The 57671-nt window shown below is 73.0% G+C and carries 48 protein-coding genes, 1 tRNA gene and 1 pseudogene (2 of these 50 cut by a window edge); 25 read left to right on the forward strand and 25 right to left on the reverse strand.

The annotated features are described in order from the left end of the window. Positions 1–85: the 3' portion of a TetR/AcrR family transcriptional regulator gene (locus NUM_RS13525; protein WP_207125177.1), read on the forward strand. 500 nt of this gene lie to the left of the window's left edge; the window shows 85 of its 585 coding nt (coding positions 501–585); its start codon lies off the left edge, out of view; it ends in the stop codon at positions 83–85. Between the two features lie 16 nt (positions 86–101). On the opposite strand, the gene nhaA is transcribed toward NUM_RS13525, so the two are convergent. Then, positions 102–2009, reverse strand: a complete 1908-nt coding sequence (gene nhaA / locus NUM_RS13530) for a Na+/H+ antiporter NhaA (RefSeq protein ID WP_207125178.1) — start codon at positions 2007–2009, stop codon at positions 102–104. 191 nt (positions 2010–2200) lie between these two features. Then, a complete protein-coding gene (locus NUM_RS13535) occupies positions 2201–2782 on the reverse strand; it encodes an HD domain-containing protein (protein ID WP_207125245.1) in 582 nt (193 codons plus the stop codon). 1338 nt (positions 2783–4120) lie between these two features. Between NUM_RS13535 and NUM_RS13545 the strand changes: the two genes are divergently transcribed. From NUM_RS13545 to NUM_RS13570, 6 genes are all read left to right on the forward strand, one after another. Then, positions 4121–4345, forward strand: a complete 225-nt coding sequence (locus tag NUM_RS13545; protein WP_207125179.1) for a hypothetical protein — start codon at positions 4121–4123, stop codon at positions 4343–4345. Further along, positions 4342–4665 carry a hypothetical protein gene (locus NUM_RS13550; RefSeq protein ID WP_207125180.1) on the forward strand — a complete coding sequence of 108 codons (324 nt, stop codon included), beginning with the start codon at positions 4342–4344 and terminating at the stop codon, positions 4663–4665. The genes NUM_RS13545 and NUM_RS13550 overlap by 4 nt, the downstream gene beginning before the upstream one ends. 152 nt (positions 4666–4817) lie before the next feature. Then, positions 4818–8363 (forward strand): alpha-N-acetylglucosaminidase TIM-barrel domain-containing protein, encoded by a 3546-nt coding sequence (locus NUM_RS13555; protein ID WP_207125181.1) that lies wholly within the window; start codon positions 4818–4820, stop codon positions 8361–8363. 173 nt (positions 8364–8536) lie between these two features. Next, entirely contained in the window at positions 8537–9406 is an 870-nt protein-coding gene (locus NUM_RS13560) for a GntR family transcriptional regulator (protein ID WP_207125182.1), read from the forward strand. Then, the gene (locus tag NUM_RS13565; protein ID WP_207125183.1) at positions 9403–11052 is read left to right on the forward strand and encodes an MFS transporter; all 1650 of its coding nucleotides are present in this window, start codon (positions 9403–9405) and stop codon (positions 11050–11052) included. The genes NUM_RS13560 and NUM_RS13565 overlap by 4 nt, the downstream gene beginning before the upstream one ends. A 148-nt stretch (positions 11053–11200) precedes the next feature. Beyond that, positions 11201–12106 (forward strand): hypothetical protein, encoded by a 906-nt coding sequence (locus NUM_RS13570; RefSeq protein WP_207125184.1) that lies wholly within the window; start codon positions 11201–11203, stop codon positions 12104–12106. A gap of 219 nt (positions 12107–12325) precedes the next feature. On the opposite strand, the gene NUM_RS13575 is transcribed toward NUM_RS13570, so the two are convergent. Together NUM_RS13575 and NUM_RS13580 are read right to left on the reverse strand one after the other, a co-directional pair. After that, positions 12326–12754 carry a hypothetical protein gene (locus NUM_RS13575; protein WP_207125185.1) on the reverse strand — a complete coding sequence of 143 codons (429 nt, stop codon included), beginning with the start codon at positions 12752–12754 and terminating at the stop codon, positions 12326–12328. Then, a complete protein-coding gene (locus tag NUM_RS13580; RefSeq protein WP_207125186.1) occupies positions 12751–13161 on the reverse strand; it encodes a roadblock/LC7 domain-containing protein in 411 nt (136 codons plus the stop codon). The genes NUM_RS13575 and NUM_RS13580 overlap by 4 nt, the downstream gene beginning before the upstream one ends. A 210-nt stretch (positions 13162–13371) precedes the next feature. On the opposite strand from NUM_RS13580, the gene NUM_RS13585 reads away from it, so the two are divergent. The 3 genes from NUM_RS13585 (at position 13372) to NUM_RS13595 (ending at position 16532) form a co-directional block, all read left to right on the forward strand. Then, a complete protein-coding gene (locus tag NUM_RS13585) occupies positions 13372–14256 on the forward strand; it encodes a sensor domain-containing diguanylate cyclase (protein ID WP_207125187.1) in 885 nt (294 codons plus the stop codon). Between the two features lie 225 nt (positions 14257–14481). Then, entirely contained in the window at positions 14482–15711 is a 1230-nt protein-coding gene (locus tag NUM_RS13590; protein WP_207125188.1) for an MSCRAMM family protein, read from the forward strand. Continuing rightward, positions 15708–16532, forward strand: a complete 825-nt coding sequence (locus NUM_RS13595) for a YceI family protein (protein ID WP_207125189.1) — start codon at positions 15708–15710, stop codon at positions 16530–16532. The genes NUM_RS13590 and NUM_RS13595 overlap by 4 nt, the downstream gene beginning before the upstream one ends. A 1-nt stretch (position 16533) precedes the next feature. On the opposite strand, the gene NUM_RS13600 is transcribed toward NUM_RS13595, so the two are convergent. Further along, entirely contained in the window at positions 16534–17355 is an 822-nt protein-coding gene (locus NUM_RS13600; protein WP_207125190.1) for a helix-turn-helix transcriptional regulator, read from the reverse strand. A gap of 106 nt (positions 17356–17461) precedes the next feature. Between NUM_RS13600 and NUM_RS13605 the strand changes: the two genes are divergently transcribed. Next, the gene (locus tag NUM_RS13605) at positions 17462–18280 is read left to right on the forward strand and encodes a phytanoyl-CoA dioxygenase family protein (protein ID WP_207125191.1); all 819 of its coding nucleotides are present in this window, start codon (positions 17462–17464) and stop codon (positions 18278–18280) included. A gap of 71 nt (positions 18281–18351) precedes the next feature. Here the strand turns inward: NUM_RS13605 and NUM_RS13610 are convergent, their stop codons facing one another. From NUM_RS13610 to NUM_RS13620, 3 genes are all read right to left on the reverse strand, one after another. Then, positions 18352–20334: a hypothetical protein gene (locus tag NUM_RS13610; protein ID WP_207125192.1), complete on the reverse strand. Its 1983-nt coding sequence runs from the start codon at positions 20332–20334 to the stop codon at positions 18352–18354. Between the two features lie 426 nt (positions 20335–20760). Further along, the gene (locus tag NUM_RS13615; RefSeq protein ID WP_207125193.1) at positions 20761–21240 is read right to left on the reverse strand and encodes a hypothetical protein; all 480 of its coding nucleotides are present in this window, start codon (positions 21238–21240) and stop codon (positions 20761–20763) included. Beyond that, positions 21240–22433, reverse strand: a complete 1194-nt coding sequence (locus tag NUM_RS13620; protein WP_207125194.1) for a helix-turn-helix domain-containing protein — start codon at positions 22431–22433, stop codon at positions 21240–21242. The genes NUM_RS13615 and NUM_RS13620 overlap by 1 nt, the downstream gene beginning before the upstream one ends. A gap of 628 nt (positions 22434–23061) precedes the next feature. Here NUM_RS13620 and NUM_RS37665 point away from each other — a divergent pair. The 4 genes from NUM_RS37665 to tgmC all read left to right on the forward strand — a co-directional run bounded on the left by NUM_RS37665 (position 23062) and on the right by tgmC (position 25735). Further along, positions 23062–23190, forward strand: coding sequence for a hypothetical protein (locus tag NUM_RS37665; RefSeq protein WP_263975124.1), 129 nt, complete (start codon positions 23062–23064; stop codon positions 23188–23190). A 76-nt stretch (positions 23191–23266) separates the two neighbouring features. Further along, positions 23267–23590, forward strand: coding sequence for a putative ATP-grasp-modified RiPP (tgmA, locus tag NUM_RS13625; RefSeq protein ID WP_207125195.1), 324 nt, complete (start codon positions 23267–23269; stop codon positions 23588–23590). Between the two features lie 2 nt (positions 23591–23592). Next, positions 23593–24579 carry an ATP-grasp ribosomal peptide maturase gene (gene tgmB, locus NUM_RS13630; protein WP_207125196.1) on the forward strand — a complete coding sequence of 329 codons (987 nt, stop codon included), beginning with the start codon at positions 23593–23595 and terminating at the stop codon, positions 24577–24579. After that, positions 24572–25735: an ATP-grasp peptide maturase system methyltransferase gene (gene tgmC, locus NUM_RS13635; RefSeq protein ID WP_207125197.1), complete on the forward strand. Its 1164-nt coding sequence runs from the start codon at positions 24572–24574 to the stop codon at positions 25733–25735. The genes tgmB and tgmC overlap by 8 nt, the downstream gene beginning before the upstream one ends. A 34-nt stretch (positions 25736–25769) precedes the next feature. Here the strand turns inward: tgmC and treY are convergent, their stop codons facing one another. The 6 genes from treY to NUM_RS13665 all read right to left on the reverse strand — a co-directional run bounded on the left by treY (position 25770) and on the right by NUM_RS13665 (position 33846). Beyond that, positions 25770–28010 carry a malto-oligosyltrehalose synthase gene (treY, locus tag NUM_RS13640; protein WP_207125198.1) on the reverse strand — a complete coding sequence of 747 codons (2241 nt, stop codon included), beginning with the start codon at positions 28008–28010 and terminating at the stop codon, positions 25770–25772. Then, on the reverse strand, positions 28010–30127 hold the full coding sequence (gene glgX / locus NUM_RS13645) for a glycogen debranching protein GlgX (protein WP_207125199.1): 2118 nt from the start codon (positions 30125–30127) through the stop codon (positions 28010–28012). Before glgX ends, treY begins: the two co-directional genes overlap by 1 nt. Positions 30128–30325: 198 nt before the next feature. Then, a complete protein-coding gene (locus NUM_RS13650) occupies positions 30326–30598 on the reverse strand; it encodes a hypothetical protein (RefSeq protein WP_207125200.1) in 273 nt (90 codons plus the stop codon). A gap of 412 nt (positions 30599–31010) precedes the next feature. Further along, positions 31011–32450, reverse strand: a complete 1440-nt coding sequence (locus NUM_RS13655; protein WP_207125201.1) for an FAD-dependent monooxygenase — start codon at positions 32448–32450, stop codon at positions 31011–31013. After that, positions 32447–33142 (reverse strand): VC0807 family protein, encoded by a 696-nt coding sequence (locus NUM_RS13660; RefSeq protein ID WP_207125202.1) that lies wholly within the window; start codon positions 33140–33142, stop codon positions 32447–32449. Before NUM_RS13660 ends, NUM_RS13655 begins: the two co-directional genes overlap by 4 nt. Positions 33143–33162: 20 nt before the next feature. Then, the gene (locus tag NUM_RS13665) at positions 33163–33846 is read right to left on the reverse strand and encodes a TetR/AcrR family transcriptional regulator (RefSeq protein ID WP_207125203.1); all 684 of its coding nucleotides are present in this window, start codon (positions 33844–33846) and stop codon (positions 33163–33165) included. A gap of 94 nt (positions 33847–33940) precedes the next feature. Between NUM_RS13665 and NUM_RS13670 the strand changes: the two genes are divergently transcribed. Beyond that, entirely contained in the window at positions 33941–34951 is a 1011-nt protein-coding gene (locus NUM_RS13670) for a 5,10-methylenetetrahydrofolate reductase (protein ID WP_225918549.1), read from the forward strand. A gap of 21 nt (positions 34952–34972) precedes the next feature. Here NUM_RS13670 and NUM_RS13675 read toward each other — a convergent pair whose 3' ends face one another. Beyond that, positions 34973–36079 carry an alpha/beta hydrolase gene (locus tag NUM_RS13675; protein WP_207125204.1) on the reverse strand — a complete coding sequence of 369 codons (1107 nt, stop codon included), beginning with the start codon at positions 36077–36079 and terminating at the stop codon, positions 34973–34975. Between the two features lie 126 nt (positions 36080–36205). On the opposite strand from NUM_RS13675, the gene NUM_RS13680 reads away from it, so the two are divergent. Beyond that, positions 36206–36943, forward strand: coding sequence for an HAD family hydrolase (locus NUM_RS13680; RefSeq protein ID WP_207125205.1), 738 nt, complete (start codon positions 36206–36208; stop codon positions 36941–36943). Positions 36944–36999: 56 nt separating this feature from the next. Then, the gene (locus NUM_RS13685; RefSeq protein ID WP_207125206.1) at positions 37000–37404 is read left to right on the forward strand and encodes an SRPBCC family protein; all 405 of its coding nucleotides are present in this window, start codon (positions 37000–37002) and stop codon (positions 37402–37404) included. Between the two features lie 84 nt (positions 37405–37488). Here the strand turns inward: NUM_RS13685 and NUM_RS13690 are convergent. From NUM_RS13690 to NUM_RS13720, 7 genes are all read right to left on the reverse strand, one after another. Next, positions 37489–37564, reverse strand: a tRNA-Gly gene (locus NUM_RS13690). Between the two features lie 107 nt (positions 37565–37671). Beyond that, a complete protein-coding gene (locus NUM_RS13695) occupies positions 37672–40041 on the reverse strand; it encodes a hypothetical protein (RefSeq protein ID WP_207125207.1) in 2370 nt (789 codons plus the stop codon). Beyond that, positions 40038–41849 carry a hypothetical protein gene (locus NUM_RS13700; protein WP_207125208.1) on the reverse strand — a complete coding sequence of 604 codons (1812 nt, stop codon included), beginning with the start codon at positions 41847–41849 and terminating at the stop codon, positions 40038–40040. The genes NUM_RS13695 and NUM_RS13700 overlap by 4 nt, the downstream gene beginning before the upstream one ends. Next, complete coding sequence (locus tag NUM_RS13705; RefSeq protein ID WP_207125209.1) at positions 41846–43147, reverse strand: ABC transporter substrate-binding protein; 1302 nt, start codon at positions 43145–43147, stop codon at positions 41846–41848. The genes NUM_RS13700 and NUM_RS13705 overlap by 4 nt, the downstream gene beginning before the upstream one ends. Continuing rightward, complete coding sequence (locus tag NUM_RS13710; RefSeq protein ID WP_308440569.1) at positions 43144–44445, reverse strand: ATP-binding cassette domain-containing protein; 1302 nt, start codon at positions 44443–44445, stop codon at positions 43144–43146. Before NUM_RS13710 ends, NUM_RS13705 begins: the two co-directional genes overlap by 4 nt. 64 nt (positions 44446–44509) lie before the next feature. Further along, positions 44510–45706, reverse strand: a complete 1197-nt coding sequence (locus NUM_RS13715) for a hypothetical protein (protein WP_207125211.1) — start codon at positions 45704–45706, stop codon at positions 44510–44512. Continuing rightward, entirely contained in the window at positions 45690–46547 is an 858-nt protein-coding gene (locus NUM_RS13720) for a C39 family peptidase (RefSeq protein WP_207125212.1), read from the reverse strand. The genes NUM_RS13715 and NUM_RS13720 overlap by 17 nt, the downstream gene beginning before the upstream one ends. A gap of 331 nt (positions 46548–46878) precedes the next feature. On the opposite strand from NUM_RS13720, the gene NUM_RS13725 reads away from it, so the two are divergent. Together NUM_RS13725 and NUM_RS13730 are read left to right on the forward strand one after the other, a co-directional pair. Continuing rightward, positions 46879–47850 carry an acetylxylan esterase gene (locus tag NUM_RS13725; protein ID WP_207125213.1) on the forward strand — a complete coding sequence of 324 codons (972 nt, stop codon included), beginning with the start codon at positions 46879–46881 and terminating at the stop codon, positions 47848–47850. Between the two features lie 430 nt (positions 47851–48280). Continuing rightward, a pseudogene (locus NUM_RS13730) lies at positions 48281–49999 on the forward strand (S9 family peptidase); the annotation flags it as partial. 100 nt (positions 50000–50099) lie between these two features. Here NUM_RS13730 and NUM_RS13735 read toward each other — a convergent pair. Further along, complete coding sequence (locus NUM_RS13735; protein ID WP_225918550.1) at positions 50100–51092, reverse strand: sigma-70 family RNA polymerase sigma factor; 993 nt, start codon at positions 51090–51092, stop codon at positions 50100–50102. Positions 51093–51607: 515 nt separating this feature from the next. On the opposite strand from NUM_RS13735, the gene NUM_RS13740 reads away from it, so the two are divergent. After that, positions 51608–52861 carry a L,D-transpeptidase gene (locus NUM_RS13740; protein ID WP_207125216.1) on the forward strand — a complete coding sequence of 418 codons (1254 nt, stop codon included), beginning with the start codon at positions 51608–51610 and terminating at the stop codon, positions 52859–52861. 238 nt (positions 52862–53099) lie between these two features. Then, positions 53100–53696 carry an acetate uptake transporter gene (locus NUM_RS13745; protein WP_207125217.1) on the forward strand — a complete coding sequence of 199 codons (597 nt, stop codon included), beginning with the start codon at positions 53100–53102 and terminating at the stop codon, positions 53694–53696. A gap of 55 nt (positions 53697–53751) precedes the next feature. Here NUM_RS13745 and NUM_RS13750 read toward each other — a convergent pair whose 3' ends face one another. After that, positions 53752–54558, reverse strand: a complete 807-nt coding sequence (locus tag NUM_RS13750) for an ABC transporter permease (RefSeq protein ID WP_207125218.1) — start codon at positions 54556–54558, stop codon at positions 53752–53754. Between the two features lie 77 nt (positions 54559–54635). Here NUM_RS13750 and NUM_RS13755 point away from each other — a divergent pair, with 77 nt between their 5' ends. Together NUM_RS13755 and NUM_RS13760 are read left to right on the forward strand one after the other, a co-directional pair. Continuing rightward, on the forward strand, positions 54636–55049 hold the full coding sequence (locus NUM_RS13755; RefSeq protein WP_207125219.1) for a PIN domain-containing protein: 414 nt from the start codon (positions 54636–54638) through the stop codon (positions 55047–55049). Positions 55050–55231: 182 nt separating this feature from the next. Further along, a complete protein-coding gene (locus tag NUM_RS13760) occupies positions 55232–56071 on the forward strand; it encodes an N-acetylmuramoyl-L-alanine amidase (protein WP_207125220.1) in 840 nt (279 codons plus the stop codon). Between the two features lie 13 nt (positions 56072–56084). Here the strand turns inward: NUM_RS13760 and NUM_RS13765 are convergent, their stop codons facing one another. Further along, positions 56085–57119, reverse strand: coding sequence for a lactonase family protein (locus tag NUM_RS13765; RefSeq protein WP_207125221.1), 1035 nt, complete (start codon positions 57117–57119; stop codon positions 56085–56087). A gap of 114 nt (positions 57120–57233) precedes the next feature. Between NUM_RS13765 and NUM_RS13770 the strand changes: the two genes are divergently transcribed. Next, positions 57234–57671: the 5' portion of a DUF1707 SHOCT-like domain-containing protein gene (locus NUM_RS13770; RefSeq protein WP_207125222.1), read on the forward strand. 129 nt of this gene lie beyond the right edge of the window; only the first 438 of its 567 coding nucleotides appear in the window; its start codon is at positions 57234–57236; its stop codon lies off the right edge, out of view.

A 57671-nucleotide genomic window follows, 5' to 3' on the forward strand; every position in this document is an offset into this window, starting at 1 on the left:
CTCGGCCCGGATGGACCACGACGCGGCGACGGTGTCCCGCACCGCCCGCACCGCCGCGATCGCCCTCCTCGACGCGGCCACCTGACGCCGCCCGGCCGCGGTCACGCGGGTTCGGGGTCGGTGCCGATGGTGCGGATCATGGCGCGGGCCTTGGCGGTCTTGACCGCCGCGGTCAACGACTCGATGTCGTAGGCGCCGTAGTGCCGGCGGCCGTTGATGAAGAACGTCGGGGTGCCGGAGACGCCGGACAGCTGCGCCGACTCGACGTCGTCGGCGACCCGGGACTGCACCCACCGGCCGCGCAGGTCGGCCTTGAACTTCTCCACGTCCAGTCCCAGCGTCTCGGCGTGCCGCAACAGGTCGGTCGGCCGCAACTCGTCCTGGTGGTCGAACAGCAGGTCGTGCATCGGCCAGAACGCGCCCTGCTTGCCGGCCGCCTCGGTCGCCTTCGCGGCGAGGTACGCGCGCGGGTGCACGTCGCGCAGCGGCAGGTGCCGCCACACGTACCGGATCTCGGCGTGCCCGGCGAGCAGGTCGCGCACCACCGGCTCGGCCTGCCCGCAGTACGGGCACTCGAAGTCGCCGTACTCGACGATGGTCACCGGCGAGGTCGCGGGCCCGCGCACGTGGTCCCGGTCGTCGGCGACCGGCACGGCGAGGTCGACCAGGGTCTCGCCGGTACCGAGCAGGGCCCGGCTGCGGGGCAGCGGGGCGAGGCGCCCGGTCACCGCGAACACCGCCCAGGACAGCAGTGCCGCGCACAGCGCCGCGGACAGCACGCCGAGCTTCGCCTCGGCCAGCTGCTCGCCGTGGAACGCCAGCGTGGCGATCAGCAGCGACACGGTGAAGCCGATCCCGGCGATGGCGCCGCCGCCGGCGATCGCGGCCCAGCCGACCGGCGGCTGCAGCCGGCCGCGGCTGATCCGGTTCGCCAGCCAGCTGACGCCGAGGATGCCGATCGGCTTGCCCAGCACGTACCCGAACAGGATGCCCAGCGTGATCGGCGAGGTGTACGCGGTGGCGAGAAACCCTCCGTTGATCGGGATGCCCGCGTTGGCCAGCGCGAACACCGGCACGATCAGGTAGCTGGTCCACGGGTGGAACAACTGCTGCAGCCGCTCGTTCGGTGACAGCGCGGCGGCGAGCCCGGCCCGGGCGGTACGAGCCAGTTCCGGCGTCGGCTGTTCCCGGAACGAGCGGAACAGGCCGGTGGCGCGTTCCAGGTCGTCGCTGGCGGGCGGGTACGCCGCGGTCAGCAGGCCGACGGCGAGCCCGGCGACGACCGGTTCCACGTCCGCCGCCCGCAGCGCACCCCACACGACCAGCGCCAGTACGACGGTCACTACGCCCATGATCCGGCCGGCGATCGGCAGCCGCCGCAGCACCAGCAGCAGCACGAACGCGCCGATCGCGACCAGCACCGGTACCAGCGTGACGTGGCCGCTGTAGAAGAACGTGATGACGGCGAGCGCGACGAGGTCGTCGACCACCAGCACGGTGAGCAGGAACGCGCGGATCCGGTCCGGCAGCCGGCGGCCGACCAGCGCGAGCAGTCCGAGCGCGAACGCGGTGTCGGTCGACATCGCCGCGCCCCAGCCGTGCACGGACGGCTGGCCGGCGTTGATCGCCAGGTAGATGACGATCGGTACGGCCATTCCGCCGAGCCCGGCGAGCAGCGGCAGCGTGATCCGCCGCCGGTCGCGCAGCTCGCCCATGTCGAACTCGCGCCGCGCCTCCAGCCCGACCACGAAGAAGAACAGCGCCATCAGGCCGCCGTTGATCCACTCCCGCAGGCCCTGGGTGATGCCCATGTCGCCGAACCGGACCGCGAGCTCGGTGCCGAAGAACCGTTCGTACCCGGCGCCGTCGACGTTGGCCCACAGCAGGGCCGCCACCGCGGCGACCACCAGTACGGTGGCGCTGCCCGACTCGGTCTGTAGGAAACTGCGCAGCGCGGTTTCCCGGTTCGTCCCGGCGCTGCGCGCAGACCAGCGCCCCGACTCGGTCATCGTCTGGATCCGTTCGCGTGCACGTCCCCAGCCTGCCAACTCCGACCCGCCCCGCGGGCCCGATCGCCGCCGAACCTTCACCCAGATCACAGCCGGCGCGGACGGTGGTCGCGCACCGCCGCCGACCGGCTGCGGACCGTCCGGGCCGCCGCCGGCTTGCTGACATTCGCGTCTCGTCCGAGTCGGACTTGTCAGTCGGTCCCCGCGAACGTTCGCTGCCACCGCAGCGTGTCGCCGCGCAGCGCCTCCTCGGCCAGCCGCCGTGCCGAGTCGGTCTTCAGCGCAGCCAGCGAGGAGTCGATCCACGGCTGTACGTTCTGGTAGCCAGCCTCGCGGTACTCGACGGCCTGGACGAGGCATTCCAGCTTGTCGGCGTCCCGGGCCACGATCGCCTCGATGGTCTGGCGAGCCTCGTACTCGTCGACCACAGACTGGATCATGGCGCGCACAGGTTCCGGCGCGGAGGCGATCTGGTCGGCCGTGATCTTCTCGTTCGGAGTCGCATCGAGATAACGCCGACCGATGTGCGGGATGTCGGTAACTCGGGTCTCCTGCGAATCGTGCAACAGTCCCATCAGACCGACCCGGGAGGCGTCCGCCCCCTCCATCGCGGCCAACACGGCACCGATGATGCCGACCCGGAACGAGTGCTCGGCGACCGTCTCGGGACTCTTCTCGCCGACGAACCACCATCCGGTGCGCGCGGCACGCTTGAGCACGCCAGCCTCGAAGATGAAGCTCATCGCACCAGCAGCCTCCGCGTCAGCCATCACCAGACTCTCCCGCCCGTGGTCAAACCCCTGTACCCGCAGACCGTAGAGTACGGCGGTCAGGTCTCTCCTGGACCTTTCCGACAGCTCCGCGGCGTCCATGAGACGTTCGGCGCGAGTAACCAGCAACGATGCGGTGTCAGCTGCCGCTTGGGCAACGCCTGGACGTGCCTGCATCAGCGCCCACAAGGTGTGCACATTCAGATCGATGAACGCGTGATCGGCGTCGAGCCGATCAGCGATGTGTCGCAGCAACGTCGTCCCACGCCACCGTAGCGACGAGTCCGCCATGAACCGGTCGTCTGGCTGTTGCTGGTCGATCTCGCCGACCCAGAATGCCCAATAGTTCAGTCCCGCCAACTCCGATTGATCGTCGCAGTGAGCATGGGTGATGAAGTCGCGGAGCGGCTGGCGGTCACCTTGCCGGGCAAGGGAGGTGGCAACAGATCGTGCATCCACCCAGCGTGGAGTCCATGGCTGTGCACGGTGGAAGTAGGGAAAGGTGCCCGCCGGTGCGAGCCAGGCAGCCGGCGCTCCGGTTCGATCGAGGCTGCCCAGGTAACACGCCTGTCGATGCAACAGGATCACATCATCGTTTGAAGCGGCGCGATCCGCGAGCATCCGAAGGTTCTCGAAGAACCGCCGGCGGTCTGCGGCATCGAGCGAGGGGCCGGCAGCGGTCGGGCCGCGCCGTTCAGCAGGGGACAGATTGGCATGCTGGATGATTCGTGGCTCAGCTCCGGACACCGCCCAGCTGATCAGATCGGTCACTGCGTGGTTCAGCACCGACCAGCCAAGCGGATGATTGTCGACGGCGTCTGCGGGGTCAGAATCGAGGATCTGTCCGATCAGCAGGTCGGCTTCAGCTGCTCGGTCCAGCGCGTGCAAGAGAGTCCGGTGGCCACCGAGACGGACCAGACGCTGACGGATGGCGAGCGAATACCCATGCGGTACGGCGGTGAACGATCGGCGAGAAGACTCCCAACCCTGGACAGTGCCACGATCGACGCCGAGGTGCTCGGCGAGTTGTTCCTGACTCGCCGGGATTGACTCACGGATCAGCTTCATCAGGTAGCCGGTGACGACCCCGCGGCGCGGTCTCGATACTGGCATGTCGCACCTCTGCGCGTACTGACGGTCGGCGTTCCGGCGGGTCGTGGGCTTGATGAATCAACGAAGGTCCGATTACTCGTACCCATGGTGAGTCGTCCGCGGATCGCCCTGATCGTAGCGTGAACCTCACTGACGGTTCGAGTTGAGTGAGCGAACGAAGTGAGCGAGAACTTGGCGTGGATTCGGCCGGAGCTACGGAACCTACGTCATTCAGAAGAGGAGGGAATCGTGTTGCGACCTGCCGCGATGTCACCGCATGAAGCGCCGACGCTCGGTGTGGGTGTTGGCCAGACCATCCGCGTGCATGCTTTCGGACGGATCCGCGCCTCGGCCATCCGTTCTGGGCGGGGCTGGATCGTCAACGCGGGGGGCGACCAGTACGAGGCGAGAACACTCGACGAGGTCATTGCCAGCCTTGGGCTGCTGCCCGACCACCACGCGGGGCGGCAATGACCACGCTGGTGAGCCTGGCTGAGGAGCTGGGCATTTCGCGACATGCCGTCTTCACGCTCGCCGGCAACCTGATCGACAGGCACGGCTACCGCCGGGTCGTCGTCGATTCGCGTACCTCGGAGATCACGGCTGACGCGGAGCGAGCCATTCGCGCGTACATGCGCGGGTTGATCAATGTCATCGTGATCCACAACAGTTCGTGCCGTGGCCCGGTCGAACTGGCCGGGGACCGCTGGGAGGAAGATCCTCGGCCTGGCAGTGACGTCGACGGGACGCACGCGAGCTGGTTGGAGGGCCCAGACCGCGCGGTGGCGCCGTAAGAGCGCGACTCCCGCTTCGGGTCATGGGACGGGGTTGACGGGTGGGGTCGGGCGGGCCATGCTGCGGCAAGAACTTTCGTAGGATCGTTTCGAAAAGTCGATAACCGTCAGTCAGGTACGCCCCGCTGCGTCTCGGCCCCCAGCAGAACGAGGTGAGCACCTTGCCGCCCGTCCCCTCCCCGCACCGACGTCCCGACCGACCGCCACTCGCCCGCCGCATCGGCCGCGCCCTGCTCGCCGCCGTCGCGGTACTGGCAGTGATCGCTACGGCCGCGCCCGCGCAGGCCGCGCCGGCGCCGACACACCACCCGCGCGGCGCATTCGACACCTCGCCGGCCGCCGCCGCGGTCCGGCGGCTGATCGGCGCCAAGGCGAGCCAGGTGACGCTGCGCGCGGTGGACCGCGGCACCGCGAAGGACACCTTCGGCATCGACGCGCAGCACGGCCGGCTGGTGATCTCCGGTACCAGCCCGGCGGTGCTGCTGACCGGGTTCGGCTGGTACCTCAAGTACGTCGCGCACGTGGACGTGTCGCTGGAGGGCGACAGCCTGGCCGCGCTGCCGCGCCGGTTGCCGCTGCCGGGTGAGCCGATCACGCACACCTCGTCGGTGACGCACCGGTTCGCACTCAACGACACCAACGAGGGGTACGCCGGGCCGTACCTGTCCTGGAACGAGTGGCAGCACCGGATCGATGTGCTGGCCCTGCGCGGGATCAACGAGGTGCTGCTGTACGAGGGCTCCGAGTCGGTCTACCAGCAGACGTTCGAGCAGTTCGGCTACTCGGCGAACGAGATGCGCAACTGGATCCCGCAGCCGGGGCACCAGTCCTGGTGGCTGCTGCAGAACCTGTCCGGGGTCGGTGACCCGATCTCGCAGCACCTGATCGACCAGCGCGCCAAGCTGGGCCGCCGGATCGCCGACCGGTTGCGGTCGCTCGGCATGACGCCGGTACTGCCGGGCTACTTCGGCACCGTGCCGGACGGGTTCGCCGACCGCAACGCCGGCGCGAAGACGGTGCCCCAGGGCACCTGGAACAGCCTGCCGCGGCCGGACTGGCTGGACCCGACGAACGAGTGGTTCGGCAAGGTGGCGAAGGCGTTCTACACCGCGCAGACCAGGCTGCTCGGGCCGTCCACGATGTACAAGATGGACCTGCTGCACGAGGGCGGCAAGGCCGGCGACGTGGACGTGCCGGCGGCGTCGAAGGCGGTACAGCAGGCGCTGAACGCCGCGCATCCGGACGCGCTGTGGGGCATCCTCGGCTGGGAGTCCAACCCGCTGCCGGCCACCCTGCAGTCGATCGACCGGTCGAAGATGGTGGTCCTGGACGGGATCTCGGACCAGCCCAGCGTCACCGACCGGGACAAGGACTTCTTCGGCACCCCGTACGCGTTCGGGACGATCTGGAACTTCGGCGGGCACACGAACCTGGGCGCCCAGCTGACCACCTGGAACGAGAAGTTCTACCAGTGGCAGGACAAGCCGGGCAGCGCGCAGGACGGCATCGCGCTGATGCCGGAGGCGATCGACAACAACCCGGCCGCGGTCGAGTTCTTCACCGAACTGCCGTGGCGCAGCGGCCCGGTCGATCTGCACGACTGGTTCGCCCAGTACGCCACCGCCCGGTACGGCGGGTCCGACCCGCACGCCGCCGCGGCGTGGCGCACCCTGGCCGACACCGTCTACAGCTGGCCGGCCACCGTGGACAGCCGGCACCCGACGGCGCTGTTCGACAACCAGCCCAGCCTGTCCACCTCGTCCTCGCCGCTGCCGTACGACACCGCGGCGTTCGACACGGTGCTGACCGACCTGCTCGCGGTGCCCGCGTCGCTGCGCACCACCAGCGCGTACCGCTACGACCTGGTCGACGTGGCGCGCCAGGTGCTCGCCAACCACAGCCGGACCGCGCTGCCGCGCATCCTGGCCGCGTACCGGTCCGGTGACAAGGCGGAGTTCGACCGGCTGTCCGGCCGGTTCGAGGACCAGATCGCGTTGATGGACCGGCTGCTCGGCAGCGACGAGCACTTCCTGTTCGGCAGCTGGCAGCAGGGCGCGGAGCGGCCCGCGGCCGGGCCGGCCGAGCGGGCGGCGCTGCGCTACGACGTGCGGTCGCTGGTCACCCTGTGGGCCACCGGAACCACGCTGCAGGACTACGCCCGGCGGGAGTTCAACGGGCTGGTCGGCGACTACTACGGGCTGCGCTGGAAGACCTACTTCGACAGCCTGGACACGGCGCTGTCGACCGGAAAGCCGCCGGTACCGGTCGACTGGACCACCGTCGCGCAGGACTGGGCGCACGCCGACACCGAGTACCCGACCCGGCCGCACGGCGACGCGTACCAGCTGGCGAGCGAGGTGGCGGCGAGCCCGGACGGCACGCTGAGCCTGGGCAGCACGCACAACGCGGCGAAGCCCGGCGGTACGGTCTCGGTCACCGCCACGTTCACCAACCTGAACATGTTGCAGGGCACCGGAAAGCTCGCACTGGAACTGTCCACACCGGACGGTTACGCGGCGACGGCGAGCACGCCGAGCGACGCCGACGACGTGGCCGCCGGCGGTACCTTCGAGGCGACCTGGTCGGTGACGCTGCCGGCCGGTGCGACCGCCGGCGACATCGGCGACCTCGCCGCCACCGCGCAGTGGGGTACCGACGGGCACGCCAGCGCCGGCACCAGCGTGCTGGTCGCAGGGGAGGTGTCCGACGACTGGAAGACCGTCGACACCACCGACGCGTCGTACGCGCAGTCCGGTGACACGATCGCGATCGCCGGCGGCGGCGAGGACATCAACTCGACCGCCACCGAGTTCGCCTCGGTGTACCGGCCGGGTGCGCTGACCGACGGCACCGCCGCCACGACGACGGTGACCCGCCTCGACGCGCAGGCGCCGTACGCCCGGGCCGGGCTGATCGCGAGCAGCGACCTGACCAAGCCCGGTACCGGGTTCGCCGCGGTCGCGGTGACCCCGCAGCAGGGCTGCCTGTTCAACTGGGACCCGGACGGCGACGGGCTGCTGAACAAGGTGTCCGAGGTCGGCGGGTTCGGTGCCAGCGTGCAGGTGCGGCTCGGCCGGCACGGCGACACGTTCGTCGGCGAGTGCTCGTCCGACGGTACACACTGGACGGTCATCGGATCGGCGGAGCTTCCCGGCGCGACCGACGCCGAGGACGTCGGGATGTTCTTCACCGCGGTCGACCGGCACACCGGTACGGCCGGGCTGGGCGTGTTCGACGCCATGTCCACCGGCACGTTCACGATGCCGCGGGACGGCAGCGGCGACCCGCAGTGCAGCGTCGGCAAGCCGGTCACCGCGTTCAACGAGGAGAAGGGCCATCCGGCCACCGCGGCGAACGACGGCAGCCGGGCGAACTCCCCGTACTGGGGTGGTCCGCTGGAGGCCGACGGCACCTGGTGGCAGGTCGACCTCGGCGCGGCGACCGACGTGTCCCGGATCAACGTGCGCAACTACGTCGGCGGTGGCCGGTACTACACCTACCGGGTGGTCGCCAGCGAGGACGGTACGCACTGGTTCACCGTCGGCGGCCGGATGACCACCGCCGCGGCGACCGACGCCGGGGACACGTTCGACACCATCGGCACCGCCCGGTACGTCCGGATCATCGGGCTGAGCAACACCGCCAACGCGACCTTCCACCTCACCGAGGTCACCGTGTACGGCATCCCCGCCTCCTGACGCCATCACCGCCGGTTGTCGTAGGGGCGACCGGCAGGCTCCGCCACCCGCCGCTGCCACGGCGGGTGGCGGAGCGCCGGCGTACCCGGCCGAACCCGCTGGTCAGACGTTTGTGCAGGTCAGCAGCGGTGGCGTAACTCGGCCGAAACAGCCCGCGCGCTAGCGTCGATGGCATGCCGCAGCCAGCCGACCCACCGGACGCCGGCCCGCCCGAGCACTCCGGCCCGCCCGACCCGGCCGTGCCCGGTCTCGCCCGGCCGGCCAGCGCCGGGCTCCCCGGGAGTGGCGACCGGTCGGGCCAGGACGGCGCCGACGGCGGGCCGTCTCGCACCGAACGGCCGGCGGGGGAGCGGCGGGCGGACCGGGCCCGCCGGGTCGCCGACGTGCTGCGCCAGCAGATCCTGGCCGGCGGGTACGACGGCGCCCGGCTGCCGGACGAGGCCGCGCTGGCGCGGGACTTCACCGCGTCGCGCAACACGGTGCGGGACGCGCTCGCGCTGCTCGCCGCCGAGGGGCTCGTGCAGCGCCGCCGCGGCATCGGTACGGTCGTCGTCGGTCACCGGCACCCGCACCCGCTGGACCGGCTCACCGGGCTGGCCGAGACGCTCGGCGCCGCGGGCGAGGTACGCAACGAGGTCCGGGTCGCCGAGGTGGTCACCGCGCCGGCCGCGGTCGCCGCCCGGCTCGGCCGTACCGTGGTGCACCTGGAGCGGGTCCGGCACCTGGCCGGCAGCCCGCTGTCGCTCGACAACAGCTACCTCGCCGTCGACGTCGGCAGGCGGTTGCTCGGCGCCGATCTCGCCGGTCGCGACGTGTTCGGGCTGATCGAGGAGGCCACCGGGCAGCCGCTCGGCGCCGCCGATGTCACCGTCGCGCCGGCGGTGGCGGACGCGAACACCGCCGCGCTGCTGGCGGTACCGACCGGGGCGCCACTGTTCGCGATCGAACGGCTCAGCCGGCTCGCCGACGGCCGCCCGGTCGACCTGGAGTACCTGCGGGTCCGCGGCGACCGGATGACCCTGTCCGCCACCCTGCACCGATGACCCGCGACACCCCGTCCGGCGACACCCCGTCCGGCGATGCCCCGATCGGTGGCACCCGGTCCAGTGACGCCGCGGCCGGTGCGGCCCGGCCGGCCGCGAACCGATCCGCCGACCGTGCCTGCGGCGCCTCGTCGGGCGGCGACCCGGTCCGCGGTGGCGCTGCCCTGACGGTGGCGATGGGCTTGTGCGTGGCGCTGGTGGTCGGCATGGTCTCGGCGCTGAACCTGGGCATCCCGTTGCTGTCGGCGAGCGACCTGCGCCCCTCCGCGGAGGCGGTGGTGTGGGTCGTCGACGGGTACGTGGCGGTCTTCGCGTGCCTGCTGATCCCGGCCGGCGCGCTGGCGGACCGGTTGGGCCGCAAGGGAACCCTGCTCGCCGGGATGAGCGTGTTCGGGCTCGGCGCCGCGCTCTGCGCGCTGGCACCGACCACCGGCGTACTGATCGCCGGCCGGATGCTGTCCGGTCTCGGCGCCGCCGCGGTACTGCCGAGCACCCTCGCGCTGCTGCTCGCGCCGGTCCCGGCCGCGGGAGGTTCGAGGCGGGCCCTGGACGGGCACCGCCGCAGCCGGCGGATCGCGGCCTGGTCGTCGATGACCGGCCTGGCCGCGGTGCTCGGCAACGTCGGCGGCGGCGCCGCGCTGCAGACCGGGTCCTGGCGGGTGTTGTTCGCCGCCGCGGTACCGCTGACCGGCGCCGCGGTGGTCGTCGCCGCGCTGGCCGCCCCGCGGGTACCGCGGCACGCTGGCCGGCCCGATCCGGTGGGCGCCGGGCTGCTGACCGCCGGTGTGCTGGCGCTGCTGTTCGCGGTGATCGCCGCACCCCGGTACGGCTGGCTCGCCGCGCCGGTCGTCGCGGCCGCGGCGCTGGCGGTACTGCTGCTCGCGGGCTGGGTGTGGCACGGCAGCCGGGCCCGGTCACCGCTGCTGGACCCGCGCATCCTCGCCGCGCCGGCGGTCCGCGCCGGGGCGCTCGGCATGGCCCTGACCTTCGTCGGCATGTTCGCGGTGATGTACCTCAACGGCCAGTTCCTGCAGTACGTCCGGGGCTTCTCGGTACTGGGGTCCGGGCTGCGGCTGCTGCCGATGGCGGCGGCGCTGTACCTGGCGCCGCGGGCCGGCGTCGCGCTCACCCGCCGGTACGGGCGGCGGGCCGGGGTCGGCGCCGGCCTGCTGGTGCTCGTCGCCGGCCTCGCCGTGGTCGGCAACCTGGACGCGCACACCGGCTACCCCGGCTACGTGCTCGGCGTGGTCCTGGTCGCGGCCGGGTGCGGGCTGGCCGGGCCGGTGCTGTCCGAGGTGATGGTGACCGCGTTGCCGGCGTCCGCCGCCGGTACCGGATCGGGGCTGCAGAGCCTGACCCGGGAGCTCGGCAGTGCGATCGGCGTCGCGGTCGCCGGCAGCCTGATCACCGCCGGGTTCGACGCCCGGTTGCCGCCGGCGGCCGGCGATCCGAGCACGGTACCGGCCGCGCTCGCGGTCACCGGCGTCGACCGGGGCGCCGTGCTCGACGCGTTCACCGGTGCGGCCGGTACCGCGCTGCGCATCGTCGCCGTCGCGATCGCGGTGCTGGGCGTGCTCGTGGTGTGGTGGCTGCCGGGTGGCCGTGCCGGTCAGAATGCCCACACCGCCCCGGACGGCAGTGGGTAGTTGTGCCGTACGACGCTGGCCGCCGTTCGCCGAAACTGGGGCTCCCGACGTCCGACGAAGGAGGACGGCCCGTGAGCGAGCGTCAGCGAGTGAACCATGGGTATCGCGTGTCGTGCCTCATCGGGCTGCCGACGGAGGAGGAAGGCCGATGAGTTCCGGCGGTTTCAGCATCAACCCGACCGCGGTGCGGGCGCTCACCTCCGACGTGTCCGGCCTGACCGGCCGGATGGGCGAGGTGATCAGCGGCCTGGAGACGGCGGTCCTGGACGGGCTGTCGTTCGCCGCGCTGGGCAGCCCGGTCGCCGCCGCGAACGCCACCCTGCAGAGCCAGCTGGTGGCGTCGCTGCGCAGCGCGATGCAGCTGTTCGAGAAGATCAACGGGCACGTGCAGCAGTCCAGCGACGACTACGCGAGCACCGACACCGCGGTCGCCGACGGGTACGGCGGCCAGCAGGGCGGTGGCGGTACGACCGCGGGCGGGCCCACCGATGCGCTCGACCCGGCCGTGGTGCGCAGCATCATGGACTCCGAGGGTGCGTCCGGCGAGCAGGGCGGTGTCCGCGAGCTGTACGGGTTCCGGCAGAGCGAGCACAACGGCTACGACCAGATCCTGGCCGCCCGCAACCGGTACGGCCAGGGCAGCCCGCAGGAGGTCGCGGTGGTCAGCGGCCTGCTGTCCGACCACGCCCGCGCGGCCGGCGCGCTCAACTTCTCCGACCCCGGGGTACAGGCGGCGATCGTGTCCGGCGCGCACATGCGCGGCGAGGGTGGTGTGCAGGCGATCCTCAACTCGATGGCGGGCGACCCGATCCACCGCAGCGGGACGCTGTCGCAGCACACCATCCAGACCATCCAGCAGATGACGCCGGAGCAGTTCCAGCAGTCGTACCACGACGCCCGGATCGACTACGACCGGGCGATCTACGGCAACACCACCACGCATCAGGGCGGGGTCACCGACAACTGGTGGCACCGGTACGGCCACGGGCTGACCGAGCGGTACGACCGGGAGCAGCAGGAGTTCCTCGGCCTCTCCCACGGCAACGGCCAGTAGCCGGCGCCCCTCGAACTGAGGCGTCGCCCGCCTGCCCGCGCAGTGCGGGCGGCGCCTCGCTCCACCGGAGGCCCCGGCCGGGCCTCCCACCAGCCGGCGCCGGGGTGCGCCGCCGAGACCGCACCCCGGCGCCGTTCTGCGCCGCTGAGACGGCGCCCAGCGCCGTTCTGTGCCGCTGAGACGGCGCCCGGCGCCGTTCTGTGCCCCGTTCGCCGTGGCTCAGTCCAGCGGTCGGTCGAGTCGCAGCCGCAGCAGGTCGGCGAGCGGCAGCGTCTCCCCGTCCCGGGCGCCCTCGCCGACGGTCAGCGGCGGCGGGGTCGGCGCGACCCGCGCCCCGCGCACCCGGGCGAGTGCCGAGTCCGGTACGGACAGGATGTAGAACTCGCCGTCGGTGCCGACGGCGATCGACCGGTCGGGCTTCAGGTACCAGCCGCGCAGCCCGGTGCGGTACCGGTGCCGGCCGCCGTACCCGCGCGCCGTGAGCGGCACCGGTGCGACGCCGCGCTCCGTCACGTCCCGGACGAACCGGGCGACCAGCTCGCCGGCCCGCCGCTGTTCCGCCTCCCGTACCTTGCGCTGGGCGTCCACGTGCACCTCGGCCGCGTGCGCACTCGCCTGCCGCCGCGCCGCCCGCTCCCGCTCGCTCACGACCCCTCCCGCAGGGTGTCGTCGCGGTGGCCGGGGTTGAGGACAGGCCCAACGCGGTCGACCAGGCGGGTCATCTCGTAGCCGATCCGGCCGACGTCGCAGTCCGGGGGTGCGAGGACGGCGAGGCAGGCGCCGTCGCCGATACTCATCAGGAACAGCAGCCCGACCGACATCTCGACGACGGTCTGCACCACTCGGCCGCCGCCGAGCAGTTCCGCGCCGCCGGCCGCGAGCGAGGTGGTACCGGCGGCGATGGCGGCGAGCTGCTCGCCGGCCTCGGTGGGCAGCCGGCCGGACGAGGCGAGCAGCAGGCCGTCGGCGGAGACCGCGATGGCGTGTGCGGCGCCGGCGTCGCGCGCGAACTGCGCGAGCAGCCAGCCCATCGTGCCGTCCGGTCGCGCCGTCATCGTCCCAGTCTCGCCCATCGGGGGCCCTGACGGCGGCCCGGAACAGGTGGCGATTCGGCGCCGATTCGAGTTGAACTTCTGCGCTGCAAATTGCAGGCGAGGTTGCTGGTTAATCCACTGAAGAAGAAAGGTTGATGATCTTCACCTTCGCCTGAACATCTCCTACACTTTGTCCCGGTAGTCATCGAACCACCCGTTGGGCGGTTGAGCATGTCCCTGCTGGTTCCCGGCGAGAGTTCCGAGAGCGGGCCGACACCCGAGGCGTCGGCTCGGTTGTTCGACGCCCTGGTGGAGTCGTCCCCGCATCCGATCGCGGTCTACGCGCTGGACACCGGTGTGATCGACTACGTCAACCTCGGCATGGTCGGACTGACCGGTCTGTCTCGTGCCAGCCTGGTCGGCGCGCGGCTGCGCGACCTGCTCACCGAGGTCCAGCCGAGCCCCGGCTACGCCGACGGCCGCCTCAACGGGCAGTACGGCCTCGCCCTGCCGACCGGTCGCACCCGCATCATCGAGGCCCGCACCGAGCTGATCGCCGCCGCCGGCGGCAGCTGCGGCCACCTGATCGCCTGGGACGTCACCGAGCAGGCCGGTGAGCAGCGCAAGCTCGCCTACCAGGCCACCCACGACGCGCTGACCGGGCTGTTCAACGAGGCGCACGCGGTGGCCTACCTGTCCAGCGCGCTGCGCCACCTGCGGGCCGACCACGACCACAGCATCGCGGTGATCTACCTCGACCTGAACGGCTTCAAGCGGATCAACGACTCGTACGGGCACCAGGTCGGCGACGAGATCCTCGCCGCCGCGGCCCGCCGGCTCGCCTCGGTGACCCGCGCCGGCGACCTGGCCGCCCGGCTGCACGGCGACGAGTTCCTGGTGGTCTGCAAGGTGAACAACACCATCCACGCCGCGCACATCGTGGACCGGATCCGCGCCGTGCTGCGCGAGCCGTACCCGGTGGCCGGTGGCGCGCTGCACGCTCCGGCCAGCATCGGCGTGGCGGTGGCGATCGACCCGGCGGTGCGCGCCGACGCGCTGGTGCGCTGCGCGGACCAGCGGATGTACAGCGACAAGCGGCTGGTCCGGATCGCCTGACGCCCCCTGTTGGGCGGATCGTGTTCGCGTCCTTCCGCTCGGTACATCGTTGTCCTCCAAGTGCGGGCGGGGTGCGCATCGCGCCGGACGATGAGGCAGGATGTTCCTACGTTCGCCAGAGTCCCGGCATTTTCCGAAGTGTCGGGCATCGGGGGATGAGGTCCGGCTGCCGGCCTCGCGGCGAGCACCGGTCCGCAACGACGTGGATGGTGAGCCGTGCACACGATGGCCGTGCACTTGACGACCGGCTGGCCGCTGTTGGCTGCCGCCGCCGCGCTGGCGGTGATCGTCGTCCTGGTCGTGTTGGTTCTGCTCGCGGTTCGGCGTGCCCGCCGAACCGCGGCGGCGCCCCCCGATCCGGCGACCGCGGCGCGCCCGCCGGCCGAGGCGGACCCGGCGGCCCGCACCGCCGAGGGTCGGTCGCCGGGTGACCCACTGCGACCCGCCCAGTCGCCAGGCGAGGCGTCGAGCCGGCCGCTGGGCTCCGTCGGGGCGCAGCCGGCACCGGACCGCGTCGCGATCGGGGGCACCGTCACCGCGGACGGCCCGTCGATCGGCGGCGCCGCGCCGGCCGGGAACGAACCGGTACCGGCGGCCGAGCGGCGCTGGTCGGAGATCGACATGCGGGAGCTCGCCGCCGCGTCCCGGCAGCTGGCCCGGCCGGTACTGCGGGGCGTGGTGACCGGTGGCTCCGGGGAACCGCTCGCCGACGCCGTCCTGACCGTCATCAACGTGGCGGGCGGGCAGGCGGGCAACGCCCGGACCGGTGCCGACGGCGGCTACCAGCTCACCATGCCGGCCGAGGGCGGGTACGTGGTGATCGCGCGCGGCCTCAACCACGAGCCGCACGCCGCCACCGTCGAGGTGCACGGCGTGCTGACCACCTGCGACATCCGGTTGGCCTCGTCGGCCGGGCTGACCGGTACGGTCGCCGACCCGGACGGCTCGCCGGTGGCCGGTGCCACGGTGATCCTCACCAACACGGCCGGCGCGGTGGTGTCCGCGCTGCGCAGCAACGCGCACGGCGGCTACGGCGTGACCGACCTGACCCCCGGGCTGTACACGGTGACCGCGACGGCGCCGGAGCGCGAACCGATGGCGCTCCTGGTCGACGTGCCGCCGACGGGAATCGCCCGGCAGGACGTCACCTTCGCGCCGCGCACGCTGACGCTCGCCGGGACCACCCGGCACTCCGACGGCCGGCCGCTGGCCGACATCCGGGTGTCGGTCGTGGACAGTTCCGGTACCGAGGTGGCGACGACCTACTCCGACGCGTCCGGCCGGTACCGGTTCACCGGGCTGCGGCCGGGTCACTACACCGTCGCCGCGTCCGGCTATCCGCTGGTCAGCACGCCGCTGGACGCCATCGGGCGGGTCGAGGACCACGACATCAGACTGGGGTACGCCGCTTCGCCGGCGACCGCCGCCACCGTCGACGAGGAGTACGCGCAATGACCGGCCAGGCCCTGACGGTACGGATCGAGTCCGGCGACGGGTGGCCGGTGGCCGGCGCGATCTTCACGCTCACCGACCTGTCCGGCCAGCAGGCCGGGATCGCGGTGGCCGACGAGGACGGTGGCGCCCGGCTCGACCCGCCGCCGCCCGGGCCGTACACGGCGATCTTCACCGCGCCGGGGTTCAGCCCGTCCGCGACGGCCGTGGTGGTACCGGACGGGCGGCCGGCCGAACTCGGTACGGTGCGGCTGGACCGGATCGCCACCGAGACGACGCTGCCCGAGCCCGGCGTCTGGACCATCGACCCGATGCACACCACCGTCGGCGTCACCGTGCAGCACGCCGGTATCTCGTCGGTGCGCGGCCGGTTCACCGAGTTCGCCGGGTCGCTGATGATCGGCTCGCCGACCGAGTCGTCCACCGTCACCGCCACCATCCAGGCCGAGTCGGTGGACACCGCGAACAAGATGCGGGACGACCACCTGCGCTCGCCGGACTTCCTGAACGTCGCCGAGCATCCGACCATCACCTACCGCGGGGTCGGGATGACGCCGGCCGGCCCGGACCGGTGGACGGTGCGGGGCGACCTGACGCTGTGCGGTCAGACCCGGCCGGTGCCGCTGGACCTGCGGTACCTCGGGGTGGACACCGACCCGTTCGGGGTGGTGCGGGCGGGGTTCAGCGCCAGCGCGCAGCTGCGCCGGCAGGACTTCCGGATCCGGTTCGCGCAGACGCTCGCCACCGGCATCGCGATGGTCGGCAGCACCGTCCGGGTCACCCTCGACGTGGAGGCCGTCCAGGGCGACACCCTGCCGTACTGAGTCAGCGACCGTTGCGCGAGTGGCTCGGCGGTTCGCCGGTGACCTGCTTGTACTGCCGGGCGAAGTACGCCGGGTCGGGGTAGCCGAGCGCGTGCGCGATGCGGGCGGCGGACATCGTGGTCCGGGTCAGCAGCTCGTGTGCCCGGTCGATCCGGGCCCGGATCAGGTACCGGGTGGGCGACAGCCCGGTGCGCGCGGCGAACCGGCGGGTGAACTGCGCCCGGGACAGCCTGGTGCGGGCGGCGAGTTCGGGCACCGTCCAGCGGCGACCGGGATCGTGCCGCAGGTCGCCGGCGATCTCGTCGAGCACCGCGTCGACCGGGTCCGGCGCCGGCCGGCCGGCATCCGTCCACAGTAGACAGAGCAGCTGTTCCAGGCAGAGCAGCACGGTGCGGGCGGCGTACCGGCCGGGCTGCCGGTGTGCCGCCTCGGCCCGGCGGGCCAGCGCCACCACCAGCGCGCGGTCGTGGGTGACGGATCCGTTGTGCGGCGGGACGATCCGGGGCGGGGGCAGCCGCGCGCCGGCCGCGTCGTACGCGTCGAAGTGGATGCCGAACACCAGCAGCCGGCGGCGCGGGTCGTGCCGGGCCCGGGGCGCGTCGCCGGGCCCGAACACCGCGCAGCTGCCGGCCGTCAGCGCGATCGCGCGGTCACCCCACCGCAACGTACCGACGCCGTCCAGCACGCACCACAGCAGGTACTCCGGGAGTGGCCGCGCGTCCCACGACCAGTCGGCCTCGCAGCGCCAGTACGTCGGGGGCGACACGGCGCGCAGCACCGGCGGCGGCCAGTCGAGCAGTGCGGACTCGGGTGGCGTCGGCATCGTCGCGTGCGTCAAAAGTGCAACCCTCCGCGCGGATCATCCATGGCACCTGCCCCGCTACGGCGGTCATTCTAGGCGGTACGGACCGAGCGCCGGGAGGATCACGATGAGCGAATCGTTCAGCAGGGACGGGTACCTGGTCGCGCGCGGGCTGTTCGCCCCGGACGAGGCGGCCCAGCTGCGCGAGCACGTCATGTCGGTACGGCGCCGGCACCGCGACGAGCACGACCTGGTCGGCGTGGACGCGGGCGCACGGGACCCGCTCCGGCGGTACCCGCGGATGGCGCAGCTGCACCGGTGGGACGACACCACCCTGCGTTGGCTGCTCGACCGGCGGCTGCGCGACGCGCTGGTCGGCCTGCTCGGCACCGAGCCGTACGCGGTGCAGTCCATGGTGTACTTCAAGCCCGCCGGGTCCCGCGGCCAGGCGCTGCACCAGGACAACTTCTACCTGCGGGCCGAGCCCGGTACCTGCATGGCCGCCTGGCTGGCGCTCGACGCCGCCGACGAGGACAACGGCTGCATGATGGTCGTGCCGGGCAGCCACCGGTGGCCGGTGCTGTGCACCGAGAAGGCCGACACCACGGTGAGCTTCACCGACGTGACGGTGCCGCTGGCCGGGCAACGCCCGGTGCCGGTGCCGATGCGACCCGGTGACGTGTTGTTCTTCAACGGGTCCCTGGTGCACGGCAGCCTCCCGAACACCAGCGCGGACCGCTTCCGCCGCGCCCTGATCGGCCACTACGTCTCGGGCGAGGCGGAGCGGGTGGCCCGCTACTACCACCCGGCGCTGCGGATGGACGGCACCCCGCTGGAGCTGGCGGTCGCCGCGGGCGGTGGTCCCTGCGGCGAGTGGGTCGCCGGCACGGACGGCCCCGAGATCGCCCTGACCGGCACCGAATCGGTCACCCGCAAGCACGAGTGACCACCGGCCGGCCCTGCGCCGAACGGCGTTCCCGGCAGGTTCCGACCGTGTGGGCCCGGCGGCCCGGTTGGTCAGGGGCCGGTGAACAGGGCGGCGGCGCGCCAGTCCTGGCCGTCCAGCAGCGGACCCGAGACCTGCACCCCGGCCGGTGCCGGCAACCCGCCGACGATCGGGTACCGGGTGAGCGTGCCGCCGGCGTCCACCGAGTACCAGTAGTCGCCGGCGGTGAACATGCCGCGCACCCCGGCGAAGGTGCCGGACAGCTGGTGCCGGTCCGCGCCGACGGCGCCGCTGTCCGGCGCGAACCACCGCCAGTACAGGGCGCTGGAGCCGGCGAGCGTGTAGTACAGCCGGCCGGCCCGGTAGGTGATCGAGGTGACCGAACCGAGCTCGGCGAAGAACGGCGACGGCGAGCCGCGGTAGGTCTGCCCGCTGCCGGTGGACACGGTGTCCCAGTACGGATCGTGGTACGGGTCGAGCACCTGCGGCGTGCCCGGCACCCCGCCGGTGAACGGGCGCCGGGCCAGCGTGCCGTCGTCGGCCAGCGTGTACAGGAAACCGCCGACCACGAACCCGCCGCGCAGGTGCTGCCACCCGCCGCCGGTGGCCGTGGTGCTCGTGGCGCCGACCCCGGTGTCCCCGTCGTACCCGCGCGCCGCCAGCGTGTCCGCGCCGCCCCGGCCGGCCAGGTACACGGTGCCGGGCAGGGTGGGTACCGCGGTGCCGACCGGGTCGGTGCCGCCGCGCACCGGCAGGCAGCCGATCCGCTCCCGGCGGTACTGGAAGTTGCCGAGGAAGTCGGTGTCGTAGCCGAGCCACAGGCAGTCGTCGGTGACGGCCATCGCGGAGATGCCCACCCCGCGCGGGTTGCGGCCCGGGTTCCAGGCGTACGGCAGGCCGCTGACCGGATCGAGCGCGGCGACGCTCGCCCGGCCGACCGCACCGGCGCCGGCCGAGTCGCGCCCCGCGGTGTTGTTCAGCCAGCGGAAGTGACCACCGACGTACACCGCGGTGCCGGTCACCGTGGTCGACAGGAACGTGTCGCCGCCGGAGTGGTCCACCCAGGTCGGTGTGACGTCGCCGCCGACCGTGTCGGTCTCCCACCGGCTCGCCGAGTCGCACAGCGCGGTACCGCCCGGGCCGCCGGTGGCCACGACCACGAAGTACGAGCCGTCCGGGGCCATCGCCACGTCCCGCACCCAGGAGTCGAACGCGCCGGCGTTGCAGGTCGCGCCGAACGCCGTGGTGGCGAACGTCGGATCGACGCCCGCCGCGTCGGACCCGAGGGTGAGCCGGACGATCTGGTCGTGCGCCACCCCGTCCGCGGTGCGGAAGTTGCCGATCACGATCATCGTGGCGCCGTCCGGCGTGATCGCCCACGCCTTCGTGCCGACCGCGCCGGTACCGAAGTTGTGGTGCCCGGACAGTTGCACGTCGAGGTAGTCGTCCAGCGCGCCGGTGCCGGCGTCCAGGCTCGCCAGCCCGGAGCGGGCCAGACCGCCGACGGTGTGGAAGGTACCGCCGAGCAGCAGCCGGCCGCGCTGCACCGCGAGCTCGGTGACGATCCCGTTGACGTACGGCGGGTCGAACGACCGCACCAGCGAACCGTCGGCGAGGTCGAGCAGCGCGACGCCCTTCTGCGCCACCCCGTCGACGCTGCCGAACCGGCCACCCACGTACACGGTGCCGGCAGGGCCGGGCGCGATCGCGTCCACCTCACCGGACAGTGCCGGTACGAACGTCGTGGACACCGCGCCGGTCGCCGCGTCGAACGCGAACAGGTACGGCCGGGACAGCTCGGTGTCGCTGCCCGCGTCGGCGACCTGGGTGAACGTACCGCCGGCGACGATCGTGTCGCCAATCCGCGCGATCGCCTGCACCGCACCGTCCGCGACGTTCGGGGTGCCGGCCCGCGGCCAGTCCCGCACCAGCTGCGGCGTGGTGGCCCCGGCCTGCGCCGGTCGCGTGGTCAGCGCGGCGCCGCCGGTGGTGAACACGATGGCGAGCGCGGCGGTCAGCAGTACCAGGGCACGGTGGGTTCGGCGGTGGGTCACGGCGGCTCCTGTGAGGGACAGGTCGTCTGCGTCGTATCGCAGTCGGTGCGCGGCTAACGACGTACCGTCGTCTCTAACGCCCGATGTCCCGATTGGTCGCGCCCCGTCCCTCGTCCGTGCATCTCCGGGCTGGCCTCCTGCGCCTCTGCGCTGCCAGGCAAATCGGCTCGTCCCAGTTCGAGGGGGTAGCGGTACGTTGCTCTACCGTGCCGCGCTGCCGTTGTCACCTTCGTGTTCGGGCTCATCCGTGATTACCACCGCGGGTCAGCTTCGCTCGCGGCTCGGAGCCAGTCGCCAGACCCGCCAGCAGCCGGTGCTTCGGTAGCGGCGGATGGTCCCGATCAGCGTGGTGGGCCGCCAGCCTTGCGGCTCATGCGCGATCAGTGGGTTCAGGGCGATGGCGGGCAGAGCGGGTTCGCGGGAAGCTCATCGGTCGCGGCTTGCGCCTTCAGGCCAGAACACGGTGACCGGTACAGCGTGCTCGCGGGCCAGTGCGACGACGTCGGCGGTGCCGCCGTAGCCGCGGGCGGGTTGGCCGTCCCAGACTGCCCACAGCTCGTCGATGCGGCCGAGCATGGTGGTGCTGGCGTCCATGTGGGACTGCTCGGTGGATTCGATGTGGTGCAGGCGATGTACCGAACCTGCGCGGGCGAGGAGTTCGTCGTAGCTGAGGCGGGCGTGCTCGGCGAGCCCGTCGCGGTAGCGGGCGGCGGGGACGATGACGGTGATGTGGCCGCCGGTGTCGAGGACTGCGCGGGCGAAGATCTGGTCGGCGCCGTCGGCGAGGCAGGTGACGCCGTGCACCGGTTCGTCGCGCGCGGCGAGCTGGCGCCGGATCCGGGCGTCGACTTCGGTGCCGACTGCGTCGGGCAGTGCCTGGTGACCGGTGATTCCGATCGTCCTCATCACAACCCTGTCGTGTAGGCGGCGGTGAGCCGCTGGTCAAGTTCACGTACCGGTGCCGCGGTGTTGCTGGCGAGCGTGCCGCGGAACCGCCGTACGGCCTGCAGGGTGCGCTCGGAGCCGAGCCGCGCGGCGGTGTCGAACGCGGTACAGCCCAGCGCGCACGCCTCGTCCAGTTGGCCGATCGAGGCGAGGACGCTGGCTTGCTCGACGGCGGCCAGCGCTTCCTGCTTCGGGCTGCGGGAGATCGCGGACGCGACCCGGTACGCCGACATCGCGGTGCGGGCCAGTCCGAGGCGCGCCGCCGCGGTCGCCCGGTACGTAGCGATCTTGGGTGCGTCGAAGCGCATCAGCCAGGGCCACACCGGCGCCGCGTCGGGCGTGGCCTCGATGCGTTGTTCGGCGCGCGCCAGCAGCCGCATGCCGTCGCGGTCGCCCAGGTACGCCATCGCGACACCTTCCAGCACGTCCAGCCAGGCGCGCGCGATGGGCGGCGCCAATCGGGGCAGCCGTGCCGCGGCGTCGCGGATCAGCGTCAGGCCCGGCTTCGGGTCACCGGCACTGACGGCGTACTGGCCCAGCGATGCCTGCATGTAGATCGGCAACAGCGGGTGCCCCGACTGCCGCGCGGCGGTCACGGCGAGTCGGTAGTAGCGTCGTGCCGGTTCGGCCTCGTCCAGGTCTGCGTGCAGCCATGCGGCGAGCCCGGCGGTTTCTGCCACCACCGCGTGCAGGGACCGTTCGTTGCCACCGGCCCGGTCGGCGAGCTGCCGTGTCAGTGTCAGGTGTGCGCTGACCGGACGGGTGAGCATGCGCGCCGGGGTGCGCTGCTCTACGCGCCGGTACACCGCCGCGGACAGCATCAGGGCGCGTTCGGCGTCGGCCGGTCCCGTGGTCGCTGGTACCGCGGTGGCTGCGGCGGCCACCCCGAGGCTGGTGGTCAGGAAGTGTCGGCGGTCCGTGGTGTCCTCCTGTGGGTTGGCCAGCCCGGCAAGCTGGCGCGGGATCTGCAGCCCGTCGCACAACGCCCGGATGGTGCGCAGACTCGGGTCTCGGGTCTGCCCGGAGGCGAGCCGGGAGATCTGCGGTTGGGACATCCCGACGCGGGCAGCGATCGCGGTCTGGCTCAGCCCGACCGTGGCGATCACCGTGGTCAGCACCGTCGCCCAGTCACCGGCCGCGAGTGCGGCCCGCATGTCGGGCCTGTGGTACAGATCGGCCGGCACGGCCGCCTGCGTCGAGGGCGTCGGTGTGCAGCCGGTGCACCGGCTGGCCTTGGAGCAACGACTCAACGGCCGGCCGCACACCGAGCAGCTCACCGACTCGACCATGCTGCTCTCCTTCTCCGCCCACGGCCTATACGCCCGTGCATACCGGTGTCGATCCATGCATCCGCGTGTGGATCGCGGCGAACACGGGATGGCACTCTCCGCATTGTGACCGATATGCACCGGTCACTCCAGGACGTGGACGTTGCGGGCAACCGACGCGGCGACCAAGCAGACCGGCCGGACCGTGGTCCGCGTACTCCCCGGTACCCGCGAGCGGACCGTGGCCCGGCCACCACGTGGGGCCGGCCGCCGCCGTACCCGGCGGCTGGCCCCACGGCCCAGCGGCTCGATGCACCCGATCAAGACCCCGCAACGGATCGGAGCCTGACGGTGGGACGGTTCAGCCACGCTGTGACCGCGGTCATCGCCGCAGCGCGATCGGCCTCGCCATCTGCGGCGTGCCTCTGGTGCCGTCGTGCCGACCGGTGTCGCGGCTGTGGCTGTTACCCGGTCGGCTCTGGGGACTGGACACGACCGAGGCCGAGGAGGCGCCGTGGCCGCGATGACCGGAATGATCCCGCGGCGCGGGGACGTGGTGCACATCCTGCAGGGGAGCCGGCTGTGCGCCGATCGGGAGATCCGCCGGTTCCGTGTCAGGCGGGCGGATCCGTTGCCGGGCTGATCTTCCGGCCCGGTAACCAGTGGTGAGAGAAGGCTCTACCTCTCCTGTGCTCGCACCGACCTGTTTGGAGGACGACATGTACCCGACCGACGCGATCGATCCTCTGTCGACCGCACCCGACCAGTTCTCGCTCGGCCGACCTACCGCGCTGCCGCACGGGGACACCGCTGTCTCGTCGGCGCCTCGGCCGTTCGGTGCGACGCTCGCCGTCGAGCCGAACGAGGTCGAGGCGATCGATCTGGAGGCGTTGAGCTACGACACCGAGCGGCAGATCGCCCTGATACGCGACGGGAGCCAGGTGGTACCGCTCGCACGGCACACCGACGGCCGGACCAGCACCTCGACGGCGAGCCGCGACGGGACGCCGCAGGACGGCGACTCGGACGTGCGGGAAGACTGAGCATGCGGCCTCCCGGGACGGTTCTGGTGCTCACCCAGTGGTTCGACCCGACCGCCGATCTGGTGGTCGACGAGCTGAACCGGCGCGGCGTGCCGGTGTTTCGCTGCGACCCGGGGGACCTGCCGCAGCTGTTGACGTTCGTCGCGGCGTTGGGTGATGGCTGGGCCGGCAGCCTTCGCCTCGACACCGGCCGCACCCTGGATCTGGCCGAGGTGGGCTGCGCCTACTATCGGCGGCCGGCTGGGTTTCGGTATCCGGCTGGGCTCACCGACGCCGATCAGCGGTGGGCGAGCCGGGAGAGCCTGCGCGGGCTCGGCGGGGTGCTGCAACTGATCCCACGATGGCTCAACCATCCGGCTGCGATCGGCCGCGCAGAGTACAAGCCGATCCAGCTCGACGTTGCGCGCCGGGTCGGTCTGGACGTGCCGCGCACGATGATCACCAACGATGCCGGCCGGGCAGCGACGTTCGCCGCCGGGCTGGGCGGGGAGATGGTGTGCAAGTCGCTGTCGAGCAGCATCGTCCGCGACGCCGATGGGCAGGCGCCTCGCATCCTGTACAGCACACTGGTCTCTGTCGACCAGCTCGATCCGGTCGGGATCCGGCTGGCGGCCCACCTGTTCCAGGAACAGGTGCCGAAGTCGTACGAGCTTCGCATCACCTACGTCGACGGGCGCCTTTTCACCGCTCGGATCGACGTGGATAGCGACGCGGGCCGTACCGACTGGCGTGCCGACTACGGCTGCCTCTCCTACAGCGTGGCCGACCTGCCTGAACCGGTCGCTGCCGCGATCGGTCGGCTCATGCACGAACTGGGTTTACGGTTCGGGGCGCTGGACCTGGTCGTCACCCCCGACGACCGGTACGTGTTCTTGGAGGTGAACCCCAACGGACAGTGGGGGTGGATCGAGGACGCCACCGGCCTACCCATCGCCGCGGCTATCGCGGATGCTCTGACCATCGCGCAGGAACGAGGACACGATGACTGACCCGGCCACCGCACACGCTCGCATGGTCGACCGGCTCGTCGCCGCTGGCGAGTTGCGTACCGAGCCGTGGATCCGCGCCTTCCGCGCAGTGCCCAGACACCTGTTCCTGCCGCGGTTCTTCTGGCCCACCCCGACCGGTGACTGGGCTGCGGTCGAGGCCCACGACCCGGAATGGCTCGACCGCGTGTACGAGGTGGCCAGCATCGTCACCCAGCTCGACAACGATCGGGACGCCTGGTCGGAGGCGCGCGGAGCTCCGCGACCGGGGACGCCGACCTCGTCGAGTTCCGATCCCGGCCTGATGGCCACCATGCTCGAAGCGCTCGACATCCGCGACGGGCACCGCGTGCTGGAGATCGGTACCGGTACCGGCTACAACGCCGCGCTGCTGGCCGAACGGCTGGCCGATGACCTGGTGACCAGCGTCGAGGTCGACCCGGCGCTCGCCGAGCAGGCTCGTCGCACCGTCCACGCGGTCGGGCGCGCACCGACGATCGTCACCGGTGACGGCCGGGCCGGTGTGCCCGACCGGGCGCCGTACGACCGGGTCATCGCCACCGCCGGCGTCCCCACCGTCCCGACCGCCTGGATCCGGCAGACCCGGCCCGGCGGTCGGATCCTGCTCAACCTGTACGCCGAGCTCGGCGGTGGCGCGCTCGCGCTGCTCACCGTCGACGGAGACGCTGCGCAGGGGAAGTTCCTGCCGCAGTACGGCGCGTTCATGCCCACCCGCGATGTTCAGCCCAGCCGCACCACGCAGGAACGGTTCACCTGCGCCTTGCGCGATCCCGCCGGCGAACGGAGACACGCCGAGCTGTCCGCCGACGCACTCGACGATCTCGACTTCGCCATGCTCGCCGCGCTGCTGGTACCTGGAACCGGGTGGATCACCTTCACCCCCAACGGCGAGCCCCCGCAGCTCTGGCTGCTCGCCGACGGCTCCTGGGCGATGATCGACACCGATGGGATCACCGAGCAACGCGGGCCTCGACACCTCGCGGACGAACTGTCTGCCGCATACGCGCTCTGGCGTGAACTCGGCAGCCCCAGCAGAGACCGCTTCGGCATCACCATCACCGGCGAACATCAGCAGCTCTGGCTCGACAGCCCGGTACGACGCCTGGATCGACATCCTGGGCAGCGCCACACGGCGTGAGTAACCGGTCGATCCCACGTCGGAAAAGCGAGGCTCAGCGTGTCAGGAGTGCGACGGGGTAGGTGTCGAGGAGTTCGGCGAGTTTGACGGTGCCGGCGAACGTACGGCCGGTGAGCACGTCGGTGTGGTCGCCGGACGGCAGGTCGAAGACGGTGTCCTGCCAGCCGCCGCGGTCGGCGAGCCCGACCGGCAGCCGGGTGACGGCGACGGTGACCCCGCCCCGCTCGTACGCCACCGCGTGCTCGGCCGCCGACCCCCGCACCGCGACCGGCTCGTACCGGGAGAACGCGTCGGGGCGGTCCCGGCGCAGCCGCAGCGCGCGGGAGGTGACCAGCAGCTTGGCGGCGCCGGTGGCGTCGACGGGCGGACGCCAGCCGTCGTCGAGCCGGGCGAGCAGCTGCCGGCGTACCGCGAAGTCGACGGGACGCCGGTTGTCCGGATCGACCAGCGAGTTGTCCCACAGCTCGCAGCCCTGGTACACGTCGGGTACGCCGGGCATGGTCAGCTGCACGAGCTTCTGGCCGAGCGAGTTGCTCCAGCCGTACGGGGTGATCCGGTCGGCGAACCGGGCCAGCGTGTCGTGCAGCCACGGATCGTCGTGGATCCGGTCGATCACGGCGGCCAGCGCCGCCTCGAAGTCGGCGTCCGGGTCGCGCCAGCTGGTCGCGGTGTTGGCCTCGCGGGCGGACTTGAGCAGTGCCGCCTGCAGCCGCTCCCGCTCGATCGGCCAGGCGCCCACCGCGGTCTGCCACAGCAGCCGGGCGACCGCGTCGTCGGCCAGCGGTACCGCCTCCATCAGCCGGCGGGAGAGATCCAGCCACTCGTCCGGGATCTCGGCCAGCACCGCGAGGCGGGCCCGCACGTCCTCGCTGCGCTTGGTGTCGTGGGTGGACAGGGTGGTCATCGAGGCCGGCTGGTCGGCCTGCCGGGACCGGCAGCCGGTGTGGAACTCGGCGACGGTGCGGGGCACCTCGTCGGGCGTGCCGCCGACCTCGTCGCCGACCAGGAACCCGGTGTACCGGTAGTCGGCGGTGTCCTCGACGCCCTTGGCGACCACGGCGCCGGTCAGCTGCTGGAACCGGGCGGCGAGCTCGTCGGTCGGGTCGGACAGCCGGGGCAGCAGCGCGGCGAGCGCGCCGGACAGTTCGGGCCGGCGCAGCCCGGCGGCGGTGGCCGCGGCGGTCAGCTGCTCGACCCCGGCCGGCAGGTACGAGCGGTAGACGCCGAAGTTCGCCGCGATCTCGGCGAGCGCGTCCCGGGCCGTCGGCGCGTCCAGCTCGGGTGTCAGCCGGACCAGCCGGGCCAGCTCGGCGCGCAGCAGTTCGGTGACCGCCTGCCGGCGGCCGGCGTACGCGAGGTCGTCGAACGGTTCGTCCACCGCGGTGAGCGCCGCGGCGCCGCGCGGGTCGACGAACAGCCCTGTCACCTCGCCGAGCGCGTCGTACCCGGTGGTGCCGGCGACCGGCCAGTGCGGCAGCCGTTCACCGGCGGTGAGGATCTTCTCGACGATCAGCCAGGCGTCCGGCGCCGAGCGGGCGAGCCAGTGCAGGTACCCGCCGGGGTCGCGCAGCCCGTCCGGATGGTCGACCCGGATCCCGTCGAGCTCGCCCGCGCGGTACCAGCGGAGGATCTCGGCGTGTGTCGCGTCGCGCACGGCGGGGTCCTCGACCCGCAGCGCGGCGAGTTCGGTGACCGCGAAGAACCGGCGGTAGGTGAGCAGCTCGTCGTCGCGCCAGGACACCAGCCGGTAGTGCTGCCGGGCGTGCACGGCGGCCGCGTCGCCGCCCCCGGTGCCGGGGGCGATCGGGAACCGGTGCTCGTGGTAGCGCAGCTCGTCGTCCACGATGGACAGTGCCGGGTCGGGCTCGGCACCGAGGACCGGCAGCACGATCTTCCCGGCGGACCAGTCGACGTCGAACCAGTCGGCGTGCTCGGCGTCCCGGCCGAGCCGCAGCAGGTCCCACCAGGCCGCGTTGACCTCCGGCCGGGCCACCCCCATGTGGTTCGGCACGATGTCGAGTACCAGGCCGAGCCCGTTGCGCCGCAACGAATCCAGCAGCCGCAGCCGGCCGTCCTCGCCGCCCAGTTCCGGGTTGGCCCGGGAGTGGTCGACCACGTCGTACCCGTGCGCCGAGCCGGGCGTGGCCGTCAGCTGCGGCGCCGAGTACAGGTGGGTGACGCCGAGCGCGGCGAGGTAGTCGGCGATGCCGGCGGTGGCGTCGAAGTCGAAGTCGGGCCGCACCTGCACCCGGTAGGTGGCGCGCGGGGTGGCCATCAGACGGCCCGGATCAGCACGATCAGCGACCGGGCCTCGACCCGTACCTTGCCGCCGGACTCCGCGACCTGGTCCTCGTCCCAGCCGTCCCCGGTCGGCTCGGCGGTGTCCAGCAGCACCCGCCACTTCTCGCCGTACTCGCCGGCCGGGGTGGTGAACGTGACCGGCTCCCAGTACGAGTTGAAGCACAGGATGAACGAGTCGTCGGTGATCTGCTCGCCGCGCGGGCCGCGTTCCCGGATGCCGTCGCCGTTGAGGAACAGCGCGACCGCGCGCCCCAGCCCGGTCTCCCAGTCGTCCTCGGTCATCTCCCGCGCCTCGGTGGTGAACCACTCGACGTCGGGTACCGGCGACTCGGCGGTGCGGCGCAGCGGCCGGCCGTCGAAGAACCGGCGGCGGCGGAAGATCGGATGCTCGGCCCGCAGCGCGGCGAGCCGGGCGGTGAACTCGATCAGCGGCCGGTCGGCCGACTCCCAGTCCATCCAGGACAGTGGCGAGTCCTGGCAGTACGCGTTGTTGTTGCCGCGCTGGGTGCGGCCCAGCTCGTCGCCGTGGCACAGCATCGGGGTGCCCTGCGACAGCATCAGGGTGGCGAGGAAGTTGCGGCGCTGCCGGGCCCGCAGCGCGAGCACCGTCTCGTCGTCGGTGTCGCCCTCCACACCGCAGTTCCAGGACCGGTTGTGGCTCTCGCCGTCCCGGTTGTCCTCGCCGTTGGCCTCGTTGTGCTTGTTGTTGTACGACACCAGGTCGTGCAGGGTGAACCCGTCGTGGCAGGTGACGAAGTTGATGGAGGCGACCGGCCGGCGCCCGTCGTCCTGGTAGAGGTCCGACGAGCCGGAGATGCGCGAGGCGAACTCGCCGAGGGTGCCCGGCTCGCCGCGCCAGAAGTCGCGCACGGTGTCCCGGTAGCGTCCGTTCCACTCCGTCCACAGTGGAGGGAAGTTGCCCACCTGGTAGCCGCCCGGCCCGACGTCCCACGGTTCGGCGATCAGCTTGACCTGGCTGACCACCGGGTCCTGCTGCACGACCTCGAAGAAGGTGGACAGCCGGTCCACGTCGTAGAACTCCCGGGCCAGCGTCGCGGCCAGGTCGAACCGGAACCCGTCCACGTGCATCTCGGTCACCCAGTACCGCAACGAGTCCATGATCAGTTGCAGCGGCTGCGGGTTGCGCACGTTGAGGCTGTTGCCGGTACCGGTGTAGTCCATGTAGTACTCCGGCCTGTCGTCCAGCAGCCGGTAGTACGCCGGGTTGTCGATGCCGCGGAAGCACAGCGTCGGGCCCATGTGGTTGCCCTCCGCGGTGTGGTTGTACACCACGTCGAGGATCACCTCGATGCCGGCGATGTGCAGCTCGCGCACCATCGCCTTGAACTCGCTGACCTGCTGCCCCCGCGAGCCGCGCGAGGCGTACCCGTTGTGCGGGGCGAGGAAGCTGATCGTGTTGTAGCCCCAGTAGTTGCGCAGCCCGCGCCGCACCAGCGCGTCGTCGTGCACGAACTGGTGTACCGGCATCAGCTCGATCGCGGTGACGCCGAGCTTGCTCAGGTGCGAGACCACCGCCGGATGCCCCAGCCCCGCGTACGTGCCCCGCAGCTCCTCCGGTACCTCCGGGTGGCGCATGGTCATGCCGCGCACGTGCGCCTCGTAGATGACCGTCTCGTGGTAGGGCCGGCGCGGCGCCCGGTCGTCCGCCCAGTCGAAGTACGGGTTGACCACCACCGACTTGGGCATGTGCGCCGCGGAGTCGGCGTCCGAGCGCTTGCCCGGGTCGTCCAGCCGGTAGGCGAACAGCGACGCGTCCCAGTCGATCTCGCCCTCGACCGCCTTCGCGTACGGGTCGAGCAGCAGCTTGTTGGGATTGCAGCGCAGCCCGCGGCGCGGCTCGTACGGCCCGTGCACCCGGAACCCGTACCGCTGGCCGGGGGAGATGCCGGGCAGGTAGCCGTGCCAGACGAACCCGTCGCTCTCCGGCAGCTTCACCCGCTGCTCGGTGCCGGCGGAGTCGAACAGGCACACCTCGACCGCCTCGGCGACCTCGGAGAACAGCGCGAAGTTGGTGCCGACCCCGTCGTAGCTCGCGCCCAGCGGATAGGCGGTACCGGGCCAAACCTGCATCGCGTCCTCCGCAAGGCACTCTCGGTGTCCACAGCGTGTGATCGGCTACCGACCGAATGGTACTGGCGTGCCAGGTGCGTGCCCGGTGTCGGGGGATGTTCTCCCCGCCGCGTCCACCGAACGCGCGCCGGCGCACCCGGGCGCCGGCGCACGACGACGCCCGGCGGGCGTACCCACCGGGCGTCGTCGGAGCCTGCGTCAGCCGAGCAGCTGGTGCGCGAGCGGGCCGATCGGGCACAGCATGAACGGTCGGCCGCAGGAGCACTGGTCGGCGCCGATACCGGGCACCGTGACGCGATGGTGCGCTTCGATCACCTGCAGGACGAATCGCCGCCACCGTCGCGGGTCGTTCACCACCGGCCACTGGCCCGGCTCGGTACCGGCACCATCACGGGCGGCGCCGCCGGCCGGGCGGGTACCGGTGCCGCCGGCGAGCCCGCCGGCGGGCATGGTCTGGCGTGGCGCGGTCACCGGCGTAGCCGGACGGGCGGTTGTGGCCGCCGCGGCGGTTGCACCATGCGTGATCATCCTCCGACCCCCTGTTCGATAGCGCCGACACGAGCGTGGGCGCGTCGGGTGGTCCGCGTCGCCGCCCGGTTTCCGGGCGCCCCCCGACAACGGAGCAATTCCGAAGGGTATCTGTACAGCTACATGGTGTTATTTACGACCCGCCCGCACCACCGGTATCGCCGGAAATCACCCCGGCCCGGCGCGGCCTGCCGCCCTGGTCACCGTCCGTGCCGGTCAGGCGGCCCACCGGGCGATGTCGAACCGGTCTCCCGCCCGGCGGACCTTGAGCGCGCCCGGTTCGGCGAAATGCGCCGGAACAACCGGTTCGGTGTCGTCCGCCGCCCCGCAGCGGCGTCCGACCCGGTGCCGCCCGTCAGGTCCAGCGGGCGAGGGCGTCGGCGAGCGGTTCGTACCCGTCGTCGACCCAGCCGACCCGGCCGTCCGGCCGCACCAGCAGCGCCTCGTCGCCCCCGCCGGAGCCCGGCACCGGCGTCCCCGGACACCGGGCGCGCTCGCCGGCCGCCAGCACGATGGCGCGGCCGGCGTGCAGCAACGTCGGATCGAGGTCCGGCGCTACCCGGCCCAGCAGCGGATGCCGCCCCGGCAGCTCGTAGCGCAACTCCAACCCGGACACGAACCCGGCCAGGTACCGGTTCGCCGCCGGCAGCGCGAGCAGCTCCGTCACCACCTCGCGCAGCGCCACGATGTCCGGGTCGGGCACCAGCAGGACCCCCTGCGCCCGGGTACTGGCCAGCACCCGCGCGGCGACCGGATGCCGCTCGGCCTGGTACGTGTCGAGCACCGTGGCGTTGCCCCGCAGCGCCGCGGCGAGCTTCCAACCCAGGTTGAACGCGTCCTGCAGGCCCAGGTTGAGCCCCTGCCCGCCGGTCGGGGAGTGGATGTGCGCGGCGTCGCCGGCGAACAGCACCCGGCCGTGCCGGTACCGCTCGAGCTGGCGGGAGGCGTCGGTGAACCGGGACGCCCAGCGGATCGTGGCGACCGCCGGCAGCGCGCGGCGCAGCTCGTCGAGGGTCACCGGCGCCTCGCGCGGCAGCGTCTGCTGCTCGGGCCCGGCCACGACCGCCCGGTACACCCCGTCGGTCAGCGGCAGCACCTCGGCGACGGTGCCGTCCGGCCGGTCGAACCGGGGCAGCCGCCACGAGCCGGACGGCGCGTTCTCCGACTCGGTCAGCGTCACGTCGGCGACGACCGCGGACATTCGCGCGTCGCGCCCCGGAAACGGCACCCCGAGCAGCGACCGCACCGTGCTGCGCCCGCCGTCGCAGGCGACCAGGTACCGGCAGCGGAACTCCGCATCGTCGTCGCGCCCCGACCGCCGACCGCCCGTCCCGGCGTCCCGACCGCCGTAGGTGCCGACCCGGTCGGGGTCGGTCGATGCCTCGGTGCGGACCACGACCTCGTCGGGACCGGCGTCGACCGCGACGACCGCGTTGCCGCAGCGCACCGGCACGCCGCGCTCGGCGAGCCGGCCCGCCAGGTACTCCTCGACCCGGGCCTGCGGGATGCCGAGCTGGCGCTCGCCCCACGGCGTGTAGTCCAGTTCGATGCCGGCGAAGTGACCGGCCGGGATCTCGTCGATGGCCCGCTTGCGCACCGGCTCCAGCATCCCGCGCAGGTCGAGGACCTGGGCGGACCGCGGCTGCAGGTTCAGCGCCTTGGACTGCCCGGAGCGCTCCGCGAGCTTCTCCAGCACGACGGTGGACACGCCGGCCAGCGCGAGCTCGTTCGCCAGCAGCAGCCCGGTCGGCCCGCCGCCGACCACGACCACCTGGTACGACTCCGCGCCGGTCATGCGCGCAGGTCCCGACGCTTGGTGTAGAGCACGTGGAAGACCATCAGCGGCGCGATGATCGCCGGCCAGATCAGCTGCAGGACCAGCGGCGCGATCCCCAGCGGCAGCACGAACGCGGCGGCGACGTGCAGTACCGCGTTGAGCACGGTGGCGAGACCCCAGACCACGGTCAGGACCCGCAGGCCGTGCCGGAACCCCGCGTCGGTGTCCCATCGGCCCTCCCAGGCGCGCAGCCCGTCCGGGCCGACCTTGGTGAGCACGAACGAGCGGTACGCGACCATCAGCCCGGGCCGGCCGTACAGCACCGAGGCGAGCAGCCACAGCCCGACGATGCCGACCAGCAGCCACAGCCACGAGTCGCGGATCAGCAGCGTCCGCGGGTCGCCGGTGAGCAGCGAGATGCCGACCCCGGCGGCGATCAGCACCAGGACGAACAGGGACGGGTAGTCGACCACCCGGCGGCGGACGAACCGCACCACCATGACCAGTACCGGCACCGCCGAGGAGACCACCAGCGCGGTCCACAGGCTCGCGCCGAACGCGCGCAGCCCGTACAGCACGGCGAGCGGTGCCACGATGTCGAGCACGATCGACACGATCGGTGCCCACCGGGCCGGAGACCGGCGGCGCGGTACGTCCGGCGCGCCGGATGCCGACGTGGAACCCGGGGTGAGGACGGTCGGTTGGCTCATCGGATCCTCCTTCGCCGACCTCATCGGTCGGTCCGTTCGGTGCCGCGGTCGGCTGCCCGCCGCGGGTGCCGGGGCTCGTCGCCGGATCCGGCAGGGGTGAGTCGGGGTGCGTCGCCGGGTGCCGGGTCGGCGCGGGTGACGCGGTCGAACAGCTCGACCAGCTCGCCGGTGTACGCGGCGTGGTCGACGTCGGGCTGCATCGCGACCGCGTCGATCGCGGCCCGCAGCACGGTCGCCATCACCTCCGGGTCGAACCGGCGGAACACGCCCTCCCGCTGCCCGGCGCGGAAGAAGTCGATCGCCACCGCCCGCGGGGTGTCGGAGGTGGTCAGCCGGTCGTCGTTGCGGGCGCCGGCGAAGATCTCGACCAGCGCCCGGATCCGCGTCGGGTGGTCGTGCAGGAACTCCAGGTTCGCCGTGATGTACGCGGCGAGCGCGGCGCGGCGGTCGGCCGTGGCGGCGATCCGCGGCTGCACGTACCGGGTGGCCTCGCCGAGCACCGTGTCGACGACGGCCTGGATCAGCTCGTTCTTGTCCTCGAAGTGGTACGAGATCAGCCGGGTGCTGCTCAGCCCGGCGTGCTTGGCGATCCGGCCGAAGGAGCACTGCGCGAAACCGGCGGCCGCGATGACCTCGATCGCCGCGTCGACGATCTGCGCGCGGCGGGCCTGTGCGGCGAGTGACCGACCATCTGTTACCTGCATGAGTAAGAAGTTACTCAATCAGGTAACAGGCGTCAAGTGCTGCCCCGGATCGGGGCCGATGATCTTGGTGGGACGGCTCGGTAGGGTGTCCGCCATGACGACGCCCTCGCGCCCGGTTCCGCCGGCGAACACCCGGTCGACCGGATCGGCGGCGGCGGCCCCGGCCGGCGCGCCGGCGGCCTCGCTGGCCGAGCGGCTCGCCGCCGGCACCGGCGGGATCCTGCTGCTCGGGCTGACGCCGCCGCGGCGCAGCGCCACCGCCGAGCAAGCCGCCGAGATCGCCGACGTCACGCTGCGCCGGCTCGCCGGGCTCGACCTGGACGGGCTGATCCTGTACGACATCGACGACGAGAGCGACCGCAACCCGGACGAGCGCCCGTTCCCGTACCTGCCGACGATGGATCCGGCGGTCTTCCACGCCGAGCACCTCGGCGCCTGGCCGCACCCGGTGATCATCTACCGGTGCGTCGGCAAGTACCGCGCGCCGGACCTGACCGACTGGCTGCGCTCGGTCGACCCCGGCCGGGTGCTCAGCGTGTTCGTCGGCTCGTCGTCCGCCGACAAGCCGGTACACACCGGGCTCGCCGAGGCGCACGCCCTGCACGACGAGGTACGCCCGGAGCTGGAGCTCGGTGGCGTGGCCATCACCGAGCGGTACGCCCAGCGCGGCGACGAGCACCTGCGGATGCTGGCCAAGCAGTCCCGCGGCTGCCTGTTCTTCGTCTCCCAGGTCGTCTACGACGTCGACACGACCAAGAGCCTGGTCTCGGACTACTACTACGCCTGCGCGGAGCGCGGGATCGCGCCGCGCCCGGTGATCTTCACGCTGTCGGTGTGCGGCTCGGCCAAGACGCTGGCGTTCCTGCAGTGGCTCGGGGTCAACGTGCCCAAGTGGCTGGAGAACTCGCTGCGGCACTCCGCCGACCCGCTCGCCGAGTCGTACCGGCGCTGCCTCGCCACCGCCACCGACCTGGTCGAGTTCTGCGGCGAGCTGGGGCTGCCGTTCGGCTTCAACGTGGAGAGCGTGTCCATCCGCAGGGCCGAGATCGACGCCTCGGTCGCCCTCGCCGCCGACATCCGCGGTCTGCTCGCCTCGTCCCGCTGACGGGCCCGCCCGCCGGGGGGCTCAGCGCACGGTGCGGTCGCGTCCCAGCAGGATCGCGGTCAGGTTGGTCAGCGACTCGGTGCCGGGGGCGAAGTACTGGTCGTGCGCGTGCACGCCGGCGGTGCCGAACACGTGCGCGCCGAACTCCGGGTCGGTCGGCGCGGTGCCGTGGCCGACGCCGAGCAGCTGCACGTCGGGTACGTCGCGGATCCAGTCGTCACCGGCACAGCCGGCCCAGACCCGGGCCCGGGTGTGCAGGTCCGCGGCCCGGTCGACGCCCATCCCGGGACTGCCGACCACCGCGACGTCGCCCACCTGCGGCGGGAACCGGTGCGCGGCGAGACCCGCCACCACGCTGCCGTAGCTGTGCCCGACCACGGTGATCGCGGCGCGTGGCCGCACCGTGGCCAGCCCGGCGGTGAACCGGACCAGCGCCGCCGCGCCGGCCCGGGCCAGCTCCTCCCGGGCCGCGCCGCGGCCGAGGTCGGGCGGCGGCCGGTACCCCAGCCAGGCGACGACGGCCACCCTGGCGGCCGGCGCCGTCGCGGTGGCCTGCCGGTACAGCTGGGCCGCCTGCGCGTGCGGCGACCGGTAGGGGTGCGCCGCGGTGGCGCGGTCGAAGGTGGCCGGCCGGTTGCCGACGCCGGGCACGATCACCGCGATCCGGTCCGCCCGGCTCAGGTCGCCGAACACCTCGGCGACCCGCCCGCCGGCCCGCTGGTCGAACTCGATGATCTGCCGACCCTGCGCCGCCCAGCCGGCGAACTCGCCGCCGGCCGCGCCCATCGCCGCCCGGTTCGCCCGGTACCGCAGCCGCACCGGCGCGCCGTCCAGGTTGCCGACCACCGACGGGTACCGGTCGGTCAACGCCACCGCGTCGTGCCGGGACAGATGGCGGAAGAACGCGGCCACCTCGGCGGGCGTCGCGGTACGGGGATCGGGTAGTGCCCTGCCGTCGACCCGGTCGCCGAGCCAGGCCCGGTCCGCGGTGGTCACCGGCATCGACGCGATCGCCGGGCCGGGCGTGAACAGTGCCGTCGTCGCCGGTAACGCCAGCGCCAGCCCGGTCGCCGAGAGCAGTGCGGCTCGTCGTACCCATCGCCAGACCGGTCCCTGCCGCTGCCGCACACACCCTCCACGCGCCCGATTCGTCGTCTTCGGTCCGACCATGGTGCCGCACCGGCGGCGGCAGCCCCGAACGGCCCCCGCCGGCTGAGAGATTCCGCGGGCGGCGGGCCGGTAGCGTGGTCGATCGTGCTCACCACGGTGTTCTTCGACCTGGATGCGACCCTCGTCGACTTCGGCCCGAATGCCTGGCGCGGCACGGTGCGGGCGGTGTGCGGCGGCCTGGCCGCGGCCGCGCCGGGGCTGGACGCCGCGGCGCTCGCGGACGCGTACGTGACGCGCTACGTCGCGCGGGCCCGTGCCGCCGGACCGGGCGCACAGCATCCGCCCGGGCCGATCCCGTCCGCGCGAACCGCGTGGCTCGGGCTGTGGCGCCAGGCGCTCACCGAGTGCCGGCACCCCGAGCTGGCCGAGACGGCGGTCGACGCGTACATCGAACGGCGCCGCACCGACTACGCGCTGTACGAGGACGTGCTCGGGGCGTTGGATGAGCTGCGCGCCGCCGGCCGCACGATCGGCGTGATCACCAACGGGCCGGGCGACGCGCAGCGCGCCAAGATCGCGGCGACCGGGCTGGCCCGGTACCTGGATCTGGTGGTGATCTCCGGTGAGGTCGAGACGGCCAAGCCGGGCCGGGAGATCTTCGATCTCGCGGTGGGCCGGGCCGGATCGACGGCCGACCACGCCTGTCACGTCGGCGACAGCCTCGCCACCGACGTGGCCGGTGCCCGGGCCGCCGGGCTCGGCGCCGCGATCTGGCTGGACCGTACCGGCCTCGTCCCCGCGCCGGGCGCCGACGCCCGCGCGTACCGGATCGACACCCTGCGGGCGCTGCCCGCCCTGCTGCGCGACCTCGACGGCCACTGAGCCGGCCCCGGGCCGGCCCGCCACGAATGTCGGTACCGGGTGGCAGGGTGGCGGGTATGACCGACCAGACCAGACACCTCGGGGTGGCGATCGACCGCCCCGCGCCCGAGGTCTACGAGTACGCCGTCGATCCGCGCCACCTGACCGAGTGGGCGTCCGGGCTGGGCAGCTCGGTCGAGCAGGTCGACGGGCGCTGGTTCGTGCGGATGGGCACCGACCGGGTGGAGTTCGCGTTCGCCCCGCGCAACGAGTTCGGGGTGCTCGACCACCGGGTGACGACGCCGTCCGGGCAGGTCTTCGACAACCCGATGCGGGTGATCGCGAACGGCGCGGCCCGCTGCGACGTGGTGTTCACCCTGCGCCGGTCGCCCGGGATGACCGACGCCGAGTTCGACCGCGACGCCGGCCTCGTGTCGGCCGACCTCGCCAGCCTCAAGAAGATCGTCGAGCACCGCGACTGATCGGCGAGCCGAGAGGGGCCGGCCGGCACCGAGAGCGGGCGGCAGGCAGCGAAAAGGCCCGACCTGCCTGGTCGGGCCCCGAACTGGAGCGGACGACGGGATTCGAACCCGCGACCCTCACCTTGGCAAGGTGATGCGCTACCAGCTGCGCTACGTCCGCGTTGCCCGGCAATCGTAGCGCACCACCCCGGGGCCCCGCCCGACCGGCCCGAGCCGACGCGTGCCCGCCGGTGACCCCGCTCAGCCGCCGAGCCGGCCGGCGGGGTGTCATCGGGTCAGGGCGGCGCGGTAGCTGTCGAGCTGGCCGACCAGGTCGATGTCGGGGGAGCGCTCGGCCAGATCCCGGGCCTCGGCCAGCCGGGCGAGGGTCGCCGCCCGGTCCGCCGCCGGGTTCGCGCAGAGCAGGTCCGCCTCGGCCAGCGCCCGCTGGATCGCGAGCGCCGGGTCGGCACCGTGCAGCAGCCGGACGTGCGCGTCCTGGAACAGCTGGTTGGCCCGGTGCGGCGCGGTGTCGAAGCACAGCAGCCCGAGGTCGTGCAGCACGCAGGCCTCGCCGCGGACGTCACCGGCCCGGCCGAACTCGCGCAGCGCCGCCTCCAGCCGCGCCTGCGCCTGCCGCCGGTGGCTGAACCTGCCGTCCCCGCCGCTGTGCAGGTACGCCACGGCCAGCGCGAGGTCGGCGCGGCCCCGGCCGGCATGGTCGGACCGGCGGCGCAGCTGGCGACCCTTGGTCGCCCGGTACAGCGCCGTGGTCGGGTCCCGGCCCAGCTCGGCGATGCCCAGGTTGGTACTGACCTGCGCGCCGCCGCGCGGTCGACCGGGCCCGCGCTGCGCCTCGTACAGCCGCTGCTGCGCGCCGAGCTGGTCGCCGGTGGCGCGCCGGATCGCGGCGACCTGGACGAGCGCCCAGGCGCGCCCGGCCGGTTCGCCGTACCGGTCGGCGAGCAGCTTCATCGAGTGCGCCACCCGGTACGCCCGGGCGGTGCGGTTGCTGTCGCCGAGGCCGCGGTAGTCGCCGGTCGACTCGTACCAGCGGCACAGCGCCGCGGCGATCGCGGCCACCGCGCGCAGCCCGGCGCGGGTCGGCCCGGGCGGGCCCGCCTTGCGCGCCGGGGTCTCGGCCGCCGGCTCCGGCGGCACGATCGACACCCAGCGGGTGACCAGCGGCACCAGCGTCGTCTCGTACTCCGCGAACCACTCGCGCGCCGCCGACTCCGGCAACCGGTCGGCGTACTGGGTGGCGAGCTCGCCGTAGTGCCGCAGCAGCCGGGTGAGCGCCCGCTGCGCCTCCCGGCGCACCGACCGGCGGGACCACTGCACGTACCCGGTCAGTGGCGGCACCCAGTCGTCGGCGATCAGGTACCGCGGTTCGGGGCTGCGGTCGTCTGCCGCGGTGGCGGCGCCGAGCGCGTACCCCTGGCGGATCTGCTGGCGGTGCCGGAGCTTGCGTAGCAGCTCGTAGACCTCCGCCTGGGCCTGCGGGCGGTGTGCCAGCGCGGCCAGGCCGGCGAGGTCGAGCTCGACCTCGGCGACCACCGCCATCCGGCGCAGCAGCCGCAGCTGCACCGGGTGCACCAGCTCGAACGTGCGCCAGCAGGCCCGCCAGACCGCGTCGTTGACGGTGGTGTCCGGCAGCCAGTCGCTGAGCCGGTCGTCCGGCTCGATGTTGCGCGCCAGCAACCGGATCGCGGTCGGCTGCTTGCCCAGCTCGCGCACGATGGTCGTCGCGTTCTCGTTGCCGGACAGGTCGCCGCGGTCGGTCTCCCGGCCGAACAGGTCGACCGCGTCCTCGTCGCTGAGGCCGGTGACCTCCCAGGTGAACAGGTGCGGGTACGCCGAGCGGATGCTCATGCCGGTACCGGCGATCACGGTCAGGCCGCGCGGCGCGGTGGCGGAGACGAACGGCTCGACCTGCTCGTCGTGCTGCACGTTGTCCAGTACCAGCAGGATCTGCTCGGTGTGCAGCGCCTCGGTGATCGAGGAGTCCGGCCGGCCCAGGTGTGCGAGGACCGCGTCGACGGCCTGCTGCGCGGTGAACGGATGCTGCGGCCCGGACCGCAGGTCGACGTACACGGTGCGGGCCGCCGGGTACTTGCGGGCGCAGGCCACCGCGACCGCGGAGGTGCCGTAGTTGGGTGCGCCGTACAGCACCAGGATCCGGCCGTCGGCGATCTCCTGCTCGACCTCGTCGCACAGCGCCTCCCGCCCGACCAGCTCGGGCACCTCGGGCAGCTGGCCGTAGACGGGTACCGCGCGCCGGTTGAGCCCGCGGAGCCGCCGCCGTTCCGGTACCGGGGGAGCCTCGCCGGGGACCGCGTCGGGTTCGGCGGCGACGGCCGCCTGCGCGTCGGCGGCGAGCGTGGCCACGGTGGTGGCGGTCAGGGCCGCGGCGTCGGCGTCCGGATCCGGTTCGGGCTCGGGTTCCAGCCGGGTCCGGTAGCGCATCTCCAGCAGCAGCGACAGCGCCACCCCGAACAGCACCGCGAGCAGCGAGTTGATCAGCGACGACTCGGTGATCAGGTTGGCGCCCAGCGCGGAGGCCAGCTGCGACACCAGTTCGGCCGCGGCCAGCGGCAGCACGAACCGGGCGAGACGGCGGATCCGCTGTCGCCGCAGCCTGCTGCGCTCGTCGGTCATCTCTTCGTCGGCTTCGCTTGCCAGTTGCCGGACACGCCGGCCATCAGCAGCCGGACGATCTGCTTGCGCGCCACCATCACCGCCACCAGGGGTACCACCGAGAACAGTACGGTCGCGGCGGCGACGTGCCCGGTGCCGGTGGTGTAGTACCGCAGCTGGCCGAGCAGGCTCAGCCCGATCGGCGACAGCTGCGGCGGCGCGAACAGCAGCCCCACCGCGACGTCGTTCCACACCTGCACGAACTGGAGTACGCCGGCGGCGAACAGGTTCGGTCCGACCTGCGTCAGGGTGGCCCGGCCCGGGCCGGCCGCCTCGGCGCCGTGGTGGATCGCGGCCTGCCGCATCTGTTCCGGTGACAGGGAACCGAAGGCGCCGTACAGCAGGGCGGTGGTCAGCGGGATGCCGAGCGCCAGGTGCGCCAGCACGAACGCCTGGCCGGTACCGGACAGCCGGGCCGCGCCGAGCGTCTGCACCAGCGGGATCGTGATCGCCTGCACCGGTACCGTCGCGCACACCACCACGACCGTCAGCAGCGCGCCGCGGCCGGGCGGGCGCAGCCAGCCCAGCGCGTACGCGGCGGGGCCGGCGAACGCCACCACCAGCACCGCGACCAGCAGCGCGAACAGCCCGGTACCGAGGTAGTTGCCGAGCATCCCGCCGGCGCCGAGCACCTCGCCGAACGACGCGAGCGACAGCGCACCGGACAGCCCGTGGGCGGCCAGCGTCGCGTCCGCGTGCAGCGAGGCGAACACCAGCAGCAGCGCCGGGATCAGCCACAGCACGATCGCCGCCACACACAGCGCCTGGGCGAGCCGGTGCCGCAGCCCGGAGTACCGGGCGGGCAGGTGCCGGTCCCACACCGTGACGTCGACCGGCGGCATCCGCCACTGCGCCCGGAACGAGATCAGCGGCAGCACCACGGTCAGCGCCAGCACCGCGAACCACAGGACCGACAGCGCCGCGGCCGGGCCGGCGGTCGGCCCGGCACCGTACCGCCAGACGTGCAGCGCGAGCACCTCGCCGGCCGGCTGGCTGGAGCCCGGTACCAGCGCGAGCAGCAGGTCGAAGCTGCGCGCCGAGAACAGCCCGGCCAGACCGACCAGCAGCGCGGCCACCCGGCGCAGGATCGGCCAGTACAGCCAGCGGTAGACCTCGCGGCGGCGGCCGGTCTCGGCCATGATCATGGACACCTGCTGGCTGGGGATCGCGTCCAGCACCCGCCGGAACACCACCACCGACAGCCCGAGGTAGGCCCAGACGAACGCGGACATCATCGCGAACGTGACCAGGCCGGGGCCGAGCGCCTGCGGTGCGTCCACCCCGATCAGGCGGCTGGTCAGCGCGGTCACCAACCCCCGGCTCGGATCCGGGTCGTACAGCAGCCGGAACGCCACCGCGGTCGCGAGCATCGGCAACGCCATCGGCGCCACCAGCAGGACGGTCAGCACGCCGGCCCGGCGGACCCGGCGGGACACCACCGCGAGCAGGTAGCCGACCGCGGTCAGTACCACCGGCACGGCGACCGCCCAGGCCAGCGTGCGCAGCAGCGCCCGGCGGGCGAGCGGGTCGGACCAGGCGTCGGTGAAGTTACCCAGGCAGACGCCGCGGCAGCCGATGGTGAGGCTGTCGACCACGGTGCGGATCGCCGGCCACACCAGCAGCCCGCCGACCACCAGCGTCGCCGGCGCGAGGTAGAGGTACGCCCGGCGGGTCTCCGGCCGGATCCGGTCGCGCCGGGTCGGGCCGACGTCGTCGAGCACCAGCAGTCGGTCGACCGGCCGCATCCGGGGCGTCGGGGCGGCCGTCACCGGGCCACCCCGGTCGCCAGGTTGAACTGGTGCACCGCCTCGCGCACGGCCGACTCGACCGGCCGGCCGCCGGTGACCGCGCGGAAGAAGTCGGACAGGATCAGCCAGCTGCCCTTCCCGTCGTCCCCGATCAGCTTGCCGGTCAGCTGGTCGGACAGGTCGAACTGGACCTCCGCGGTCGGGTCGTTGATCTCGTCCGCGAGCTGGTTGAGCCGCGCCTCGGGATAGACGATGGTCTGGTTGCCCGGGTACGGGGCGACCAGGAAGCCGGCGTCGGCCCACGGCACCGCCGCCTGCTTGGTGGTCAGGTAGCTCATCAGCGACCGGCCGGCGTCGCTGTCGCGCAGCAGCACCGCGACGTCACCGCCGACGATCTGCGGCCGCGGCCGGTTGCCCACCCGCGGGAACGAGAAGTACGACGGGGTCTCGCCGGTGTGCAGGCCGGCCACCACCGGTGCGACGAAGTCGCCCTCGAACAGCATCCCGGCCCGGTGCTCGCCGAACACCTGCGCCACCGACGCGTCGAACGGGGTGAGCAGCGCGCGTGCACCGCCATACGGCAGGGCGCCGGGCAGCGACCACAGCTGACCGAGGCGGCGCAGCGAGTCGTGCACCAGGGGGACGTCCCAGTCCGCGTGCGGCGCGGCGAGCAGGCCGTACTCGCTGCCGCGCTCGTCGGACTCGGTGAGCGAGGCCAGCACGTTCTCGAACCAGTCGGTGAGCACCCAGCCGTCGGCCGCGCCGATCGCGAGCGGCGCCTGGCCGCGGACCGGCCAGTGCGCGACCAGCTCGACGAGCTCGTCCCAGGTCTTCGGGGGCTGTTCGAGCCGCGGCGCCTCGCCCCGGCCGGGGAACAGCGCGGCCTGCCGGTACCAGAGCAGCGACTTGTGCGCCACCTTCAGCCAGCAGCCGTACAGGTTGTCGCCGGCCAGGCCGGCGAGCGACAGCCAGAAGTCGTTGAGGCCACCGCGGAACGTGCCGACCGGCAGCGCGACCAGGTGGCCGTCCGAGGCGTACCGGGTGATCAGCGACGGCTCGGAGAACACCGCAACGTCCGGCCGGTTGCCCGCCGCCAGCCGGGCGGACAGCATCGCGTCCACCCCGTTGCCGTTGGCCACCACGATCCGGACCGGGTGCCCGGTGCTCGCGGTGAAGCCGGCCAGCACCGCGCGGAACGCGGCGAGTTCCGGCCCGCCCCAGGCACACACCACCTCCAGCCCGTGCCCGCCGCTGGCACAGCCGGTCAGCGGCAGTGCGGTGGCGGCCGCGCCGGCGGCGAGCAGGGTGCGGCGCTTCACGACGCCACCTCCGCCCCGTCCGGCGGTACCGGCGTCGACGGCGCGGCCGCATTCAGCGGTACCCGGATCGCGCGGCCGGGCGTGGCCGACACCCGCACCCGGTGCCCGACCGGTACCGGCGTGCGCAGCCGCAACAGCCAGTCCCGGCGGCCGCCGGCGACGGCGCGGACCCGGTGGAAACGGGGCCGTTCGTGGCGCCCGAGCACCTCGACGACCAGTTGACTGCCGCGGGCCCGGCTGGCGGTGCCGGTGCCGGTCGTGGCGGGCGCACCGACGACCATCCAGTCCGCACCCGGCGCGGCGGGGCCGGGCGCGCCCCACTCGGTCGGCCAGTCGTCGACCGGCACGACCAGCATCGGGTCGCCGTAGAGCACCGCGGCCGCGTCGACCGAGCCCGGCCGCGCCACCATGGCCGGCGGACCCTGCGTGACCACCGTGCCCCGGTAGCCGACCACCACGACCCAGTCGATCGCATACGGGTCGGTGCGGGCGCGCAGCAGCCCGGGGCGGTCGGTGCACAGCAGTACGGCGAGGTCCGGCCGCTGCGCGCGGGCCTGGTCGAGCAGCTGGACGTACGCGCCGTCCGGCTCCTGGCCGCCGGTGGCGTCGACCACCAGTACCGGCCGGCCGTGCAGCAGCGCCCGGCCGAGTGCGGTGAGCATCCGTTGCGCGGCGCTGACCCGGTCCGGCACGTACCGCTCCACCGCGGAAAGTTGGAAGGCGCTCAGCATCCGGTCGACCTGCTCGCTGTCCTGGCCGTACCGCCGCCAGCGGATCCGCCGGCGTTCCAGCCAGCCGGCGGTGGACTCCTCCCGGGCCCGGATCTCCTCCCGCATTCGGGCGCCGAACAGCATGTTGCGGCGCAGCGACAGCTGCGGGATCAGTCCGCCGCCGGACGGGACGAACGCGCACGGCGCCTCGTCCGCGGACCACTGGTGCGCGCCGAAGCTGATCCGGCCACCGGCCGGTTCGTCCAGGCCGACCACCGCGCGGGCCAGCCGGGTACCGCCGAAGCCCGTCTCGCCGATCACGGCGACCACCTGTCCGGGGGCGACCGTGCAGCTCAGGCCGTTGACGGCCCGGCCCGGTACCCCGCCCGTCGCGGTCGGGGCCAACTCGAGATCGGTGAGCTGAAGGTCTGGGCACATGCCTCGCATCCGGCTGGGTGTGACAGCTGTCCGAGGTCCCGAGGAGGGGACCGTCGGTCCGTCCCGGCCGGCTCCGCGCGTCGCACCGGCGGAGCCGGGAAGGCACACCCTAGTCGAATATCGGACATCGTGATGTCGACCGCACGACATCGACGATGCTGGATCCGCCCGGCGAAACCGGGCGGACCTGCGTAGACGGCTAAAGGTGCGGCGGTCAGTGACAGCCGGGTAACGGAGGGAGTTCGCTGACCCGGACCAGGCTCGGTGCCGCGGTCGCGCCGCCCTTCGCCGCCGGGGCGTACCCGACCGCGAGCGCGTCGCCGGTCGCCTCGGTGTAGCCGTACCGCGGGGTCAGCTTCGTGAACGCGCCGGTGCGCAGGTCCGCCGCGAACTGGGCGGTACCGTCGTCCCACGTCACCAGCGGTCCCGCGGCGCGGACCCACTGCACGTTGCGGCCGGTCGACACGTGCCGCACCCGCACCGGGTTCCGCCAGCCGGGCCGCCATGCGTACAGGGTGCGCACGTCGGCGCTGACCCACGCGGCCACGCCGCCGGCGGTACCGACGATGAACGCCGGTCCGCGCACCGCGGCGAGCGTGGCCGGCAGCCTCGCCGGCGCACCGTCGGCCAGCCGTACCGCGTGCAGTTCGGTCAGCGCGTCCGGGCGCGGCGACTCCGGCCACACCAGATCGCCGTCGAACAGGAACGGCGCACCCGGATGCCCGGCCCGCACCACCTCGTCGGTACCGGTGGCGAACGAGTACCGGTGCAGCGCGGTGGTGCCGTCGGCGCGCCCGGCGGTCCAGGCCGCCACCCCGGCCGCCACCACCGGGTACAGCAGCGGGCTCGGCACCGGGTTGCCGGCCGTGTCGACCGCGTTGCCGGCCAGCCGCCGCGGCGTGCCCCCGGTGACGGAGTCCCAGCCGTACAGGGTCCAGGCGGACAGGTCGTTCGGATTGTGGCTGACCGAGAAGACCAGGTACCGGCCGTCGAACGCGGCGCCGTAGAGCTGGTCGGTGTCCGGATGCGCGAGCGTGAGCACCCGGGTGCGCCGGCCGTCGCGCCAGAACACCACGGTGCGCCCGTCGCCGTTCCGGTCGTCGAGCACGGCGGTGTCGCCGTCCGCGCCGACCGCGTGGACCACCAGCGTCTCGCCGGCGCGCTGGGGCAGCCGGTCGCCGTGCAAGGCCCGCTGCCAGCTCGCCGGCTGGCCGACGGAGCAGAAGTCGGCCGCCGGCGCCGCGTCGGGTACCGCGGTGGCGGCCGGGGGAGTGGGGCTCGCGCTCGGGGTGCGCGATGCGGCCGACCCGGCACCGTCGTGCGGTGCCGGGTCGGCCGCGGTGTCGCAACCGGCGAGCAGCAGTGCCGCCACCCCGCCGGCCGCCAGCCAGCGCCTACCAGACGTAGCCACGGCCACCGTTGATCGTGGTGATGGTGGCCGACGACATGGTCGAGTAGGCCGGTACGCCGGACGACCAGGAGATGCTCCCGGCACCGTGCACCGAGTCCTGGTAGCGGGTGTACTTACCCGAGCTGGAGTAGCCGCGCATCGTGTAGTAGTGGAAGATCTCCTGGTTGCCCGGGTGGCCGACCAGGTGCGGCCCGCCGGGTACCTCCCAGGCGTCGCCGATCAGGTCCCAGCCGTTGTTGATGTCGGCGACCAGCCGGGTCTGGTAGGTCGACTTCTCCTTGCTGGTCGGGTCGTACGACAGCCCCACCGGGTAGTAGGTGGCGCCCTGCCCGTGCAGCTTGTAGGTGAGCACGTCGGCGACCGGATAGCCGGTCTGGTACGCCTTCGGTACCGCGGCGTTGGCGCCCGACCAGCCGGTGCCGTCGACGGTGGTGCGCAGCAGCTTGGCGGTGCTGCTCTGGCTCAGCGACACCCCGCGCACCTTCAGCGCGCCGGCCACCGCGGCCGGGCCGCACCAGTAGTAGGTCTGCTGCGCCTGCTGGGTGCCCGTCAGCGACTTGGCCGTACTGGCCGCCGTCGCGCCGGGCCGCGCCGCCTCGGCCCGGACCCGGGCCATGGTGCGCTGCGCCGCCTCGGTGCGGCGCTGCAGGCCGGACCGCGCCGCCGCGCTGAGCGGTACGTGCGGGTCGTTGTCGTGTGCCGCCTTGTACGCGGCGGCCGAGTGGGTCGGCTGCTCCGGCGCCACGCCGATCGGCGCGGCCGCGGCGGGTACCGCGGTCAGCGTCGCGACCAGGCCGGCGCCGGACACCACCGACCACAGAAGTCGGGTACGAACTGCCACAAGGTCCTCCCCCGGGGGCCGCCGGCACCCGGTGCCGGCACGCGGTCGTACGGTCCCGCCGACAGACCGGCGGGCCGGTGCGGGGTGGGCGGTACGCGATGCGATTCCGTCGTCACCCCGCGTCCTCGACGCTAGACGTCAACTGGAGGTCGAGCCGGACGTTCCCACTATTTCCTACCTTCGGGGCAGGCGTTCGCCTCGGCCACACCACTGGCAGCACCGTGGCGGTCTCTGAGAGGCTGTCTCCCGGTCGCGGCCGGCCCCAGCGTCGTCGTCCGGTCGCCGGGCCACGGTGCCCGATCGCGGGCAGTACGACGAGAGGCAGAACGACATGCTGGTGGACTGGCCACTGGAACGGCTCCGGGACTACCGCCCGGAGCGCACCGAACCCGCCGACTTCGACGAGTTCTGGGCGGGCACCCTCAAGCAGGCCAGGGCGAAGGCGAGCCCGGCCACGTACGCCCGCCACGACGCGGCGCTCGCCACCGTCGAGGTGTTCGACCTGACGTTCTCCGGTTTCGACGGGCAGCCGGTCCGCGGCTGGTTCCTGCTGCCGGCCGGGGTCGAGGGCTCGCTGCCGTGCGTGGTGGAGTACATCGGCTACAACGGCGGTCGCGGCCTCGCGCACGAGCGGCTGGACTGGTCGGCCGCCGGGTACGCGCACCTGATCATGGACACCCGTGGCCAGGGCTCGAACGGCTCGACCGTCGGCGCCACCCCGGATCCGGACCCGGTCGGCCTGGCCAACACGCCGGGCTTCATGACCCGCGGCATCACCGACCCGGACAGCTACTACTACCGCCGGGTGTTCACCGACGCGGTCCGCGCGGTCGAGGTCGCGCGCGAGCACCCGCGGGTCGACCCGGACCGGGTGATGGTCGCCGGCGCCAGCCAGGGCGGCGGCATCACCATCGCGGTCGCCGGCCTCGTCGACGGGCTGTACGCGGCCATGCCGGACGTGCCGTTCCTGTGCCACTACCGGCGCGCCACCGAGATCACCGACAAGAACCCGTACCACGAGATCACCCAGTACTGCCGGACCCACCGGGACCAGACGGAGCAGGTCTTCGCCTCGCTGGCGTACTTCGACGGGGTCAACTTCGCCGCCCGGGCGAGCGCCCCGGCGCTGTTCTCGGTGGCGCTGATGGACGCGATCTGCCCGCCGTCGACCGTGTTCGCCGCCTACAACCACTACGCGGGAGCGAACCGGGACATCCGGGTCTGGCCGTACAACGAGCACGAGGGCGGCGCGGCGTTCCAGCGCGCGGAACAGTTGCGTTACGTTCGCGACCTGCTGCACTGACCGTCCGCCGATCGTGGCATGGTGCTGGTCATGATCCAATCCAGCACGCTGCCGACCGGTTCCCGCGGGGGCCGGGATGAGTGACGACATCCTCCGCGAGCTGGCCCGTACCGGTCGATTCCGGTACGGGCTGCCGCGCGACGTGACCGTCTCGCCGGACGGCGACCGGGTGCTGTTCCTGCGGGCCGCGTCCGGCCACGACGCGACCACCTCGCTCTGGCAGCTGGACGTGGCGACCGGGGCGGAGACGCTGCTCGCCGACGGGGCCGCGCTGACCGGCGGCGAGCTGTCCGCGGCCGAACGGGCCCGGCGGGAACGCAGCCGGGAGAGCGCCGCCGGCATCGTCGGCTACGCCACCGACCGGGCCGTCGACCGCGCCGTGTTCACCGTGGACGGCCAGCTGTGGTTGCTGACCAACGGCACCCCGGTACGGCTGCCCGCCACCGGTTCGGTGATCGACCCGCGGATCAACCCGGCCGGCGCGCACATCTCGTACGTCTCCGCCGGCGCGCTGCGGGTCATCGGCGCCGACGGTACCGACGACCGGGTGCTCGCCGAGCCCGAGACGCCGGACGTGACGTACGGGCTGGCCGAGCACGTCGCCGCCGAGTCGATGCACCGCCACCGCGGCCACTGGTGGTCGCCCGACTCGTCCCGGCTGCTGGTGGCGCGGGTGGACGACGCGCCGGTGGCGACCTGGTACCTGACCGACCCGGCCGACCCGGCCCGGCCGCCGGCCGCGGTGCGCTACCCGGCCGCCGGTACCGACAACGCGATCGTCACGCTGTGGCTGATCGACCCGGACGACGGCAGCCGCACCGAGGTGGTCTGGGACCGGGAGGGCTTCGAGTACCTCGCCGAGGTCGACTGGTCCGGCCCACTGACGATCCTGGTACAGAGCCGGGACCAGCGCGACGTGCACGTGCTCGCGGTGGACGAGAAGACCGGTGCCACCTCGCTGCTGCACGCCGACCACCACGACGACTGGTGGGAACTGGTACCGGGGTTGCCGGCGCGCACCGCGTCCGGCGCGCTGGTCTGGTCGGCCGACGACGGGGACACCCGCCGGCTGCTGGTGGACGGCGCCGCGGTGACCCCGCCCGGCCTGCAACTGCGCGCGGTGTCCGGAGTGGACGGTGACGCGGTGCTGTTCACCGCCGGTACCGAGCCGACCGAGGTGCACGTCTGGCGCTGGTCGCCGGACACCGGCCCGGTCCGGTTGTCCGCCGGCGCCGGCGTGCACCAGGGCGTCGCCGCCGGCGGTACGACCGTGCTGACCTCGCGTTCACTGGAGTACTCCGGTGCCCGGACCACCGTGCACCGCGACGGCGCGGTCACCTCGATCGTGTCGCACGCCGCCACCCCGACGCTGACCCCGCGGGTCCGGCTGTACGAGCTGGGTGAGCGCGGGCTGCGTTCCGCCCTGCTGCTGCCGTCCTGGTACCGGCCGGGGCCGACCGACACGCTGCCGGTGCTGCTCGACCCGTACGGTGGGCCGCACGGGCAGATGGTGCTGCACGCCCGCGACATGTACCTGATGTCCCAGTGGTTCGCCGACCAGGGCTATGCGGTGCTGGTCACCGACGGCCGCGGCACCCCGGGTCGTGGCCCGGTGTGGGAGCACTCGATCCGCGGCGACAAGCTGACGTACGCGCTGACCGACCAGATCGACGCGCTGCGCGCCGCGGCCGAGCTGCACCCGGAGCTGGACCTGTCCCGGGTCGGCATCCGCGGCTGGTCGTACGGCGGTTACCTCGCCGCGGCGGCCGTGCTGCGCCGGCCGGACGTGTTCCACGCCGCGGTCGCCGGCGCCCCGGTCACCGACCCGACGCTGTACGACACCCACTGGCAGGAGCGGTACCTGGGCCATCCGGCCGAGGCGCCCGAGGTGTACCGGCGCAACTCGCTGATCCCGGACGCGAGCGCGCTGACCCGGCCGTTGCTGTTGATGCACGGGATGGTCGACGACAACGTGGTGGTGGCGCACACGCTGCGGCTGTCCGGTGCGCTGCTCGCGGCCGGCCGGCCGCACGAGGTGCTGCCGCTCACCGGCGTCACCCACATGGCCGGCCAGGAGGACGTCGCCGCCAACCTGCCCCGGCTGGAGCTGGCGTTCCTGAACCGCACCCTGCACCCGACCCGCCCCTGACCCGGCGCCGTCCGAGGCCGACCCGCCCCCCCGACCGGTCGGCACCGACCCGGTTCGTCCCGGCTCCGGCTCCCCCGCGGCCGGTCCGGGACGAACCGGATCAGTTCACGTAGTCGCGCAGCGCGCTGACGTTGTCCGGGCGGCGCAGCTTGAGCAGCGTCATCTTCTCGATCTGCCGGATCCGCTCCCGGGACAGGCCGAACTCGCGGCCGACCTCGTCCAGGGTCCGCTGCCGGTCGTCGTCCAGCCCGTACCGCAGCCGGATGACCGCCCGCTCCCGCTCGGTCAGGGTGGACAGCACGCCCTCCAGCGCGTGCTTGAGGAACCCGTACGAGACGGTGTCGTCGTTGTCGTGGTGCGGCTGGACGAAATCGCCGAGCGAGCTCTCGCCGTCCTCGCCGACGCCCTGGTCCAGGCTGACCGGGTCGCGGTCGTAGCTGATCAGCTCCAGCACGTCGGTCGGCGGTACGCCCATCGCCTCGGCGATCTCCAGGTGGCTGGGCTCCCGGCCGAGGGCGAGCGCCAGTTCGCGCCGGGCCCGCACCATCTTGTTCACCTGCTCGACCATGTGCACGGGCAGCCGGATGGTGCGGGACTGCTCGGCCATCGCGCGGGTGACCGCCTGCCGGATCCACCAGGTCGCGTAGGTGGAGAACTTGTAGCCCTTGGCGAAGTCGAACTTCTCCACCGCCCGGACCAGCCCCAGGTTGCCCTCCTGGATCAGGTCGAGGAACCCGATGCCGCGGTTGGTGTAGCGCTTGGCGATCGACACCACCAGCCGCAGGTTGGCCTCCAGCAACCGGTTGCGCGCCGCGACGCCCTCGGTGACGATCCGGGACAGCTCGTCGCGCAGCGAGTCCGGGTCCGCCTGGTACGCGGCGGCCAGCGGACCCTCGGTGGCCCGACCGTGCAGGATCTCGGTCGCGTACAGGCCGGCCTCGACCCGCTTGGCGAGGGTGACCTCGTCGGCGGCGGTCAGCAGCCGGACGCGGCCGATCGCGTTCAGGTAGGTACGCACCAGGTCCGCCGAGTTCGCTCGATCGTCGGTGTCGGTCCGCGTCGTCAGGTATTCCTCGCTCAGTGGAAGGGCCACTGTCTTCCGCCTCCCGTGCCGGGCGCTGGGCGCCTGAGTGCTTGTCGATGCCGGCTCGGCGCGTCGGTCGCCCGCGCCGTCCCGTGACGCTGATTCCACCGGGGGAGAGGCCCTGACGGGGCGCTGCGGGAGGCAGGTGGCACGAATCCGGGAACTGGCCGGCGGCGCGCGGGATCCGTTGGCACGAATGGGGGAGTCGGGGCCGCGCCCCCCGGCCGAACGACGGTGCGTGTCCGCGTCGTCACAGCCGATGGGCAACTGCCGATCGTGGCACACGATCGTTACGATGTGGACCGCGGTGCAACCGGACCGCAACGCCGATGCGTTCTGCAGGTGTGGCGGCCGACGGCCGCCGGCGCACCATCCGATGTCGGACTTCGCCGGCATACACCGGGATCCGATGACCGGTCCCGAATCGCGGATGGCGCGGGGAGTCGACGGGGGAGTGGACGTCCCGCACCGGGACACGCAGGGCAGAGCACTGGTCGACGACGGCCAGAGACAGGGGAGGCGGCATGCCACGTCACTCGTGGCGCGGCCGAGCCAGGATCGTCACGGCGCTGATGGCCACCGGCCTCGCGGCGACGATGCTGGCCGGTTGCAACGGCGGCGACGACAAGGCGTCGGCGGGCAAGAAGGACGACGGGCTCGGCGGTGGCAAGCCGGTGCCGGCGGCGACCGTGGCGATCACACCGACCACCGGCAGCGGCAAGGTGTCGCCCGGCGATCCGGTGGTGGTGAAGGCGACCGGCGGCACGCTCTCCGCGGTGTCGCTGACCAACGCCGCCGGCAAGCAGGTGTCCGGCACGCTGTCCGGGGACAAGAAGACGTGGACCTCCAGCGAGAAGCTGGGGTACGACAAGAAGTACGCGGTGACCGCGACCGCGACCAACCCGGACGGCAAGAAGGCCGCCGCCAAGAGCTCGTTCACCACCGTCAAGCCGGGCAACTTCACCCTGCCGTACCTGCAGAACGGCAACGGGAAGACCTACGGCGTCGGTGAGCCGATCATGGTGCACTTCGACGAGAAGATCCCGGACAAGGCGGCCGCGGAGAAGGCGCTGAAGGTCACCACCAGCCCGGCGATCGAGGGTTCCTGGAGCTGGATCAACGACCAGGACGTGCACTGGCGGCCGAAGACCGAGGCCGGGAAGTACTGGCCGGCCGGGACCAAGGTGACCCTGCACGCCGACGTGTACGGCGTGAACATGGGCAAGGGCCTGTGGGGCCAGGAGGACCGCAAGACCTCGTTCACCATCGGCGACCAGATCATCGCCAAGGCGTCGAACAAGTCGCTGCACATGAAGGTCTACAAGAACGGCAGCATGATCCGCGACATGCCGTTCAGCGGCGGCAAGGGCGGCTACATCCAGGACAAGTACGGCAACAACGTCTCGCTGTGGACCCCCAGCGGGACGATGGTGGTGATGGACACCGAGCGCAAGGTGCACATGACCTCGTCGAGCTGGGGCATCGCCAAGAACAACCCGCAGGCGTACGACCTGTGGGTCGACTACGGCACCCGGCTCACCGGTGACGGCATCTACCTGCACGCGGCGCCGTGGAACGTGGGGCTGCACGGCGTGCGGAACGATTCGCACGGCTGCTTCAACCTCAGTGACGCCGACGCCGAGTGGGCGTACTCGCACCTGCGGCCGGGCGACATCGTGATCATGAGCGGTACGCCGGACAAGGTGACGCTGACCCGGGGCTACGGCGACTGGAACGTCAGCTGGGACCAGTGGGTGAAGGGCTCCGCGCTGAACTGACGCGCCCGCGCCCGGCAGTGGCCGCCGCCCGAGTTCCGGGTGGCGGCCACTCGCGCGTCCGGGCGATCCTCGGTCGCCGTTCTGGGCGATTGCCGTGGTTCGTCGGTACCGGCCCGAATTCGAACCGTCCGGACAGAGGGGAGAAAACTTCTCCCAAGGTAGTGATGGTGATCACAGGCGGCGATATGATCTTCGTGGGATGGGCGTCTGTCCACCCCCTTCAACGAGGGGAGCCGTCATGCCCACTGAGAATGAGTCCGGAGGGTCCAGGATCGCCGATCCCGGCCCGCTCGGACTTGCCGCCTTTGCGCTGACCACGTTCCTGCTGTCGGCGAAGAACGCCGGCTGGACCCACGGCACCGACGCGTGGCTCGGCTACGCACTCGCCTACGGCGGGTTCGTCCAACTGCTCGCCGGGATGTGGGAGTTCCGCAACCGCAACGTGTTCGGTGCCACCGCCTTCGGTACGTACGGCGGGTTCTGGATCGGCCTCGGTCTCTACGTCAAGCTCGTCGCTCCCGAGGCCAATGCGTCGCAGCTGGCGAACGACCAGGGGTGGATCCTGCTCGCGTTCGCGATCTTCAACGCGTACATGCTGATCGCCAGCCTGGCCACCAACAAGGCGCTGTTCGCGGTCTTCCTGACCCTGCAGGCCACCGAGATCCTGCTGTTCGTCGGGCTGTTCGCCGGCAACGACTCGATCGTCAAGATCGGCGGCTACGTCGGCGTGCTGACCGCACTGGTCGCCTGGTACACCTCGTTTGCCGGGGTGCTCAACACGGTGTCGGGCCGTGACGTGCTGAAGATCGGCTCGCCGATGCTGCGCAAGTCGTAGCGGAGCACGTCGGGCGGGCGGCCGGTGCCACCGGCCGCCCGCTTGCCGCGCCGGCTCAGTACGTGCGCGGGGTCTCCGGTCGGCGCAGCTTTCCCGCCGCCACCAGTTCCACCGCGACCAGCACCGCGATGCACTCCACCGCGAGCAACGCCACCAGTACCAGCAGCTGGGCGGCGCCGGCCGCGACCGGGCTGGCGCCGCCGAGCAGCACCCCGACGAACGCGCCGGGCAGCGTCACCAGCCCGACCGTCCGGGTCTGGTCCAGCGCCGGGACCAGCGCCTGCGCCGCGGACGGCCGACACACCTCCAGCGCGGCGTCGCGCCGGGTGAGCCCGAGCGCCAGCGCCGCCTCGTACTCGCCGCGGCGGGTGGCCAGCTCGTCCAGCGCGCGGCGACCGGACAGCGAGGTCGCCGTCATCGCACCGCCGATCAGGATGCCCGCCACCGGGACCACCGAGATGCCCTTCAGCGGTACCAGGCCGGAGCCGAGCACGATCGCGAGCGCCGGCAGCAGCCCGGACGCGATGGGCAGCGCCGCCCACAGCCCGCTGCGTACCGCCCGGCTCGGCCCGCGACCGCCGGCCGGCCCGCGCACCGAGTCCCGGCTGATGCGGCGGGCCGAGGTGACCGTGGCGATGCCGTACATCAGCGCCACGAACGCGGCGGTCAGCCACAGCGAGCGCAGGACCGCGGCGATCACCAGCGACACCACGCCGAGCTGGATCGCGGCCCGCACCGACGCGGTGAGTACCCGGCGGGCGACGCCGAGCCGACCCAGCGCGGCGACCGCGGCGGCGAGCAGGGCCAGCCCGGCGAGTACCGCACCGAGCAGCGGGGTGACCGGGATCGTGTTGCCGTTCATGGGTCGATCTCACTCCGCCCGGCCGACGGTGTCGACACCGCACCCCGGTGACCGGCCCGACGTGCCAGGCTGGCGGGATGACGCAGCCGGTGGTGGTGGTCGACGCGGCGAACGTGGTGGGCTCGGTGCCGGACGGCTGGTGGCGGGACCGGGCGGGCGCGGCGGCGCGGCTGCGGGACGCGCTGGTACCGCTGGCGGCGGCCGGCCTGGCCGCGGACGCCGAGGTGCCGGCCTGGGCGCGCGGCGGGCCGGTGCGGATGGTCCTGGTGGTGGAGGGCGCGGCGCGCCGGGTCGCGGCGGTACCGGGGGTCGAGGTGGTGTCCGCGCCGCGGTCCGGTGACGACGCGATCGTGGCCTTCGTCCGGGCCGAGCCGGCCGAGCACCGGCTGGTGGTGACCGCGGACCGGGAGCTGCGCGAACGGGTCCGGGCGCTCGGCGCCGCGGTGGCCGGACCGCGCGCGGTCTACCGCCCGCCGGGCCCGCGGTCCTGACCGGCGGCACGGCCGGGCCGCGCGGTCTACCGGCGGCCGGGCTCGCGGTGCTGACGAGGGGCGGGGGCGGTGGTTCTCGTCGCCGGGGCTCCGACCCGGCCGGTCGGCGCCGGACCGTGGCGGTCGGCTGGCTGCGCGTGGCCGGCACCCCGGCCGTACACCCGGTCCGGTACGGTTCGCCCGTGACCGTCAGAGCTGTGCACCGAATGGCGTCCGATCTGAAGCGGCTCGGCGGGGTGGTGGCCGTGGGCGCGGTGCTGGCGGCGGCGGGCTGCGGCGGCGGCAGCGGCGGCGGGCATGCGGCGGCCGCACCGGACCCGTCCGCGACCGCCGCCTCGACCCGGGCGCCGTCACCGTCGGCGCGGGAGGCGCTGGCCGGCCGGGTGATCGTGGTGGACGCCGGCCACAACGACGGCAACTTCGACCACACCCAGCAGATCGACCGGCTGGTGAACGCCGGCGGGTTCCGCAAGGCCTGCGACACCACCGGCACCGAGACCGACGCCGGGTACCACGAGGCGGCGTTCACGTTCGACGTGACGAAGCGGCTCACCACGCTGCTGCGGGCGGGCGGCGCGAAGGTGGTGCTGACCCGTACCGACGACCACAGCGTCGGCCCGTGCGTCGACGAGCGGGCCGACATCGGCAACAGGGCACACGCCGATGCGGCGCTGTCCATCCACGCCGATGGCGGCCCGACCGACGGGCACGGCTTCCACGTGATGTACCCGCCGTCGATGGCCGGCGGGAAGAAGGTGGCGGCGGCGTCCCACCGGCTCGCCGCCGCGATCCGGGACGGCTACCGGTCCGGCACCGGGCTGCCGACCGCGAACTACATCGGTACCGACGGGCTCAACCGGCGCACCGACATGGCCGGGCTCAACCTGTCCACGGTGCCGAAGGTGCTGCTGGAGTGCGGGAACATGCGCAACAGCGGGGACGCCGGCAAGCTGTCCTCGGCGAAGTTCCGGCAGCGCGTCGCGGTCGCCCTGGACGCCGCGATCCGCCACTACCTGTCCTGAACCGCGGCGTTCCTCAGCCCAGGGTCGGCAGCACGCAGGCCGGGCTGGGTACCGGTACCGAGCCGGTCTGCCGCAGCGCGCCGGTGTCGGCGTCCCGGTGGAAGATCGCGACGGTGTCGGAGTTCTGGTTCGCCACGTACAGGTGGTCGCCGGACAGCACCAGGTGCCGCGGCCAGTCGCCGTCGGCGGGTACCTCGGCGAGCAGCCGCACCGCCTCGCCGTCCAGGCCGAACACCGCGACGGTGTTCGCGCCGCGGTTCGCCAGGTAGCCGAACCGGCCGTCCGGGCTGGTCGCGATCTCGCTGGGGTAGTTGACCCCGTCGTGGCCGCTCGCCGCCACCGGCGAACCGAAGCTCAGCGCGCCGGTCTGCGGCTGGTAGTCGGCCGGGGTGACGGTCGAACCGAGCTCGGCGGCCAGGTACAGCCGGTCGTCGCCGGCGAACGCGAGGTGCCGCGGCCCGGTACCCGGGGGCAGCTGGGCGGCGCGCTGCTGCACCAGCCGCCCGTCCCGCAGCAGGTAGGTGGTCACGGTGTCGGTGCCCAGGTCGTTCACCAGCAGGTAGCGCCCGGCCGGATCGAACCGGGCCTGGTGCGCGTGCGGGCCTTCCTGCCGGTCCGGGTTCGGGCCGGACCCGGCGTGCCGCACCAGGTCGGTACGGTCGCCCAGGCTGCCGTCCGGCCCGATCGGGTGCACCGACACCGAACCGGAGGTGTAGTTGGCGGTGACCAGGAACCGGCCGGTCGGGTCGACGCTCAGGTGGCAGGGGTCGCTGCCGCCGGTCGGCTGCTCGGCGCCGAGCGGGGTCAGCCCGGCCCCGTCGACCGCGTAACCGCGCACCGCGCCGTCCGGCCGCTCCACCACCGCGTAGAGGTACCGGCCGGTCGGGTGCCAGGCGAGGAACGACGGTCCCGGCGCGGTGACCGGCTCGCCCGCCGCGGTCAGCGCTCCGGTGGCCGGGTCCTGCCGGTACACCGCGATGCCGGTGCCGTGCCCGCCGCCGCTGGAGTCCGGGGTGTAGCAGCCGATGAAGAACAGCCGGTCGGTCATGTTGGTACGCCTCCTCGTGTCGCCATCCGCCATTCTGCCGGCCGGCGGCGCCGCCGTACCGCGATGCCGCCGCGCGGGTCCGCCGGGCGCGCCGCGGGCTCGTACGATGGGGGCGTGACGAACGAAGACGGGACGTCAGGGGAGGACCCCCGTCCGACCGCGGTCCGCATCGGCGATGCCGAGCGCGAGTCTGCGGTGCAGGCGCTCGGCGAGCACATGAAGGCGGGCCGGCTGCAGGTCGACGAGTACAGCGAGCGGTCCAGCAAGGCGGCCGAGGCGCGCACCGCGGACGAGCTGACCAGGCTTTTCACCGATCTTCCGGCGCCGCATCCGACGCTGCCGCCGGCCGGTGCCGGGCAGCAGGTGCAGCCGGTCCAGAGCGGTACCGAGGTGGTGCAGCGCCGGCCGGGCGGCACTCCGGCGCAGCGGGCGGCCGGCGCGTTGATCGGCGTGTCCTGGATCGGTGCGGTCGTGCTCATGGTGACCACCGGGTTCGGTTGGTGGATGTTCGCGATCCCGATCGCGCTGTCGGTGGTGTTCGGCTCGGTCTGG

Source organism: Actinocatenispora comari, assembly GCF_017312725.1.
Lineage (GTDB): Bacteria > Actinomycetota > Actinomycetes > Mycobacteriales > Micromonosporaceae > Actinocatenispora > Actinocatenispora comari.

Bases quoted from the DNA above. Each gene is read 5' to 3' on its own strand.
- treY (WP_207125198.1), bottom strand. From the start codon at position 28,010: ATGGCCACCCCGCGCGCCACCTACCGGGTGCAGGTGCGGCCCGACTTC.
- NUM_RS13580 (WP_207125186.1), bottom strand. From the start codon at position 13,161: ATGACGGCGCGACCGGACGGCACGATGGGCTGGCTGCTCGCGCAGTTC.
- NUM_RS13765 (WP_207125221.1), bottom strand. From the start codon at position 57,119: ATGACCGACCGGCTGTTCTTCATCGGCTGCTACACCCCGGACTCCAGC.
- NUM_RS13655 (WP_207125201.1), bottom strand. From the start codon at position 32,450: ATGACCGGCGCGGAGTCGTACCAGGTGGTCGTGGTCGGCGGCGGGCCG.
- NUM_RS13665 (WP_207125203.1), bottom strand. From the start codon at position 33,846: ATGCAGGTAACAGATGGTCGGTCACTCGCCGCACAGGCCCGCCGCGCG.
- NUM_RS13745 (WP_207125217.1), top strand. From the start codon at position 53,100: ATGCCCACTGAGAATGAGTCCGGAGGGTCCAGGATCGCCGATCCCGGC.
- NUM_RS13600 (WP_207125190.1), bottom strand. From the start codon at position 17,355: ATGCCGACGCCACCCGAGTCCGCACTGCTCGACTGGCCGCCGCCGGTG.
- NUM_RS13685 (WP_207125206.1), top strand. From the start codon at position 37,000: ATGACCGACCAGACCAGACACCTCGGGGTGGCGATCGACCGCCCCGCG.
- tgmB (WP_207125196.1), top strand. From the start codon at position 23,593: ATGCGGCCTCCCGGGACGGTTCTGGTGCTCACCCAGTGGTTCGACCCG.
- NUM_RS13570 (WP_207125184.1), top strand. From the start codon at position 11,201: ATGAGTTCCGGCGGTTTCAGCATCAACCCGACCGCGGTGCGGGCGCTC.
- NUM_RS13585 (WP_207125187.1), top strand. From the start codon at position 13,372: ATGTCCCTGCTGGTTCCCGGCGAGAGTTCCGAGAGCGGGCCGACACCC.
- NUM_RS13550 (WP_207125180.1), top strand. From the start codon at position 4,342: ATGACCACGCTGGTGAGCCTGGCTGAGGAGCTGGGCATTTCGCGACAT.
- NUM_RS13565 (WP_207125183.1), top strand. From the start codon at position 9,403: ATGACCCGCGACACCCCGTCCGGCGACACCCCGTCCGGCGATGCCCCG.
- tgmA (WP_207125195.1), top strand. From the start codon at position 23,267: ATGTACCCGACCGACGCGATCGATCCTCTGTCGACCGCACCCGACCAG.
- nhaA (WP_207125178.1), bottom strand. From the start codon at position 2,009: ATGACCGAGTCGGGGCGCTGGTCTGCGCGCAGCGCCGGGACGAACCGG.
- glgX (WP_207125199.1), bottom strand. From the start codon at position 30,127: ATGCAGGTTTGGCCCGGTACCGCCTATCCGCTGGGCGCGAGCTACGAC.
- NUM_RS13695 (WP_207125207.1), bottom strand. From the start codon at position 40,041: ATGACCGACGAGCGCAGCAGGCTGCGGCGACAGCGGATCCGCCGTCTC.
- NUM_RS13750 (WP_207125218.1), bottom strand. From the start codon at position 54,558: ATGAACGGCAACACGATCCCGGTCACCCCGCTGCTCGGTGCGGTACTC.
- NUM_RS13660 (WP_207125202.1), bottom strand. From the start codon at position 33,142: ATGAGCCAACCGACCGTCCTCACCCCGGGTTCCACGTCGGCATCCGGC.
- NUM_RS13670 (WP_225918549.1), top strand. From the start codon at position 33,941: ATGACGACGCCCTCGCGCCCGGTTCCGCCGGCGAACACCCGGTCGACC.
- NUM_RS13725 (WP_207125213.1), top strand. From the start codon at position 46,879: ATGCTGGTGGACTGGCCACTGGAACGGCTCCGGGACTACCGCCCGGAG.
- NUM_RS13605 (WP_207125191.1), top strand. From the start codon at position 17,462: ATGAGCGAATCGTTCAGCAGGGACGGGTACCTGGTCGCGCGCGGGCTG.
- NUM_RS13740 (WP_207125216.1), top strand. From the start codon at position 51,608: ATGCCACGTCACTCGTGGCGCGGCCGAGCCAGGATCGTCACGGCGCTG.
- NUM_RS13755 (WP_207125219.1), top strand. From the start codon at position 54,636: ATGACGCAGCCGGTGGTGGTGGTCGACGCGGCGAACGTGGTGGGCTCG.
- NUM_RS13560 (WP_207125182.1), top strand. From the start codon at position 8,537: ATGCCGCAGCCAGCCGACCCACCGGACGCCGGCCCGCCCGAGCACTCC.
- NUM_RS13710 (WP_308440569.1), bottom strand. From the start codon at position 44,445: ATGTCGTGCGGTCGACATCACGATGTCCGATATTCGACTAGGGTGTGC.
- tgmC (WP_207125197.1), top strand. From the start codon at position 24,572: ATGACTGACCCGGCCACCGCACACGCTCGCATGGTCGACCGGCTCGTC.
- NUM_RS13590 (WP_207125188.1), top strand. From the start codon at position 14,482: ATGGCCGTGCACTTGACGACCGGCTGGCCGCTGTTGGCTGCCGCCGCC.
- NUM_RS13615 (WP_207125193.1), bottom strand. From the start codon at position 21,240: ATGAGGACGATCGGAATCACCGGTCACCAGGCACTGCCCGACGCAGTC.
- NUM_RS13620 (WP_207125194.1), bottom strand. From the start codon at position 22,433: ATGCGGGCCGCACTCGCGGCCGGTGACTGGGCGACGGTGCTGACCACG.
- NUM_RS13595 (WP_207125189.1), top strand. From the start codon at position 15,708: ATGACCGGCCAGGCCCTGACGGTACGGATCGAGTCCGGCGACGGGTGG.